At 69.2% G+C, this 57,671-nt stretch carries 50 protein-coding genes (1 of these 50 running past the window's edge); 26 read left to right on the plus strand and 24 right to left on the minus strand.

From position 1 onward, the window contains the following. Positions 1-145: 145 nt before the first annotated feature. The 4 genes from ACIBK6_RS36990 to ACIBK6_RS37005 form a co-directional block, all read right to left on the minus strand. Complete coding sequence (locus ACIBK6_RS36990) at positions 146-319, minus strand: hypothetical protein (protein WP_399056967.1); 174 nt, start codon at positions 317-319, stop codon at positions 146-148. Between the two features lie 75 nt (positions 320-394). After that, positions 395-655: a WhiB family transcriptional regulator gene (locus tag ACIBK6_RS36995; protein WP_399056969.1), complete on the minus strand. Its 261-nt coding sequence runs from the start codon at positions 653-655 to the stop codon at positions 395-397. A 251-nt stretch (positions 656-906) separates the two neighbouring features. Then, positions 907-1,713, minus strand: coding sequence for a hypothetical protein (locus ACIBK6_RS37000; RefSeq protein WP_399056971.1), 807 nt, complete (start codon positions 1,711-1,713; stop codon positions 907-909). Positions 1,714-1,827: 114 nt separating this feature from the next. Beyond that, on the minus strand, positions 1,828-2,646 hold the full coding sequence (locus tag ACIBK6_RS37005) for a hypothetical protein (protein WP_399056973.1): 819 nt from the start codon (positions 2,644-2,646) through the stop codon (positions 1,828-1,830). Positions 2,647-3,146: 500 nt separating this feature from the next. Here ACIBK6_RS37005 and ACIBK6_RS37010 point away from each other — a divergent pair, with 500 nt between their 5' ends. The 12 genes from ACIBK6_RS37010 to ACIBK6_RS37065 all read left to right on the plus strand — a co-directional run bounded on the left by ACIBK6_RS37010 (position 3,147) and on the right by ACIBK6_RS37065 (position 15,178). Further along, complete coding sequence (locus tag ACIBK6_RS37010) at positions 3,147-3,905, plus strand: GntR family transcriptional regulator (RefSeq protein ID WP_399056975.1); 759 nt, start codon at positions 3,147-3,149, stop codon at positions 3,903-3,905. Between the two features lie 50 nt (positions 3,906-3,955). After that, a complete protein-coding gene (locus ACIBK6_RS37015; RefSeq protein WP_399057064.1) occupies positions 3,956-4,435 on the plus strand; it encodes a GNAT family N-acetyltransferase in 480 nt (159 codons plus the stop codon). A gap of 106 nt (positions 4,436-4,541) precedes the next feature. Beyond that, complete coding sequence (locus ACIBK6_RS37020) at positions 4,542-4,817, plus strand: helix-turn-helix domain-containing protein (RefSeq protein ID WP_399056977.1); 276 nt, start codon at positions 4,542-4,544, stop codon at positions 4,815-4,817. Positions 4,818-5,447: 630 nt separating this feature from the next. Continuing rightward, entirely contained in the window at positions 5,448-5,612 is a 165-nt protein-coding gene (locus ACIBK6_RS37025) for a hypothetical protein (RefSeq protein WP_399056979.1), read from the plus strand. Next, positions 5,609-7,165, plus strand: coding sequence for a hypothetical protein (locus tag ACIBK6_RS37030; RefSeq protein WP_399056981.1), 1,557 nt, complete (start codon positions 5,609-5,611; stop codon positions 7,163-7,165). The genes ACIBK6_RS37025 and ACIBK6_RS37030 overlap by 4 nt, the downstream gene beginning before the upstream one ends. A 72-nt stretch (positions 7,166-7,237) precedes the next feature. Next, positions 7,238-8,611 carry a replicative DNA helicase gene (dnaB, locus tag ACIBK6_RS37035; protein ID WP_399056983.1) on the plus strand — a complete coding sequence of 458 codons (1,374 nt, stop codon included), beginning with the start codon at positions 7,238-7,240 and terminating at the stop codon, positions 8,609-8,611. Positions 8,612-8,916: 305 nt separating this feature from the next. Next, on the plus strand, positions 8,917-9,555 hold the full coding sequence (locus tag ACIBK6_RS37040; protein WP_399056985.1) for a DciA family protein: 639 nt from the start codon (positions 8,917-8,919) through the stop codon (positions 9,553-9,555). Further along, positions 9,536-10,876 (plus strand): replicative DNA helicase, encoded by a 1,341-nt coding sequence (gene dnaB, locus ACIBK6_RS37045; RefSeq protein WP_399056987.1) that lies wholly within the window; start codon positions 9,536-9,538, stop codon positions 10,874-10,876. The genes ACIBK6_RS37040 and dnaB (ACIBK6_RS37045) overlap by 20 nt, the downstream gene beginning before the upstream one ends. A 597-nt stretch (positions 10,877-11,473) precedes the next feature. After that, entirely contained in the window at positions 11,474-12,463 is a 990-nt protein-coding gene (locus tag ACIBK6_RS37050; RefSeq protein ID WP_399056989.1) for a hypothetical protein, read from the plus strand. A 176-nt stretch (positions 12,464-12,639) separates the two neighbouring features. Continuing rightward, a complete protein-coding gene (locus ACIBK6_RS37055) occupies positions 12,640-12,987 on the plus strand; it encodes a hypothetical protein (protein ID WP_399056991.1) in 348 nt (115 codons plus the stop codon). A gap of 202 nt (positions 12,988-13,189) precedes the next feature. Then, the gene (locus tag ACIBK6_RS37060; protein WP_399056993.1) at positions 13,190-13,810 is read left to right on the plus strand and encodes a hypothetical protein; all 621 of its coding nucleotides are present in this window, start codon (positions 13,190-13,192) and stop codon (positions 13,808-13,810) included. Positions 13,811-14,161: 351 nt separating this feature from the next. Continuing rightward, positions 14,162-15,178 carry a YaaC family protein gene (locus tag ACIBK6_RS37065; protein ID WP_399057065.1) on the plus strand — a complete coding sequence of 339 codons (1,017 nt, stop codon included), beginning with the start codon at positions 14,162-14,164 and terminating at the stop codon, positions 15,176-15,178. 124 nt (positions 15,179-15,302) lie between these two features. On the opposite strand, the gene ACIBK6_RS37070 is transcribed toward ACIBK6_RS37065, so the two are convergent. Further along, positions 15,303-16,943 (minus strand): integrase, encoded by a 1,641-nt coding sequence (locus ACIBK6_RS37070; protein WP_399056995.1) that lies wholly within the window; start codon positions 16,941-16,943, stop codon positions 15,303-15,305. A 231-nt stretch (positions 16,944-17,174) separates the two neighbouring features. On the opposite strand from ACIBK6_RS37070, the gene ACIBK6_RS37075 reads away from it, so the two are divergent. Continuing rightward, positions 17,175-17,441, plus strand: a complete 267-nt coding sequence (locus ACIBK6_RS37075; protein ID WP_399056997.1) for a hypothetical protein — start codon at positions 17,175-17,177, stop codon at positions 17,439-17,441. Continuing rightward, positions 17,441-17,839 carry a hypothetical protein gene (locus ACIBK6_RS37080; RefSeq protein WP_399056999.1) on the plus strand — a complete coding sequence of 133 codons (399 nt, stop codon included), beginning with the start codon at positions 17,441-17,443 and terminating at the stop codon, positions 17,837-17,839. Before ACIBK6_RS37075 ends, ACIBK6_RS37080 begins: the two co-directional genes overlap by 1 nt. Before the next feature lie 3 nt (positions 17,840-17,842). Here the strand turns inward: ACIBK6_RS37080 and ACIBK6_RS37085 are convergent, their stop codons facing one another. Next, the gene (locus ACIBK6_RS37085; protein ID WP_399057001.1) at positions 17,843-18,253 is read right to left on the minus strand and encodes a hypothetical protein; all 411 of its coding nucleotides are present in this window, start codon (positions 18,251-18,253) and stop codon (positions 17,843-17,845) included. Positions 18,254-18,258: 5 nt separating this feature from the next. After that, the gene (locus ACIBK6_RS37090) at positions 18,259-20,934 is read right to left on the minus strand and encodes an ATP/GTP-binding protein (RefSeq protein ID WP_399057003.1); all 2,676 of its coding nucleotides are present in this window, start codon (positions 20,932-20,934) and stop codon (positions 18,259-18,261) included. A gap of 234 nt (positions 20,935-21,168) precedes the next feature. Here ACIBK6_RS37090 and ACIBK6_RS37095 point away from each other — a divergent pair, with 234 nt between their 5' ends. Beyond that, a complete protein-coding gene (locus ACIBK6_RS37095) occupies positions 21,169-21,459 on the plus strand; it encodes a hypothetical protein (protein ID WP_399057005.1) in 291 nt (96 codons plus the stop codon). On the opposite strand, the gene ACIBK6_RS37100 is transcribed toward ACIBK6_RS37095, so the two are convergent. Then, positions 21,417-23,330, minus strand: coding sequence for a zeta toxin family protein (locus ACIBK6_RS37100; protein ID WP_399057007.1), 1,914 nt, complete (start codon positions 23,328-23,330; stop codon positions 21,417-21,419). The two genes, ACIBK6_RS37095 and ACIBK6_RS37100, sit on opposite strands and share 43 nt — an antisense overlap. Positions 23,331-23,415: 85 nt before the next feature. Next, positions 23,416-24,804, minus strand: coding sequence for a hypothetical protein (locus ACIBK6_RS37105; protein ID WP_399057009.1), 1,389 nt, complete (start codon positions 24,802-24,804; stop codon positions 23,416-23,418). 529 nt (positions 24,805-25,333) lie between these two features. On the opposite strand from ACIBK6_RS37105, the gene ACIBK6_RS37110 reads away from it, so the two are divergent. After that, positions 25,334-25,810, plus strand: a complete 477-nt coding sequence (locus ACIBK6_RS37110) for a hypothetical protein (RefSeq protein WP_399057011.1) — start codon at positions 25,334-25,336, stop codon at positions 25,808-25,810. 246 nt (positions 25,811-26,056) lie between these two features. After that, complete coding sequence (locus ACIBK6_RS37115) at positions 26,057-27,445, plus strand: RNA-guided endonuclease InsQ/TnpB family protein (RefSeq protein WP_399057013.1); 1,389 nt, start codon at positions 26,057-26,059, stop codon at positions 27,443-27,445. A 962-nt stretch (positions 27,446-28,407) separates the two neighbouring features. Here the strand turns inward: ACIBK6_RS37115 and ACIBK6_RS37120 are convergent. The 5 genes from ACIBK6_RS37120 to ACIBK6_RS37140 form a co-directional block, all read right to left on the minus strand. Further along, positions 28,408-28,725 (minus strand): replication initiation protein, RepL2, encoded by a 318-nt coding sequence (locus ACIBK6_RS37120; protein ID WP_399057015.1) that lies wholly within the window; start codon positions 28,723-28,725, stop codon positions 28,408-28,410. Further along, a complete protein-coding gene (locus tag ACIBK6_RS37125) occupies positions 28,722-29,213 on the minus strand; it encodes a MarR family transcriptional regulator (RefSeq protein ID WP_399057017.1) in 492 nt (163 codons plus the stop codon). Before ACIBK6_RS37125 ends, ACIBK6_RS37120 begins: the two co-directional genes overlap by 4 nt. 893 nt (positions 29,214-30,106) lie before the next feature. Further along, the gene (locus tag ACIBK6_RS37130) at positions 30,107-30,598 is read right to left on the minus strand and encodes a hypothetical protein (protein WP_399057019.1); all 492 of its coding nucleotides are present in this window, start codon (positions 30,596-30,598) and stop codon (positions 30,107-30,109) included. A gap of 10 nt (positions 30,599-30,608) precedes the next feature. After that, entirely contained in the window at positions 30,609-31,658 is a 1,050-nt protein-coding gene (locus ACIBK6_RS37135; protein ID WP_399057021.1) for a DNA polymerase thumb domain-containing protein, read from the minus strand. Positions 31,659-31,663: 5 nt separating this feature from the next. Continuing rightward, on the minus strand, positions 31,664-35,125 hold the full coding sequence (locus tag ACIBK6_RS37140; RefSeq protein WP_399057023.1) for a DNA polymerase III subunit alpha: 3,462 nt from the start codon (positions 35,123-35,125) through the stop codon (positions 31,664-31,666). A gap of 146 nt (positions 35,126-35,271) precedes the next feature. On the opposite strand from ACIBK6_RS37140, the gene ACIBK6_RS37145 reads away from it, so the two are divergent. From ACIBK6_RS37145 to ACIBK6_RS37160, 4 genes are all read left to right on the plus strand, one after another. Then, complete coding sequence (locus ACIBK6_RS37145; protein WP_399057025.1) at positions 35,272-35,496, plus strand: hypothetical protein; 225 nt, start codon at positions 35,272-35,274, stop codon at positions 35,494-35,496. After that, complete coding sequence (locus tag ACIBK6_RS37150; protein ID WP_399057027.1) at positions 35,496-35,882, plus strand: hypothetical protein; 387 nt, start codon at positions 35,496-35,498, stop codon at positions 35,880-35,882. The genes ACIBK6_RS37145 and ACIBK6_RS37150 overlap by 1 nt, the downstream gene beginning before the upstream one ends. 292 nt (positions 35,883-36,174) lie before the next feature. Further along, positions 36,175-36,822, plus strand: a complete 648-nt coding sequence (locus ACIBK6_RS37155) for a hypothetical protein (protein ID WP_399057029.1) — start codon at positions 36,175-36,177, stop codon at positions 36,820-36,822. 18 nt (positions 36,823-36,840) lie between these two features. Then, on the plus strand, positions 36,841-36,996 hold the full coding sequence (locus ACIBK6_RS37160) for a hypothetical protein (protein ID WP_399057031.1): 156 nt from the start codon (positions 36,841-36,843) through the stop codon (positions 36,994-36,996). A gap of 7 nt (positions 36,997-37,003) precedes the next feature. Here the strand turns inward: ACIBK6_RS37160 and ACIBK6_RS37165 are convergent, their stop codons facing one another. The 3 genes from ACIBK6_RS37165 to ACIBK6_RS37175 form a co-directional block, all read right to left on the minus strand. Beyond that, positions 37,004-37,384: a hypothetical protein gene (locus ACIBK6_RS37165; RefSeq protein ID WP_399057033.1), complete on the minus strand. Its 381-nt coding sequence runs from the start codon at positions 37,382-37,384 to the stop codon at positions 37,004-37,006. A 309-nt stretch (positions 37,385-37,693) separates the two neighbouring features. Next, positions 37,694-38,167: a hypothetical protein gene (locus tag ACIBK6_RS37170; RefSeq protein ID WP_399057035.1), complete on the minus strand. Its 474-nt coding sequence runs from the start codon at positions 38,165-38,167 to the stop codon at positions 37,694-37,696. Then, a complete protein-coding gene (locus ACIBK6_RS37175; RefSeq protein WP_399057037.1) occupies positions 38,167-38,487 on the minus strand; it encodes a hypothetical protein in 321 nt (106 codons plus the stop codon). Before ACIBK6_RS37175 ends, ACIBK6_RS37170 begins: the two co-directional genes overlap by 1 nt. 313 nt (positions 38,488-38,800) lie before the next feature. Here ACIBK6_RS37175 and ACIBK6_RS37180 point away from each other — a divergent pair, with 313 nt between their 5' ends. After that, complete coding sequence (locus ACIBK6_RS37180; protein ID WP_399057039.1) at positions 38,801-40,357, plus strand: hypothetical protein; 1,557 nt, start codon at positions 38,801-38,803, stop codon at positions 40,355-40,357. Between the two features lie 690 nt (positions 40,358-41,047). On the opposite strand, the gene ACIBK6_RS37185 is transcribed toward ACIBK6_RS37180, so the two are convergent. After that, positions 41,048-41,590 carry a helix-turn-helix domain-containing protein gene (locus ACIBK6_RS37185; RefSeq protein ID WP_399057041.1) on the minus strand — a complete coding sequence of 181 codons (543 nt, stop codon included), beginning with the start codon at positions 41,588-41,590 and terminating at the stop codon, positions 41,048-41,050. Positions 41,591-41,646: 56 nt separating this feature from the next. Between ACIBK6_RS37185 and ACIBK6_RS37190 the strand changes: the two genes are divergently transcribed. Together ACIBK6_RS37190 and ACIBK6_RS37195 are read left to right on the plus strand one after the other, a co-directional pair. After that, entirely contained in the window at positions 41,647-42,948 is a 1,302-nt protein-coding gene (locus tag ACIBK6_RS37190; protein ID WP_399057043.1) for a beta-ketoacyl-[acyl-carrier-protein] synthase family protein, read from the plus strand. 69 nt (positions 42,949-43,017) lie between these two features. Then, positions 43,018-43,533 carry a hypothetical protein gene (locus ACIBK6_RS37195; protein ID WP_399057045.1) on the plus strand — a complete coding sequence of 172 codons (516 nt, stop codon included), beginning with the start codon at positions 43,018-43,020 and terminating at the stop codon, positions 43,531-43,533. A gap of 213 nt (positions 43,534-43,746) precedes the next feature. Here the strand turns inward: ACIBK6_RS37195 and ACIBK6_RS37200 are convergent, their stop codons facing one another. The 5 genes from ACIBK6_RS37200 to ACIBK6_RS37220 all read right to left on the minus strand — a co-directional run bounded on the left by ACIBK6_RS37200 (position 43,747) and on the right by ACIBK6_RS37220 (position 52,984). Continuing rightward, a complete protein-coding gene (locus tag ACIBK6_RS37200; RefSeq protein ID WP_399057047.1) occupies positions 43,747-45,597 on the minus strand; it encodes an FG-GAP-like repeat-containing protein in 1,851 nt (616 codons plus the stop codon). A gap of 481 nt (positions 45,598-46,078) precedes the next feature. After that, entirely contained in the window at positions 46,079-47,629 is a 1,551-nt protein-coding gene (locus tag ACIBK6_RS37205; protein WP_399057049.1) for an FG-GAP-like repeat-containing protein, read from the minus strand. Positions 47,630-47,861: 232 nt separating this feature from the next. Then, positions 47,862-48,389 carry a hypothetical protein gene (locus tag ACIBK6_RS37210; protein WP_399057051.1) on the minus strand — a complete coding sequence of 176 codons (528 nt, stop codon included), beginning with the start codon at positions 48,387-48,389 and terminating at the stop codon, positions 47,862-47,864. Positions 48,390-48,729: 340 nt separating this feature from the next. Next, on the minus strand, positions 48,730-49,020 hold the full coding sequence (locus tag ACIBK6_RS37215; protein WP_399057052.1) for a hypothetical protein: 291 nt from the start codon (positions 49,018-49,020) through the stop codon (positions 48,730-48,732). A gap of 64 nt (positions 49,021-49,084) precedes the next feature. Continuing rightward, entirely contained in the window at positions 49,085-52,984 is a 3,900-nt protein-coding gene (locus tag ACIBK6_RS37220) for a polymorphic toxin-type HINT domain-containing protein (RefSeq protein WP_399057054.1), read from the minus strand. Between the two features lie 1,078 nt (positions 52,985-54,062). Here ACIBK6_RS37220 and ACIBK6_RS37225 point away from each other — a divergent pair. Next, positions 54,063-55,019 (plus strand): hypothetical protein, encoded by a 957-nt coding sequence (locus tag ACIBK6_RS37225; protein ID WP_399057056.1) that lies wholly within the window; start codon positions 54,063-54,065, stop codon positions 55,017-55,019. 259 nt (positions 55,020-55,278) lie between these two features. Further along, positions 55,279-55,641, plus strand: a complete 363-nt coding sequence (locus tag ACIBK6_RS37230) for a hypothetical protein (RefSeq protein ID WP_399057058.1) — start codon at positions 55,279-55,281, stop codon at positions 55,639-55,641. Positions 55,642-55,707: 66 nt separating this feature from the next. Here the strand turns inward: ACIBK6_RS37230 and ACIBK6_RS37235 are convergent, their stop codons facing one another. After that, positions 55,708-57,671, minus strand: partial view of a Helicase associated domain protein gene (locus ACIBK6_RS37235; protein WP_399057060.1) — the 3' portion only. It continues 727 nt past the right edge of the window; 1,964 of the gene's 2,691 nt are visible here — the last part of the coding sequence; its start codon lies off the right edge, out of view; the stop codon is at positions 55,708-55,710.

A 57,671-nucleotide genomic window follows, 5' to 3' on the forward strand; every position in this document is an offset into this window, starting at 1 on the left:
GCCCCCGGCCGGGCGGGCGCCCCCCCCCCCCCCCCCCCCCCCCCCCCCCCCCCCCCCCCCCCCCCCCCCCCCCCCCCCCCCCCCCCCCGACCTGGTGGAACAGCGTGACGCGGGCGGGGAGTTGAGGTTCCGTCCCGCCGGGCGGTCAGCCTCGCCGCTGCTGGGCGAGGTAGGCGTCCTGGAGCCGGGTGAACGACTCGTACAGACGCCGGCCTTCCGCGCACCGCGCCGTGGTTGGCGAGCAGCTGGTGCAGGTCTCGCTGTGCGCGCGGTAGGTGGCCGTGGCCTTCATGTACCGGGCGTGCAGGGCCTTATCCATGAGCGCGGCGGCCGAAGTCGTGGTCGGCGTTGGTCCGGCGGAGCGCGTCCTCCAAGCGCTTCTGGTCGGCGTCCGTCATGCCGCCACCCCTGCCTGGCTCCGGCGGCGGGCGGCGCGGCGCTTCATCGAGCGGCGCTCGTCCTCGGACAGCCCGCCCCAGACGCCCTCGTCCTGGCCGGACTCCAGCGCCCACTGCAGGCAGTGCTCCATGACCGGGCAGCGGCGGCAGACGGCCTTGGCTTCCTCGATCTGCAGGAGCGCCGGGCCGGTGTTGCCGATGGGGAAGAACAGCTCGGGGTCCTCTTCGCGGCAGACCGCGTTGTGGCGCCAGTCCATGCCGGTCACTTCCCCTGCCGGACGCGGCGCAGGGCCTCGTCCATGATTGGGTCGGAGTCGCCGTCGGTCCGTGCGATGCTGTAACGCATCAGGTCCTCCTACGTAGGTCCTGGACAGCCCCGGGGGTCTCAAGTCGCCGGGGCTGTCGTTTTGTAGAGCGGGTGTCCACCGCGCTCTCCACCGCCCACCGACCGGCCCGAGGACCGGCCGGCGAGCGACTGGGCAGCGCGGGGCTGCGCGGGGCTGCGGGATCAGAACTTCTTGACGGTGCCGTTGCCGGCCGAAGCCTGGACGTCCAGGTCGCTGCGGCCGCGGACGCCGTAGAGCTTGATGCTGCCGTTGCCCGACTTGGCGACGATGCGGCCGGTCGCGGACGGCGCGACGGTCATCGCAACCGAGCCGTTGCCCGCACGGATCCGGGCCTCGCTGCCCGCGTAGTTGTCGACCTTGACGCTGCCGTTGCTGGCCTCGGCGTCGATCCACTCGGTGACGGTGCCGACCTTGACGCTGCCGTTGTAGGCCTCGGCCTCGAGCCGGCCGACGGTCTCGGCCTTGACGGAACCGTTGGTGGCCTCCGCCTTCAGCGCAGCGAGAATGCCGTAGGTGTAGATGCTGCCGTTCTCACTGACGTACTTGATGCCCGACCCGGCGGGCAGCGTGACGAGCACCTCGACCCCCGTCGAACCGACGCCCGAAGCCCCCTGGCCGCTGTAGTTGTTGAAGACGACGCCGTTGATCTGGATGGTGGAGTAGCTGTTGCCGCCCACGAACACGCCGCCGCGATTGTTTAACTGCTGTGCCGGGACCGGCGGGACGACGATGGTCAGCCGCTCCGCGGTCTGGTGGATGCGGGTGTTCTTCGCGGCCTCGGCAGCCGGCCCCTTCTGGGCGCCGGAGCGGACCTGGACGCGGGCGACCGTCGCGGCCGGGTCGACGGTGACGTGCACCATGCCCTCCGGGCAGGTGATGTCCGCCAGGACCGGTCCGGTGTAGCCGTCGGTGCTCACGAACATCTTCTCGGGGTTGCGGTCCTGCTTGGTGAGCTCGGTGCCGGTCATGTGCGTTCCTTCCGGGGAGGCGGTCAGGGGCCGACTGCTGTACGAGCAGCCACGGCCCCGGCCACCCCGCGTTCGGGGTGGCCGGGGCCGTGGTCGATCGTCTCGGTGTGCGGATCAGGCGGCTGACGTGGTCGAGTTCCTCCGCACGTACCGCTTGCCCAGTTCGGCCTGTCGCCGTTCGTGCGCCTCCACGTCCTGCGGCGCCAGCGGAAGTTGGGGCCCCCGAAACTCGGAGAGCGATCCCGAAGTCCGCTCCGAACAAAGGTTGTTCGCCTTCTCGACTGCCTCGCCGCCGCGCTTAGCCCACTGCGCCTTGCGGACGGCCGGAGCCGTCTGCTTCCGGGCGGCGCGGTCGGCCTGGTCCTGCTGCTCACGAGCGATGGTGCAGGAGGCCTGCGTCTCACCGAACCGGATCTCCAGGTCCCGTCCCGCCGCGCACCGGCGGCCGGCCCGGCACGGGGAGCAGCTGGCACGGTGCTGCAGGACAGCGTCGCGGGCCTGCTCCAGGAGCGGGATCAGGCGGAGCAGAGTGGGCGTGGCCTGCGGGCCGCGGGCGGCGAGACGGTGAACGGGCACCAGGGGCTGCGGCGTCGGCTTGTGGTGCTGCCGGGGAGCACGGCGGTATGTCGCCGTCGCCTCGATAGCGTGCAGCTGCTCACGCCACTGATCGAGCGTGATGTCCAGGTTCAGGAGCTGGTTGCCGCCGGGGCACCGGTTCCCTCCCTGGTGTGCGGGACGGCGGTGCGGGGTGGCCTTCGGCTTCTGCAGTCCAGTGATCGGGCACCAGGTACGGCAGTCGGGGCAGACCAGGGACATCTCACCCGGGAGCAGGTTGAGTTCCTGCACGGGGATGGTGCTGAGAGCGAGGATCGAGCGGCCGTTCGTGCGGGCGGTCCGGGTACGGGAGGGGCGTGCCACGCGGGCAGAGGGCATCACGAACTCCTGAGGCTGAGCTGCGGGATTGGGGTGGCGACGGTGCTCTCTCTGGCCGGCAGGCGTACGGAGGATCCGACGTCCTGGCGGCGAGACAGGGCAACAGCGCCGGTAGAGCGGCAGTTCTCACCCGTCCCGGGGGATTTGGTGGAGCTATCAACCCCGGAACGCCGCATGTAAGCGAGCGGTGACAACTGGTCGAGCGGTGGTCCGCTTGCTGGTCATCCCATCCGCGGCAAAGCAGTGCGGGTGGAAGCCGCCACAACCTGCCATGGCAAGTTGTGGCGACGACCATGAAGCTAGCCCTCTCCACATCCGGAGTCAAGACTTGCCATGGCAGGTTGTGGCGACTGAGTGAATCCTCAGCGGCACAGGTGGTGCGGGTTCGAGTCCGCAAAGCTTGATAGCCACAACCCGGTATTGCGGACCTGCCATGCCTGGTTGCTATGGTCTCGGCCATGACGATTAAGCGCCCGAGCGGGGATGCAGACCCACCGACGGTGGAGAAGGCCGTCGCTGACCTGCGAAGGCGAGCCCTCAACGGCGAGTTCAGCGCCAACGAGGGACGGCTCCCCAGCACACGCGAGCTCACCGAGCACTACGGCCTGAGCCGCCAGGCGATCGGGCGCGCCGTAAGCCTGCTGAAGGTCGAAGGCATGCTGTTCAGCCGAAGGGGCGCCGCCGTCTACGCCCGCCAGTGGCAACCTCTGCACTTCTTCCCTCAGGCAGAGTTCAAGCGCAGGTTGCCCGAGGTCGACATCTACAAGACCGCCCTTCGGGATTCAGGCCGCGACGGCAGCGCACGTATGGACGCGATCACCGCGATGCCGGCCGAGGACCCGATCCGGTCCCAACTGGGCCTGCGGGAAGGCGAATACGTAGGGGTGCGGCTGCGTACCAACATCGTGGACGGGACTCCCGTCCACACCGACGACAGTTACGTGCCGCTCCGGCTGGTCGAAGGCACTGACTGGATGCTTCAGGACAATGTGGAGCGCGGTACGAACAAGGTTTTGGAAGAGCTCGGGCACGAACTGGTCCGGGCCGTGGACATCTCCGAGCCCCGCATGACGCGGCCCGACGAGGCCGAACGGCTCGGCCTGGGCAAGGGCAACTCTGTTCCCGCCATCGAGATGATCTCGACCGCCTACGATCAGGATGACAATCCAGTTCAGGTCACCCGGTTCGTTCTTCCCGCCTTCAGGAACGTTGTGGTCTACGAGCGGCACAAGTACCCCGCCGCCGCGGGTGACGAGTGATCATCGTTCGGGCAGAGCTTGCCGACCTCCCGAGACTGCTCAAATTCCGTGTGGACGCTGCAGCGTGGCTACAGCCTCGGGGCATCGACCAATGGTCCCTGCCGTTTCCTGCCGAGCACATGGCGCAGAGCATCGCCCGGGGCGAGGTCTACCTCATCAAGGAAACCCAGGCCGGGGACGCAGCCGCGACCGTCACACTCGATCGGGAGGCCGACGACCTGCTCTGGACAGCCGACGAACGGCGCGAGGAAGCGATGTACGTGCACAAGCTGACGGTTGACCGCGCGTATGCCGGCGTCGGTCTCGGCTCGCGAATCCTCGACTGGGCTGGAGATCGCGCCGCGCAGGAGGGAGCGAAGTGGCTGCGCCTGGACGCCTGGACGGATAACCCACGCCTGCAAGCGTTCTACCTGGAACTTGGGTTCCAACATGTCCGCACCGTCGACGCCCCAGCAACGGGTGGATCGGGGTGGGTCGCGCAGCGCCCCGCCTTGCGGAATCACGATCACGGCTTCCAGCAAGCAGTCTGACTGGGCGACACACCGTTGTCGGCTTGTCCCCCTTACCCCCTCAGGGGCTAGAGTTTCACCTATCGTTTTGATTATCGCCCGCCCCAAGAGACGAAGAGGAGCCAGCATGTCCCAACTGTTCACTGCTGTCGATGAACTCCTCGCAGGTGCTGCTGACTTGCCCAAGCCCGACGTGCGCGTGCGCCTTCGCCGAGCCAGCAACCTGACACAGGCTCAGGTTGCCGAAGCGCTGGGCGTCACACCACTTGCAGTGCTCCGCTGGGAGAAGGGCCAGTCAGAGCCTCGCGCTGAACGCCGCAAGGCATACCTGCGCCTGCTCAACGGCTGGGCCGAGAGGCACCCCGAAGCCGCTCTGCCCGAAGACGGCATCCTCATCAACTAGAGAGACACCATGCCCGTAGCTATTCCTCCGTAGAAACGCCGAAGCGGCCCCGTCGCCACAACGGGACCGCTTCCTAGCGATCGACTCGAAACCCTTCCAAGAACCCGAGTCGTGAGCAGCGAGGTGACCTCTCTGCCGGGTGAAGCCCGGGGGCCGCGTAAACGGCCCACGTGGTCACCGGTACCCAGAATAAGGCTCCCGTCATGCGGGATGCCACATCTCTCGATACCTGGAACGTCACACCGGCCCGTTTTGCGGGTTTTTGTCTGGCGTCTCGCGCGTAGCTCGCGGCTCCCCGACCCTCCGGGGAGACACACCATGCACCGCCAGTACCACCAGACAGGCAACCTGCCAGCCGCCTCCCGCCCTCGCCGGTGGGGAAGAATTTCGGCTCGCGTTGTCACATCAGCCGCATCTGCCGGCCCCTTGTCTGGGCATGCGCATTCTTACGATCACCACCGGCGCCCCGTTAAAGGCCCTGGTCGTGTCGCTGCCCTTCGTCCGCACGCTTTCGGAGACGCTCCGATGAGCGCGGAGCACAGCCCCGTGCACCGCCCAGTTCACAGTGCGCGATCACTTTTTTCCGCGTGGGTGTCACGGAATCGGGGGGTCCTGCTCCTTGCGGGGGGTATGAACCGCATCTCCGTCCTCACCCCGCTCACCGCGAACGGCAGTACGGCCGCGTTGGGCCGCCTCCTGGATCCGGGAGAAGCCGTCCCGGTGAGCGCCATGCCGGAGGCCGTCTCCGTGATCCTGCAGGCCTCTGCGGCGTTCAGCGCGGGCGGTGAGCGGTGAGCAGTAGCGACGAGTTCAGCGCGCGTCCGATCTCGGCGGCGTCCGGGCGTGGTGCCGAGCCGGAGCCCCCGGTGTCGGTGCATCCGCACATGGTGTTCGGGGCGGGGCTGACCGATGCGCTCGACTATCTGGTGCTGTTGCACTGCCTGTTTCTGGCGGGGGCCGGCAAGCCGTTCACCGTCGCGGACGTCATCGCTTCGCTGCAGGCGGAGGGCATCCGGGCGAGCAACGGCAGTGGCCTGGTGGGGCGGGATGCGGTGCGTGGGTCGTTCCGCCGGCTGGCTGGCGCGGGGTTCATCCGGCGTACGCAGTCCAATGCGAAGGGCCGTTTCGGGGCGACCGCGTACGAGCTGTACCGCCACCCCGTCTACAACCCCGACTGGGCTCCGGAAGATGCCCCTCTCCACCCCGAAGATGGCACAAAACCGCAGGTCGCACCGCAGACGGCAGTGCCGTTTGCGGTGCGACCTGCGGAAACATGCAAAACCGCAGGTGGGACCGTGGACGGCACTGCCGTCGCCGGTAGTCCCGGCGCCGGGAATGCCGTCGACGGCATCGAAGGTAAAACCGCAGGTGGGACCGCAGACGGCAGTGCCGTCCACGGTGGTGCTGCACCCCCCACTCCCCCCTATAGGGAGGAGGAGGATTCCTCCTCCCCTAAGCCCTCCTCCGTCACGGCCGTCACAGCGTCTGTTCCCGCAACAGTGGTAGCGGCTGGCGAGGAGTTCCTCGCGGAGCTGCCCGGCCGGTGGGCATGTGGTCGGAGATCGGCGGCCGAGCTTGCGCCGTTGCTGGCCGAGGCGGTCCACGCGCAGGGCTGGTCGCTGGGCGAGGCCCTGGTCCAGTACCTGACCCGGCGCTCTCCGGCGCGGCGCAGCACGGTCTCGGTGCTGCGGGACCGGATCGAGGATCTGCCCCGGTACCGGGCCAGCCGGGCCTCCGCCCCCGATGCCCGCAGCAGGCTGGCCGGGATCCCCGGGCAGCAACTGCCTCTCGATGCCGCCGAGCACACACGCACGGCCGATTCAGCAGCTGCGGCTGTGCAGCCAGAGCAGTTGGGCCGGGCCCGCGAGTTGCTGCTGACGCTCACGGGGCCATGGGCGCTGGGCCCGGAGAGCGCGGACCGCCTTGCTCCGCAGCTGGCGGCCAAGGCGGTCGAGCGTGGCTGGGCTTTCGATGACCGGCTGCGTAGTGAGCTGATGAAGAACCCGGGTGGCGTGCACAACTACGAATTGATCCTGGAGACGCACCGCATCGGCCGTCTCCCGGACCGTGCCAGCACGCTGCACGGCCAGGCTCGGCGCGCGCAAGCTTCTTCACGGCAGACGGCAATCGATGCGTGCGGGCTATGTGATGCCTACGGCCAGATCGAGCGGGGCGGCGCAGCGCTGCTGTGCCGGCACGACGCGTCCTCGGCCCCCGTCGGCGAAGCCCCTCAGCAGCCTTCCGTATCCCCCGAGAGGGCCCCGGACTCGGATGCGACGGGTGGTCAGAAGCCGGAGGGCAGGAACCTGTCCGATCTGTTCGCCGCGATGCGCAAAGCCGACTTTTGAGCCCCTACGCACAGCGGCGTCCGGAGAACCTTGGCAGGTCCGGACGCCGCATGACCTCGGGAGAGATCACCCATGACTGTAGTGCCGCACCAGCGCCCCGACCACGGCGACGGGCAGGACCAGGGCTTTGCGCGGCTGCCTCCGCAGGCCGTCGAGGCGGAGAAGTCCGTGCTGGCCAGCATGATGTCGTCCGAGCAGGCGGCCATCGACTGCCAGGACGTTCTCAAACCGGAGGACTACTACCTGCCGGCCAACCAGATCATCCACCGCGCCATCCTGGGCCAGCGGGCCAAGGGCGAGCCCTGCGACCCGATCCAGCTCGCCTCGGCCCTCACCAAGAGCGGCGAGCTGAACCGCATCGGCGGCGTGCCCTACCTGCATTCCCTGCTCCAGTCGATGGACACCGCAGCGAACGGCTACCACCACGCCCTGATCGTCCGTGAGAAGGCCATCCTGCGGCGGCTGGCCGAAGCGGGCGTGCGTATCACCCAGTCCGCGTACGACGGCGCCGGCGAGACCGACGACTTGGTCGCGGCCGCGGCCGCCGAGATCGCCGCCGTCGTCGAAGGCACCTGTCAGGCCGATGACTTCGTCCTGCCGCGCGACACCATGGAACACACCCTGGACCTGGTCGACGACGCGAAGAACGGCCAGGGTGTGACCGGCGTGGGCACCGGCTTCATCGACCTCGACTCCCTCACCAACGGCCTGCAGCCGGGCCAGATGATCGTCCTCGCGGCCCGGCCCGGCATGGGCAAGTCCACCTTCGCCATGGACATGGCCCGCGCCTGCGCGATCCAGCAGAACATCCCCTGCGCTTTCATCTCTCTGGAGATGAGCGTCGACGAGCTCAACATGCGGCTGCTGTCCGCCGAAGCCAAGGTCGCCCTGCACCACCTGCGCTCCGGAACCACCACCGACGAGGACTGGACCCGCATGGCGCGCGTCCTGCCCCGCATCACCGAAGCCCCGCTCTACATCAACGAATCGGCCACCACCCTGGGCGCCATCCAGGCCAAGCTGCGCCGTCTGAAATCCCGCACCCCCGACCTGGGGCTGGTCATCATCGACTACCTCCAGCTCATCACCCTCGGCGGCCGCCGCCCCGACTCCCGGGAACGCGAAGTCTCCGAGATCAGCCGCGACATCAAACTGCTCGCCAAGGAGCTCCAGCTGCCGATCGTCGCCCTGGCCCAACTCAACCGCGGCCCCGAAATGCGCGCCGACAAGCGCCCCACCAAAGCCGACCTGCGAGAGTCCGGCTCGCTGGAGCAGGACGCCGACATCGTCGCGCTGCTCTACCGCGACGACGCCTACGAGAAAGAGTCAGCCCGCTCCGGTGAAGTCGACCTGATCATCGACAAACACCGCAACGGACCGACCGCAACGATCACGCTCGCCAACCAGTTGCACTATTCGCGGTTCGTCGACATGGCGCAGACATGATGGTCAGCTGCGGAAACCGTAGGAGCGGGTGCTGAGGTGTCGGCTGACGTTGGCTGCTACGGCAGTTAGCGATGTTGACCAAAGTCGGCACAAGCGGGCTGGAGCGCGTGAGACTGTGCGGGAAACAGGGAGAAGTAGTGCCAGGTCAGCTGTCGACGCCGGGGTCGGGTGAGCGCCCCGATCCCGCCCGGACCGCCTTTCGCAACGCGAGAGCGAGCGCCCGGGGGCGTTCGACCGGTTCGGGCGGAACCCTGCAGGTCCGGCGACGCAGGGGCGGCAGCGCACGCCCCGTCCAGCTGCGATACGTGCTGAGCGAGGCAGCCGAACGGCTCGGTGGCGTGCTGGCCGAACGGGTTGCGGTATCCGAGCAGTGGAAAGCCGTCACCGGCGGATCCCTCGACCAGGGCATCTCCGTGATCGCCTTCGACCCGCAGGCCGGAGAGCTGGTCGTTCAGGCAACCGCACCGGCCTGGGCTACACACATACGTCAACTGACGCCGCTGCTCGTCACCCGGCTCAACCAAGACCTCGGCAGTGACATGGTGCGCACCATCCGGGTCCTGCCGCCCACTGAGGCGCCCCGGCAGTGGCGCCAGCCCTACACGGGACCCGAGCCGCAGGCTGCTTTTCACATCGCGCCGGCCCAGCCGCTGGCGGCCCCGCGCATCCTGGCGGCCATGGAACGGCAGGACCGGCAGCGCCTGCGCGAGCCAACATCCCCGGCGCCCGTACGCCAGGACGCTGACGCATCGGCCCGGGCAGATGCACTGCGGCGGTCCAGCAGCGCACGCGAGCGCGCGCTGGCCCGGGCTCGTGACCACAAGCCCCCGGCGGCCACCCAGCCACCGCCGGCATCACCCACACCCACCGACACGCCAGAGCGCGATTCCCACCCGGACCCGCCAACCGAAGAGGGGCCTCACCATGGCAGCCGACACGACTGAACAAGCCCCACCGCCCCACGACTTACACGCAGAGAAGGCCGTGCTGCGCGCCATGCTCCGCACGGACCGGGCGATCGCCGACATCGTCGAAGTCCTCCGCAGCGACGACTTCTACCGGCCCGCCCATGAACTGATCTACACCGCCATCCTCGACCTCTACGGCCGCGAGGACACCGTCGACATCCTCAACGTCACCGCGACGCTCGCCAAAGAGGACCTCCTCGACCAGGCGGGCGGTGACACCTACCTCCAAGCCCTGGCGCAGGGCCCTGACTCCGGCACGGCCTGGCTCAAGGACGCCGAAAAGGTCCAGGCACTGGCCGTGCTGCGCCGGACCAAGGAGGCGGCCGTCCACATCGAGAACCTGATCGCCGAGGGCACCGCGGACGACGTCGACCGCATCGTCGACACCGCCCAGGCGGAAATCTTCGCAGCCACTCTCCGCGACCGCACCGGGAGCGTCCCGTACTACGTACTGGGCGACGTCATGGAGGAGACCCTCGACACGCTGGAAGCAGCCGACTCGAAGCGCAAGCCCGGTATCCCGACGGGCTTCTATGAGCTCGACATGCTCACCAACGGACTCTTCCCCGGGCAGCTGATCGTCATCGCGGGGCGCCCGGCCATGGGCAAGTCCGTCCTCGCCACAGACCTGCTGCGTTCGGCCAGCATCAAACACAACCTGCCCGCCTGCCTGTTCACGCTCGAAGACCAGCGCGTCGAGGTAGGCCACCGGATCCTGGCGGCCGAAGCCCGTGTCGCCCTCCACCACATGCGCAGCGGATCCATGACCGACGAAGACTGGACCCGTCTCGCCCGACGGATGCCGGACGTCAGCGCCGCCCCGCTCTACATCCAGGACGGCGGCTGCCCCACCTTCACAGAACTCCGCGCCCAGTGCCGGCGCCTGCACGCACAGCACGGCATCCGGCTCATCGTCGTCGATGCCCTGCACCTGCTCACCTACGGCACCCGCCCCTTCGTCTCCCGCTACGAGGAGATCTCCGAGATCGCCCGCTGCCTCAAGCTCCTCGCCAAGGAACTGCACGTGCCCGTCATCGCCGTCTCGGAACTCAACCGCGGCCCCGAGCAACGAACCGACAGGAGACCGATGGTCAGCGACCTGCGGGACTCCGGTGCGCTGGAGGACAACGCCGACGTGGTCATCCTTCTCCACCGCGACGACGCGTACGAGCGCGAGAGTCCTCGGGCGGGCGAAGCCGATCTGATCGTCGCCAAACACCGGCACGGTCCCGTCGCCACCTGCACAGTGGCCTTCCAAGGCCACTACGGACGCTTCGTGGACATGGCCCAGACCTGACTCCAATCGTGGTGGGCGGGGGTCTTCCGGCGGCCCTGCGACCACGTCAAGATCACTTGAGGAGGTCTGCGGAGGGCGGTGCGGCGAAGCCTCGGATGCCCAAGGCGGCTGAGACTTCGAAGGGGTTGGGGCAAGATCGGGGGAGGGGCTATTGGCCGCAGGGGATGAGCATCGGGGTGGGCGGGGGAGCCATTGGCAGCGAAGAAGCATGAGATGCGGATCCCGTATGTCACCGACGCTCGTGGGGACCCATACGGACCGGACGCGATCGATGCGAAGCCCCCGCCGTACCTGTTGCCGATCGTGTGCGGCGGCTGTGATGTGCAGGTGGCCGCCCGGCGGGGCAACGCCGACAATCCCTCCTCCCGGACGTCTCACTACTACAAACCCCATGGCAGAGAGCACCGGCCGGACTGCCGGTTCGATCTCGAACAGCACGCCCTCCATCTGACGAAGATCTCGCAGGGAACAGTGATCCGTACAGGCGGGCAGTGGCGGCTGCTGTGCCCCGAGGTTGCACGGCCTGGCCGCAATGGCCAAACCTCGTCGGCCCGGCCGCGGCCACCGATACCCGGCGGCGCAGGCAAGGGCGCCCGCATGACGAGCAGGAAAGCCGGCGCGGCGATCGCATCGGCCCGCCGGATCGTGCAGCTCCTGAACGGGTTCCGCCAGGACCCGCGCACCGTCGCCGAGTTCGCTGCGGTAGCACCGAACGGGCAGCGCAACATCGCCTGGGACGACTTCTGCTACTCCCGCAGCACTGCTCATCTCCTGGCGCAGGCCATCATCGACGGCACCGCCGAGGACATCCCCCACGCTGTCTGGGGCCGCACCGCCATCGCCAAGAAGGCCGGAGGCACTCGCGACACCTACGTGGTGCAGTACACCGCGGAGCACCCGGTCCTCGTGAACGGGCGGCGTGTGCGACTCGACGTCGCCGTGCGCTCCTCCGATGCGGACTGGATCGCTGCCCACACCGACACCGGCAGCTTCCTCGGCTACGGCTACTGGCGCCTGCTGCCCCAGGACGCCGCAGCAGCGGAGCGCCGCATCGAACTCCAGTTGTGGATCAATGAGCCCTGGCAGGTGGAACGCTGGGACCTGGACTACCAACTGCCGCTGGTCTGGGCGCCCAAGCCCGAACCGACCCGCCCGGCGCGACCGGCAACGCGCCCACCCCGCCGGCCCGCCCGGCGCGTGCCGCCTTCGCGGCCTCTTGTCCGGCCCCTGCCAGCCACCCGGCACGTCCCGAAGAAGCCGGACACTGTGCTCCCAGCCCAACCGGACACGCCCCCCGAGCAGGGTGCCCCACCGCACTGTCCGGTCCCCGCAGCGCCCAAGGCGCAGGAGCCGCCGCCCGCCCGGCAGGCCGACCGGCCCGAAGCGACAGAAGATCACACGCCGTCGTCGCAGCCGCCGGTCCCGGTCCCGCCCCGGCCCGTCACTCCGCCGACCGCAGAACCAAGAGACTCGGGAGAATCTCATAGCGCGTGGCCTGAGCTGCCGCCATATCCGCCCTCGGTACCCACAACGAAGGGGCGCGGCTCCATGCTGCGGCGCTGGCTGGACCGCAGGCGTCGGTCATGAGACGGCTGCACGCCTGGTGGCGGCGATGGCGGCCGGGTTCGGGGATCCCTATCACCGTGCCGCCGGCGAAGCCGAGTCTCGAAGAGGCAATGTGGCGACTGGCCACCTCGGCGAGTACCTGGCGCGATCCGCAATGCCGCCACCGCCGGCCCCTTGCCGTCTACAGGCCGCTGCCCATGCCGCCCGTGCTCCGGGCGCCACTGCAGGGGCTGCAGTTCGCCCACTGCATCGCCTGCCAGGGATGGCTGCTGCGCCGGGTCTGGCTGACGTGGCCGGGCGACGTTGCCGGTGACTATCCCGAGATCCGCCCCGACGTGGTCCATCATCTCCGCCGCCGGGCCGTCAGCCGCAAGGCCGAGCAACTGCTCCGTGAGACCGAGGCGATGCAGTGGGAGCGTGCTCTGGTGCGGATGGCTGCCGACGTTCCGCGGGTCTCGCGCAGTTGGCAGCCCGCCCCGGACGGGTGGGCCCTTCTGGCCAACAGGGCGCGCGCCGACTGGGACCGTGCCGCTTACGAGGGGTGAACAGGCAGGAGCCCGTGCTGGCGCATGGTGCGGGAGGCAAGGAAGCGTTCTGGCGGGATACAGGACGGTCACGTATGTGATGGGGGCGATCCCCGGGGCCAACGGCAGTGCGACCCTGACCAGGTGATGCGCAGCCTCGGCTCCGGGGGCCCCGGGCATGCTGTCGGGCGGCGAAGGCAGGCGACAGGCAGGGAGGGGAGTGGTGACGGTGCCGTTGAGCATGGTGCTGATCGCGATGTTGATGGCGCTGATAGGCGCGTGGGCAGGGGAGATCACGCGGCTGGTGATGGGCGGGAGCCGCTGGCTTCCCGCCTCGTGGGGCGCCAGCGGTGCGGTGAGCGGCGGTTTGGCGGGCTATGTCGTGTCCCCGCTGTACCCCGACGACAGGCGCCTGAGTCTGGTGCAGACGGCTGCGGCGGTGGGGTGCTGCTGTCTAGTGATGGCTGCGCTCGCTCTGTACGTGCACGGCCACCGGCGCAGGAAGATGCGCCGTGCTCGCGGCTACGCCGAGCGCAGCCGGGCTCTGTGGGAGCCGCTCGCGGACAGGGTGGCGGCCCAGGAGAACGAAGCCCACGGCGGTCGCGTCATCACGGTGAGGGAACTGTTCGACCTGGCCGATCAGGCGATGGCCGACCACGAGCCCGAGATTGTTCTCGAACATCTTCGCAAAGCCATGATCCGCATGGTCATCGCGCTGCGTTCGCTGGTCCGCATGCATCCGGACAACGCCTCACTCGCCACCGCGTTGACCGCCGTCCTCGCGGTCCGCGACCAGCTCATCGCCCAGACTGCGGCACACCGGGCCGAGCCGGTGCGGGCATGACTGAGCTCCGGCCGCTTTTCTCGGCCGGAGCTCAGGTGTATCCGGGCAATCAGCCCCAGATCGAGTCCGCACGCACGTTCTGGGCGAAGTCCCACCTGGTGTCGCTATCCATCCGTATCCCCTCCCTCGCCATTTCGGACATCTGGATCATGGCCGAGGGCCGGTCAGCTCGGCAACACAATTGAGGCGCACGGAGCTGGGCCCGAGTCCGGCGGGCCTCGCCCGCGAAATGATCTATGACCTGGTCGAATTCCTGCGCGGGTTGGCCGGGGATGCCTTCTCGGGCACCCCATTAATCGGCTATCGCAAGGAACCCCTTGCCCAGTAGCCTTTTCGGCCATGCATATCAGCATGTTGACGGACGGGGCGTGGGAGTGGCTGCGGGCCAGCCGGTCCGAGCCACCGGGCAGAGCGAACAGCGGCTCTCGCCGCAAGACGTACGCAACAGCGCTCGAACAGGCGTGGCAGATGTTCCAGGCCGCTGCCGCAGTGGGTCCCGCGACGCGCCCGCTGCACGTCTTCTACGGGCTGAGCCAGGCAGGACGGGCCATCGCAGCCGCGGCCTGGGAACTCAAGGGCGAGGACTGGCGCTTGGATGCCCACGGCATCAAGACCACTGGGTTCGACCGGGACTTTCCCGACATTGAAATCCGCACCGACCGGGCTGGCACCCAGGGCAGTTTCCCCCGGCTGAGCCAGCTGCTGGGCTCACCTGTGTGGGGGCCCGACCCCGTACGCCTGGAAGATGTGTGGGACCTGCTGCCCGTGAACATCGCCTACCCCCTCACGGAGAGGGCCCGGCTCACTCCGCTGACAGTCTTCGAGCACCACGTTGGCCATCACGACCATCCGCTGCTCAGCGTCCCCGTATCCGATATCCCCGACCGTGTGATCGACGCCGGCACCCGCGAAGCCCTGGCGGAGTTCCTCATCTCATACCCGTCCGTCGCCCGGCATCACAGCTACGTGACAACACGCACCTCCCGCGGGGAGCTGGACGCGCCGCCGGCGTACGAGCGCTTCGAGGAGGGCAGTGGCGCTCTGCGCTTCAACTGGACCATGCCCGAGGGAGCTGCCACCCGCGCTGAACGGCGGGAGCACCTGCGGGCCATGACACACGAGCACGGGGGACTGCGCTATTTCCTTCCTGTCATCTCGCCGATGGCCAAGGAGCTGCATCCCCTCATGGCCTGGTGGGCGGTTCTGTACACGCTGTCCATGCTTGCCCGCTACGAGCCTGCCCAGTGGTCCGCCTGCACCAATGTCGACCTCAATGCCCATGCGGTGCCCATCGAACGGGTTCTGCAGCTCGCGATCGACCATGTGCCGGTACTGATCAGGGACGCCGTGGCACAAGTTGCCTCCTGATCCGGAATCCGTGGGCGAGAGCGGCCGATCGCGGTTGACGGGGCCGAGACGCCTTCGAGAGCGGAACGGGCAAAGCTCCTTCCGGAGCTCCTGCTCCTTGCCGGTGTCGCCTTCCACATCCAGGTCAGCGGTGCGGTTCGAGGAGGTCGACGGTGGTGAGGCCGGTCTCGCCGTTGACCAGCTGGAGTGCGACCTCGGCGCGGGCGGCGAGGTCGAGGGGGTCGAGGCCTTCGGTGTAGGCGGCATGCACGATGCGGTCAAGTCCCGCGCCCAGCAGGGGAGCCGCTGTACGCAGCGAGGCCTCCAGAGCGACTCCCTGGGTGGCGCCGCCGTGCAGGATGATGTTGCGGGTGCGGTAGAGGCGGCGCATGGCGATCCGGAACGCCTTGGTGACCTCGGCGAGTTGCCTGCGCGGATCTTGTACGAGGGCGGCCATGCGCTGGGCTGCGGGCTCGTCCGTGTAGCGGGTGGAGGCCTTGGTGAGGGCGAGGGCTTCCGCGCCGCCGGTCTTCAGGGCGGTGGCGACCAGGCGGGCACGCTCGCGGTTGGTGGTGCAGGCCTCGATGGCGGTCGCCAGGTCGTCCGGCTGGCGCGGACGGTGGCGGTGGGCGAGGGTGGTCAGCTCGGCGCGGGGCCAGGAGCAGGCGAGGATGGCGGCCATCCGGTCGGCGGCGATGGCTTTGCCGGACCGCTCGCCGTCGCCCTGCGGGTCACCGGCGTCGACGAGCAGCGATTCGACGGCGGCCCAGCCGCCGGCGACGGCGGGGGCGAGCGCGCCCCGGTTGACGACGGCCGCGAGTTCGAGCGCGTCGTCGATGCGGCCGCGCCGACTGTCGACCTTGTAGAGGTGCCCCTCGTGGACGAGGGAGAGGACGTCGGCGCCGCGGGCCGGGGGATCGAGCGGTACGGGGGTGGGGTGGCCGGCGACCCAGATGTGGGGGAGCGGCACGATGCTTCCGCGCCTGGCGCGCAGGAACTGGGAGCGGGCGGTCATGCGGCCCAGCAGCTGACGTGCCTGCTCGGCGGCCCCATACGGGTCGAGGGCCTGCAGCTGGTAGACGAATCCGCCGCCGGCGCGGAACCCGGCGGTGTCGTGGCCGTGCTCCCTGAGCCAGGTCACCACTTTGCCCTTGGAATGCCAGTGCTCCAGAGGCTCGGCAAGCTCGCGGTGGGGCACTCTGTCCAGGGCGACGAGGACGCTGTGGGACTGGGCGGAGGCGCGGGCCAGTTCGGCGGCGCTCTCGGCGATGTCCACCGTGGTGGCCTTGTCCCGGTCCAAGCCGCGGGCCCAGTTCTTCAGGTGGCTGGCGCTGTAGCCGAGGTCCAGGAGGTGAGCGGCCACGGTCCGCGAGAAGCGTTCGGGCTTGACCTGCTGGTCCTCGGGCAGCTTGGCCGCAGCGGCCCACCGTTCCAGGTAGCCGGACCGCACGTGCCCGATGATCTCCTTGAGGCGGCGCCGCTCGGGGCTGGGGTCCTTCAACGGCTGCTTGAGCAGCGCGGTGATCTCCTTGCGGAGGTCCTTGTCGCCGAGACCTCGGTCGGGGCCGATCAGGGCGCTCAGCTCGTTGCGCTGCCAGTCGCAGGCAGTGGGGGACAACACCTGGTGGGCCTGCCAGTAGCCGGCCTCCCACAGCTCCTCCAGGGCGAGGACGGAGCCGATGTCCCAGAGCCGCCGGGGCCAGGGGGTGCCTTCGTCGGTGAAGTAGTCGGCCATGCGCGCAAGGACATGACGGGCGTAGGGGTCCGGGACCGGGACGGAGACCATCGAAGTACCCTATCGGAGGCTGACCAGGCAAAAGAGGCGGGATCTCCTGCTGTGCTAAAGTCGGATCAGACTTGAAGGGGCACTCGCCACACTGTGGCCACTGCCCCTCATTTTTTGCCCGCACACCGATGGCGTGCGGGCTTTTCTTTTTTCCGCCGTACAGTCCCGGACCACAGCCTCAGTGCCGCTGATCCACCCGCGCCGGTCCTCTACTCGCAGTAGAGTCGGGGTATGGCAGACGAAACGAGCATCAAGGTCAGCACGGTCGCCCGCGATCGCCTGGCTGCCCTGGCAGCCGAGCAGGGCACCACGATCCGCCGGTTCGTCGAGGAGCTCGCCGCGGACCGCCCGACCCGGGCCGAGTACGCACAGCGCGCCGAGCAGGCGCGCGCCGAGCTCGCCTCCCTGCTGGGCACGGCGCCCAGCGAGCAGGCCGAGGCGAAGGCCCGGGGCCTGCTGGAGCGCCTCGGCGCACACCGGGACCCGGCGGCTGCGTAGTGGCGCCGATCGCAGTTGTCCTGGACCACACGACCGCCGCCGCCCTCTACGACCCCAAGAACCCTCATAACGAGGCCGTCGCCGCGTTCTACGTCCAGGCCTCCGGCGGTCTGGGCACCCTCTACGCACCCGTGCTCTCCCTGGCCGAGGTCAGCCTGGAGCGCCCCGGCCTGCTCTCCTACATCCACGGGCTGCGGTTCATCCAGATCGAGCCCTTCGACACCGGGGCCGCGCTCACCGCCACCGAACTCCGGCATGCCGGGCACTCCTGGGCGGCCGCCCACGCCATCCACGCAGCCCGTCCCTCCGCCGTCTTTCCTGCTGGCCGCTACCTGCTCACTCTCACCCCGGAGCTGTACGACCGGACGGGCGTCCAGGCTGTCCACCCCGACCAGTAGTGCTCAGGCCTGGCGCCCGAGGATGGCCCGGCTTTCCTCCAGCATCGCCGCGTACTCCTTGCGGGTCATGGTCTGCCAGGCCGGCGTACCGTCGACGGTGTCGCTGAAGACGACGAGCGCGGGCTCGGGACGCTGCCGGGCTGTACCGACGGCCTCGATGAACTCAAGGTCGAAGAGATCGGGCAGGCGGGGGCTGGAATCGCGGCCACCGCTCAGAACTACTGGCGCATCCTGGCCCACAATCCGCGCGGCGAGCGTGCGCAGTTTGTTGTCGATCGACAGGCTGCGGACGTCCTCGGCGCGGACCAACTCCCTCCAGGCATCGCCGGTTTGTTCGATGGAGATCCATACCTCAGACACGAGAAGACCTTCCTTGTACGGCCTGCCGGTGCGGCCGGTTGTGCTCTGCGGCATGACGGTCACGAGGGTGTGTTCAGGTACGCGCGCCGTGCCGTGACGAGGGCCTGCCAGTGTTCGTGTACGGCGGGTTCCCCCTCCAGCCACTGGGTCGGGGAGGCGGGCGCGGACTGGGCGGCCATGAAGCGGGCGATGTCGGCGTAGTAGGCGTAGCCGCCGGTCGCGGTCGCCTCGCGCAGCCGGTCAGTGATGGTGGCCAGGTCCTGGCGGGCGCCGAAGACGGCGTGGTGGAAGGCCAGGGCGACGTCGAGGGTCGTGTTGAGCCAGGTGAGCCCGGCGACGGCGAGTTCGGTGCGCAGGACTTGGGCGCGGTCGGCGACGGCGGGGGCGCCGGCGTCGCGGACGAGGGCGGCGATGTGGACGATCAGGGTGGTGGCGCGCTGGGTGAGCCCGTCCAGCAGGCGGGTGGCCAGGGCGATTTCGTCGTCGGCACGGGCCGGGTCGGCGAACGCAATGGCAAGGGCGAGGCGCGCCTGCGCGATGGCCTGTTCCCCGGCGTTGCCGTGCTGCTCGGCCTCGGTACGGGCGATTTCATAGGCGTTGACGGCACGGTCGATGTCGCCGTGAGCCCACCAGATGTCGCCCAGAACACGCTGCTCGCCGCCGTCGAAGCCGAGATCGGTCGCGGCGGCCAGGGCGGCGGGGAAGTCGCCGTCGATACGGGCGGCGTGGGCCAGGCCGCGGCGGGCACGCAGGGCGAAGCGCCGGCCGCCGTCGGCGACCTGCTGCATGCCTCGGCGGGATGCGTCGTTGCGTCCGATGTCGCGATCGGCTTTGGCCCGGTAGTACACGGCCATGTCGGCGAGGTCGCCGGGGAGCAGGCCACTGTCCAGGATGGTGCTGAGCCGCTCGACGGTGTGTTCGCGGTGTTCATGCTGGCGGCGGGCGAGGGTGGTCAGGAGGTCGGCGAGAGCGTCGGCCGGGGTGTCCAGCGGTACTTGGGTGCCGTCCGATGTGCTGTTCTGGTCGCGGGCGGGCGGGGCCAGAGGCTCCCAGATCGCGTCGCTGTCGTAGGCGAACGCGGCCGCGATGAGCCAGTCCAGGTCGTCCAGGCGGTGATCGCGGGCCAGTCGCAGGCCCTGGCGGAGGCAGGCCATGAGCAAGGTGCGGCCGGCCGCCCGGGTGGAGCTCGCCCGCCACTGCTCGCCGAGCGCGGCCAGGGCGCGCTCGGCGGCCCGCTGCCAGTCGGCACGGGTCCAGCCGTCGCCAGTGGCCTCGTCCGCGGTGCGTACGGCGGCGCGGATCGCGCCGTGCAGGTGGTAGGGCCAGATCGCGTACGGGTCCTGGGTGACCAGGGGACGTTCGATCAGGCGGCGGGCCGGTGCCTGGTGGGACAGGCCCGCCGCCTTCGTGGCGAGTTCCAGGTCGAAGGCGTCCAGCAGGCTGGCGGAGCGCAGGACGTGCCGTTCGTCCTCGGTGAGGTCCGACAGCGTTCGGGCGATCAGCGCGGGGAAGGTGTGGTCGAAGTCGCCCGGCACCGGGGTGCGGCCGGTGCGCCGGATCTCCAGGAACCGGGCGACGGCCAGATCGAGGTGGAGCGGCAGCCCGTGGGACCGCTGGGCGATCACCGCGCGGATGTCCGGGCCGATCAGCGGCTGGCCGTCGTGGGTGAGCCGGCGGGCGAGGTAGGCGTCGCAGTCGTCGGACGAGAAGTCACCGAGCAGGTGCTGGCGTCCGCTGTTCCCGAGCTCCCGGGCCGACTGGCCCGTGGCCGCGGCCAGCTGGGGCCAGGCCAGAGGGCCGGTGTAGTCGAGCTGTCCCTGCAGCGTCTCGTCCGCCCAGGCCAGACGGCTGCGCCCGCTGATGACGAAAAACGCGTTGGGCAGGAGCCAGACCACGCGCTGCAGCAGCCGCTCGAAATCACGGTGTCGGTCACCGGCGTCTTCGAAGGTATCGAACAAGATCACCGGGAGCACCGCCTGCTTTGCCGGGAGGCGGCTGATCTCCCAGGCGAGCAGGTGCGGATAGAAGGAGAGCGCCTCCAGGTCCGGTTCGGCCTCCAGCAGCGCCGCGGTGCGGGCGCAGCCGGCCAGCGCCTGGGCCCGCTCGCGGCGCTCGCGCAGGGCCCGCACCAGCGCGGCGGTGACCTGCCCGGCCGCCGACCCCACCAGACCGGGCAACTGCAGCGCACCCACGGCCTCGCCCACGGCGGCCTGCAGCTGCTGCGGCAGCGCCTTGCCGAACCGGGCCACCAGCCCGGTGCGCCGGACGTACTCCTCCAGCGGCTCACCGGGATGCTGGACATCCCAGTAGCGGCGCAGCGCCAGGTCGAAGGAGGGCAGGGAGCGGCCGAGACGGGCGGCGAGCGCGAGGCGGATCGTCAGCAGGGTCCGTTCGAAGTCGAGGCCGGCCGACCGGGACAGGTCGATCCGGACGGGCAGGATCTGCTCCCCGGCCCAGGCGGGTGCGCCCCACTGCACGGGCCGCTGGTCGGCGGAGGCGAGCACCGCTTCCAGCTTGCGCAGCAGGGTCGACTTGCCCACCCCGCCCACCCCGTTGAACACGATGAGGTTGTCGCGGGGGGCCTCCAGGTCCTCGACGTTGAAGGCGGGGTCATGGATGTGCCGCAGGTGCTCCCCGATCGCCGCGGCCACGAGATTCCACTGACCCTGCCGGTTGGTGAAGGCCTCGTCGGTGCCGATGGGGTCGTTGGAGCTGAACAGCCCGCGAAGATCCATGCGTTGTCCCCCTGTGTGATCACGTGGGCGCCAACCTACGTCCCCCCGGCCGCCGGGCGGCAGGCCCGGGCCGCGCGCAGACTGATACCGGCCGGTGGCCGACCGGTTCTCGCCACCTCCGGCGGGCCCACTCGCCGCATTCGGGTCGTCGGGTGCTCGACTTGGCGGGATGCCCAGCCCGCACCGACAATGATCCTTTTGCCCGCTCCCCTTTTCCCGACCAAGGCGGTTGACGTGAACGACCCGGCATTGCCTCCTTCCTCAGAGCCGTTCCACCCCACGGGCGCCATGTACGAGACGGCGGTCGAGGCGGTCGAGGCGGTGGTCACCTGGTACAGCAGGCTGATCCTGGCGGAACGCCGCTCCACGGCGCCGGACACCGAGCGCCTGGAGCAGCTGACGGAGCATCAACGCGCCTGCCGCGAGGACAGGAAGAAGCTGGAAAACGCCGGCGAGCAGGAGCTGGCCCGGATCACCACCACCTACGAGGCCCTGCTGGAGAAGCTGGAAGCGGCCGAGCAGTAAGGCCCAGGAGCCCGGCCCTGTTGCACCGGCAGCAGGGCCGGGTTCTCCACCGGGGAGGCGAGGCGCGGCGGCTGAAGACGCAACGACATCAGGGGCCGGGCCAGGCGGCTGATGGCCACGAGTTCGTCGCGCACGTGCGGCAGCGCGGCGCGCAGCCGACGTTGCTCCGCCATGAAACGCGCTGCCTCGTCGGGCGTATAGGGACGTAGCTGTTCCGCGGCCAGGACGCCGACAGCACCGGACGGCTGCCCGCGCCCGGGGGCGCGCTCGGTGCGGAGCAGCGCCTGGGTGTCCCGGCGCATCACCACCACCGAATCGACCAGGCCGCTGTGCTCGGCGGCCGCCATTGCCCGGCCGAGGACGTCGAGGCAGAGGTCGTGCTGATAGGCGGGGACGATGCGGGCGGGCCGGCTGCCGTTACGGCTCGTTCGGGCGTACCGGACGACGCTGGCCTGGCGGGAGTCCGCCGCGCGCACCGCCAGCACCGCCAGCTCCACCCGGTAGCCCGCCTCCCGGTACACCGCGGCGCCGGCCAGGAACTCGGCCGCACTGACGGGGGTGATCTCGATGACCGCATCACTGCGCCGGCCGCGCACGTACGCCTCGGCACGGGCCTGCCAGGCCCGGTAGTCCGCACGAAGGCGCTCCTCGACCTGGTACGGCTCCTCCCGTACCAGCTGCCGGTAGTCCGGATGCTCCGCCAGGAAGCTGTCCGGTCGGATCACGACCGGTCGGCCGCGCAGGGCCCGGCGCACCAGATGAGCGGCACCGGTCGTACCGGCGCCCGGCTGGCCCATCACGAACACGGCCACCGGCCGCTCCTGCGGCACGAGTTGCTCCAGCAGGTCCGGCGCGATCAGCTCGTCGAAGATCCATGCGTGCTCTTCGGCGGAGAGGCGGTGGTAGTCGACACCAGGTGCCTCCTTGCGCGGCTGGGCGATACGCCTGACCGGCTCGGCGAGGGCGGCGGCCCGCTCGGCGTCCCGCTGCACGGCCAGCCCCCAATCGGCGGGCAACTGTCCGTCGGGGGCGGTGCGGTGGGCGCGCCGGTCGGCGTCGGCGAGCTGACGGCGGAATACTCCGGTCTCCTGCGGGGTCCACGGGCGGGCCCGCTCGGTGACCACGGCCTGGACCGCCCCTGCCGGGCGCTGCCAATGCCCGGCAGGGGCCAGCTCGTTGTCGTACAGGAACTCCCCCGCCGTCTCGGCATCCCGCCGCACCACCACGACCCGGTCCGCCAGGCACTCCGCCTCAATGACCTCCAGCGAGGCCAGCAGGCCCGCGGCCGCGCCGTCGTGGTTCTGCCAGCCGACATAGCGGGCCCGGCCTGCCTCGGCCAGCCGCAGGTAGCGGTCCAGCACGCCGAGCTGACTCACCGCCTCCGGCACGGCCAGCACGACAACCTCCACCCGGTAGCCCGCCTGCCGGTAGGCGGCCACCGACCGGCGCGCCGCGGCCGGATCGGTCAGCGGCGTCTCCACCACCGCGTCATACCGATGCGCCCGCACATGCGCCTCGACCTCGGCCTGCCACCGATAGGTCTCCGGCCGCACCCGCACCCCGGCGCTGCGGACGTCCTCCGCGAGGAAGCCGCGGTAGTGGGGGTGGTGGGCCTTGTACTGGTCGTGGTCCACCCGCACCGCGCCCCCGCGCCGGCCGAGCGCCGCGTGCACCAGGTCGGCCACCAGGCTCTTGCCGCTGCCCGGCTGACCCGCGACCAGCACCACCACCGGGTGCTCCTGATGGGGCACCGCGCCGGATACGACGCCGGGCAGCACTGTCGCGGCCAGGACCGCATCGGGCCAGCCGCTCACCGGATCTGCGCCCGCGGGCGGCTCCGGTAACGACAGGGGCTGGGATGGCGAACTCACGCACTTCTCCTTGAGACGAACGGATCGCGGCGCGGGGCCAGGCTGTCGCCGTGCGGGCAGCCGGGCCCCGTGCGCCGGGGGATAGTCAGTTGGTGTTCTTGTGCGGTTCGAGCAGCGCGAAGTAGACCTCGCGCTGCTGGTCAGTCAGTTCACCGTCGAGCGAGAGCGCCGACCGCAGCGACCGCAGGGTGTCCACGGCGGGCGTTCCCCACGTCGTGTGGGCCTTTCGCTGGATGTCCCCGATGCGGGCGTAGGCGTCACTGGGGAAGTGACGGATGTACCAGTCGAGCATCTTGGCCACCGGCACCGTCAGGTTGAGATGCCACCATGCGTGCGGGTCCTCGCTGTTCTTGTCTCGTTTGGCGAACATGTCGATGGACTCCTGCCAGTCATTGATCACCGCCCCCTGCACGACCCGCCCCAACTCCTGGGTGGGGATGATCCGGTCGAGACTGGTGGCGACGGACCAGGCGAGTTCGTCCGCGATCTCGGTGACGGACTCCGGGTTGCGATGACGCAGCACCCACCGCTTGCGCACATCGGGCCGGTCGAACAGGGTCCGGTGGAAGTCGGCGGCGAATCGGTCGCGTACCGCGGCCGCGCCGGGCGAGAGGCTGTCGCGGTCGCCCGCGGACATGGCAGCCCCGACACCTTCGTAGGAGCGCTGGCGGGATTCGACCCAGTCCTCGGCCACCGCTCGGGCCCACTGGTCGCGGCCGCCGACGTTGGCCTGCGGCAGGGGGACCTCACTGTTGCCGCGCGAGATGTAGGCGCGCAGCGTCGAGGCGGTGATACTGCCGAGCTCCGCCATCTCCGGAGCGCCGAGCAGCTGGCCACCGGTGAGTTCGGAGCTGGCGACGTCGACCACGCACCGTTCCAGCGGCAGCGCGTTCTCCTGGTCGGCACGGCTGGCGGCCCACAGCGCCAGGTGGTCGAGCCAGTTGTCCGGCTTGGGAGCGTCGGGGTCGAAGGTGATGACCTTGCCGATGTATGCCCGGTCCGGGTTGGCACGGCCGTCGAGCATGTCTGCGGCACTGACCGTGGCGGCCGCGCGGGCCGGGCGGCGCTCGTAGTCCTGGGCGATCGGGTCCCAGACCTGTCCGGGCCGGTACCAGGTGGTGCCATTCCACCAGTAGCCGCCGGCGCGGAAGAGCAGCTCGTCCTTGGCCCACTGGTGGTGCCAGGAGGAGGTCTCACCGTCGCGCATGAGCAGCACGGTCCGGCCGTGGTCGGGGTGGTAGCGCACCGACCAGCCCAGGGAGTGGTTGAGGGGGTCGGTGGTGAAGGCGTGCCAGCCACCGCCGATGCGGTTCTCGTCATAGCGGCCCCACATGCCGCTGGCTTCGTGACGGCCGACGGCCTCGATGGCCTCCGCGCCCTCATCGAGCGGGATGTGGGAGTCGTCGACGAAGGGCAGGCCCGGCACCGGGTGGTCGGTGCGCAGGCCGTTCGCGAGCGGAAGAACGTGAGTCAACGCTGATTCCTCAATTCGCCCTTAGCGCTGCCGCCTTGTGCAGCGCTTCTAACTCTCTTATACATGCATGAGGGCCTCCTTGTGCAGCGGTTTTCGGCCAACTGCCAGACAGGCGTGCGGATTCGGGTCACTCAGGCGGTTCCGGAGCCCTGAAAGCACCGCAGACGCGACGGTGCACGACCGGCCGAAGAAGGGGCGCGCGAGGACAGCCGCCACGAAGGTGAGTCGATCCGGCGGTCCTTCGTTCGGGCGGACCGCGCACCCCTTCCCATGCGGAGCGGGGCCTTCGCGGTAACTTCGCGGGGTCGCCGTCTTGTTGGGGGTTGTTGTGGGGATCCACCGCCGTCTCGCTGTCACGTCCGTCGCAGTCCTCCTCGCCGCGGCATCTGCTGCCTGTTCGGGCGGGAAGTCCCCGGACGCCAAACCGGCCGCACCACACTCAGGCCCCGCCACCACTCCTTCCCAAGGCCCGGCTGGTGGTGCCCCGGCCGGGCTGCAGTACGGGCCCGGCCCGCAGACGAAGTACACCGTGCAGGCCCAGCCTGCCCCGGGTATCTGCCACTACCGCTACACGCCGGACAAGCAGCCGCTGCCCGATACCAAGTGCACGCCAGGGGCCCGCAATCCGGCCGTAACGCAGGCGAACCTGAAGTCGACGATCTGCGTGCCCGGATACACGTCGAAGATCCGCCCGCCCGCCTCGATCACCGGGGCAGAGAAAGCAGCGAACGCCAAGTCCTACAACTACACAGGGCCGATGAACGACGCCGAATACGACCACTATCTGCCTCTGAGCTGGGGCGGAGACCCTGATGACGCCCGAAACCTGTGGGTCGAGCCGCCAAGCCCCGACCACAAGTCCGGCGCCGGCCCAAACAACCCGAAGGACGTCGTCGAGGCGAAGGGCCACACCGCGATCTGCTCGGGGAAGATCACGCTCGCCGCCGCGCAGGAAGCCATCACCACCGACTGGACCACTGCACTGAAGACACTCGGGCTCACGTGAGATGCAGGGGCGGGCTTAGCCGACGGCCAACTCCGCCTGGGCCCGGTATCTGTTCACACCGCGAACTCGCGCTACCCCCAACCGTCCAACCTCGTCGGCGTGCCGCTCATGGCACCACCAGCACCGACTTCCTTGTGCTCGCTACGGCGACACCGACGCCCTGCAAAGCATCCAGAAATACGCTGCCCGGACAGCCCTTGGCATCTCCGGAACTGCATTGTCAGTGGCGGCAGCGATGATCCACCGGTGACTGAAACGATCATCAAGGCCTTTCGCTACGCCATGGACCCCACCGAGGCGCAGGTGGAGATCCTGCACCGGTATGCCACGGCATCCCGCTGCGGCTTCAACTTCGCGCTCGGAATGAAGGTCGCGGTCTACGGCCGATGGCGCCGAGGCCGCGACCAGCTGATCGCCCAGGGCATGGAGAAGGCGGAGGCGACCCGCAAGGCGCCGAAGGTCCGGGTGCCGAACCGGAACCGGACCCAGGCCTACTGGCGGGAGACACGCGGACAGGGCTTCATCGGGCCCCTCCGCGAGGGCCAGGAGCCGAAGACCCCGTTCGCCTGGTGGGACGGGGTCAACAACCGGGCCTACTACACCGCGTTCGAGGACGCCGACACGGCGTGGAAGAACTGGCTCGACTCGCTGGCCGGCCGCCGCCCACCGATGGGCTTCCCCCGGTTCAAGCGCCGCGGCGCCACACGGGAGTCCTTCCGCATCGTCCACAGCCTCAAATCCCCCGACATACGCTTCGACGGCCCCCGGCGACTGCGCATACCGGGAGGCGGAGGACAGCCCGCCTTCACCGTCCGCCTCCACCAGCCACCCCGCGCCCTGACCACACTCATCGCCTCCGGCCAAGCCGTCATCACCAGCCTCACCATCTCCCGCGACGGACACCGCTGGCACGCCTCCGTCCTCGCCCGGATCGAACAGGACCTCCCCACCCGCCCCACACGCCGCCAGCAAGCCGCCGGCCGCATCGGCATCGACCTCGGAGTGAAATCCGCCCTCACACTCACCGACCCACTTACCCTCCACGCTGGCCAGACACCAATCCTCACCATCGACAACCCCCGACTCCTGGCCAACACCGCACGCAAACTCGCCCGCGCCCAGCGCGTCATGGCCCGCCGCCACGTCCAAGGCGCCGCCCAACAGTCCAACGGCTACCTGGAGGCGAAGGCCAAGGCCGCCAAACTCCATGCCGTGCTGGCCGCCCGGCGGGCCAGCGCCCAGCATGTGGTGACCAAGCGGCTGGTCGAGCAGTACGCCGAGATCGCGCTGGAGAGCCTCAACACCCAGGGCATGACCCGCTCCGCGAAGGGCACCGCGGACAAGCCCGGACGCAACGTCCGCCAGAAAGCCGGCCTCAACAAGGCAGTGCTCGACATCGGGTTCGGGGAGATCAACCGCCAGATCGAGTACAAGGCCCGCTGGCACGCGGTCACCATCGCGCGCGTCCCAGCCTTCTTCCCCTCGTCGAAGACCTGCCACCGATGCGGCTGGATCGACACCGGTCAGACACTGGCCGACCGTGAGTTTCACTGCCAGGCCTGCGGTATGATCATGGGCCGGGACGCCAACGCGGCCCATAACATCAAGAACCATGCAACACCCGTCCGGCCCTAGGCCGGGCCAGTCCCCTGGAGCAGGGGCTGTAACGCCCGTGGACTGCATGTAAGTCCCCAACACCCGCAAGGGCGCTGAGGCAGGCAGGACGAAGCGGGAAGACCCCTGATGGGGTCACCCTGGGAAGGAAACTTCCCAGTCGTCCCTAAATGTGCAAAGTGCGTATGAGTGCGAGGAATGCCGGGATCCTCGAGAGTCGTCGAAACCGGCTCTGTCCACTGACAGACCCGCAGGTCGGCCACGGTGCGATCCCCGCACGTAGGGGCGATCCCAGATCCAGCACATCGCCGCCGGCGAGCACGAAGTGCGATCCCCGCACGTAGGGGCGATCCCTCCAGCTCGATGACGACCGCCGCGACGACGGGGTGCGATCCCCGCACGTAGGGGCGATCCCGGTTCCCAAGGTCCGGCCAGGTCTGGCGCGGCGTGCGATCCCGCACGTAGGGGGCGAACCCGAGAACCCCTCGAAACCCACACCGGAGGAACCGTGCGATCCCGGCACGTAGGGGCGGTCCCCCTGGTATAAGCAGCTGCGCGCCGCGCGCAACGTGCGATCCCCTCACGTGAGGACAGTCCTGGAGTCGGTGTGGCACGCTCCTGAGTACGTGCGGTCCCCGCACATACGGACGGTTCCACCTTCGTGTGGCTACACAAGGAACAAGCGGAGTGCGATCTCCGAACATAGGGTCGGTCCCCCGAGGCCCAGAAGGAACCTGAGGGCCTGGCGGTGCTTGTCCCTCTGCACATAGGGACGGTTCCATCCCTCAGGTTGCCGCGGTGAACGCGCAGTACCCGCCTCGCATCTGGGCGAGCCTGGTGCGAGCCCTCGGCAATCCGGGGCCAAGGGTTTGATGGGCCAGCCGACTCGGTACCCCTGCGCCCTGCGAGGCCGAGATCAGCAATGCTGAAGGGGCGGAAGCCCTTTGGTCTTCCGCCCCCGGAGTCCAATCCGCTGCACGGTGCTACTCGCCGACGACTCGCAGGTGCCCGCCGACGCGCTGACGAGAGATTGCTGACGGCAGCCGGTACACCTTCAGCCTGCCGATCGTCCCTGCCTCCTCCAGCCAGCCCTTTTCCACCATTTCCTTGCGGGTCCGGGAGAAGGCGGGTCCCGTCATTCCGACTGCTGCTGCCAGCTCTGATGCCCGGACCAGTACCGCGCCGTCCGCGCGCTGTTCCGATGCCGCGTACAGCAGGGCCACCAGGCGCTGCGACTGGGTCAGGTCCTTCGCCGACCTCTCCAGCAGGAACAGCACGTCATCACTGTCGTGGATCTTCACGACGGGTCACCCTCCTCGTCCGTCTTCTTCCGACGCCGCGACCGAGGCTCCGCCACGGTCAGCTCCGGCGGGTTCCACTCCTTGACCGCCTCGCGATGCTCGAACCCAGTTCCGATGAACGCAAGGTATGGCGTCGTCCGGTAGAAGGTGGTGCGCCCGATCCCCCCAGCCTCAACCAGCAGTCTGTGCTTTTTGAGGAATTTCACTGTACGACCGAGGCTGTCCGGGCTCATCCCGAGCTCTTTCGCGATGTCCGTGCCGGTCATCGTCACGGGCCCCTGGCTCTGCTCGGTAGCGAACCAGTACCACGACAGCACTCTGTACTGCCGATCCGTGAGACCAGAAGCTCCTGACGCCAGCTGCCGCCCCTTGCGGATGCCCACATTGATGTGGGGTCCGTCGAAGGCATAGGAGGCCCGCTGTACCTCGCTGTACTGGCCCGTCTCCTCGTCGACGAGGGCGAGTACCTTCCGCGCGGCCTTTGCCATGGGGGGAGTGCCTCCGAGTCACTGTGCAGGACGGTACGCAAGCCGACTCCAGAACCGGGTCACTTACCAATCTGGACATTACCGGATTGGTAAGTGACCCGGGCACCGAGTCGGATCGCATACCGCCCAGAGCCCTGTCCATGGCGGTAAGTGACCCGATCCTGGAGTCGGGTCAATCCGATCCCAGGATCGGGTTTCCGGGTTCCCCAGTCGGGTTTCCCGATCATGCAGTCGGGTCGATCTGCGCGTTTCCGCAGGTCAGAGGCTTACTGGTGTTACGTCTTCTTCATGCATGGAAACCACCCTCCCCGCAGGAAACAATCCGCTCCCAATCCCCGCACTCATCTCGGCGTGTCGGGGCGCCTCGCCTGGACCACCATGACCAGGGCTGAGGCTTCGCGGGGGCTCCGCCCCCACACCCCCGCCAGCGCCTACGCCGCGCTGGACCGGCGACCGGCTCCACTCCTCGCTGCGCTGCGGGGCTCCGCGTGGTGGCGCGCACCGAAGGTCGACTGCGGAACCATGGACGTGGGGCGCAAGCGGCAAGGGGAATACGTGGCAGGGGCCGGTGGGGGCGGGCCGAACCTCCCTCCCTCGATTTACGTGTTCAGGTGCGCTATGGCTGGCTTTCTGTGGCCGGGATTCATGATCGTTATCTTCCGTCAGGTGTACACATCTGGGTACCAGTTGGCGCGTGGTACATGTGGGAGTACTCGGCTGGAACTCCGCTGATGAGTAGGCGTCACGACAGGCGTGCAACGGGGATCGGTTTTACGGTGAGCTGGAGTGCTCCCGAGGGCGCTTGAGCGGCCGGTCGTCTCCCGCACGTTGGCGGCCGGCCGCAAATTTCGCGTCTCGCCGACGCCGGGGGTGTCGCTTGGTGCGGCTGGTGGTCAGAAGGTGGCTTGCAGGCGGAAGGGGTTGCGGCCGCGGTCTTGTCCGGGCTGCGCGGTGTGGACGAAGGGCACGTACAGGCGTGCTCCGTTGTGGAGGATGGCGCCGATGCCGGGGTTCTTGGCCGGCTGGTCGGTGCGGTGGCTGTAGCCGTAGACCTGGGCGATCTCGGTGCTGTCGGAGTTGGTGAGGACGGCCGTGAGGTAGGCCTCGGCCCGCTGGGGGCTCACCTTGTTCGCCTCGTCGAACAGCGCGGGCAGCGGGATGTGTTCGGGCGCGGGCCCGCTGACGGGAGTGTCGCTGTCGTCGGCCGAGGCGCCGGGGGCTGGGCTCCCGGTTACCTGGAGCCAGAGGCGGCTTTTGGTGGCGAAGGTGACGGTGAAGCCTGCCACCGGGGCGTCGTCACCCTGCCACGGGTCGACGGAGGTGATGTCCGGGCCGCCTTGGGGCAGGGTCTGGATGCAGAACTGGGTGAAACGGGCCAGGCGCACAAAAGTCTCCTCATACGGCAGGACGGCGGGCAGAGCGGCGGTCGGCTGTGGGCGCATCGGCCAGGACGGCGGGGCGCAGCACGTGGGGCCCGAACTTGCGCCGGGCGGCATCCGTGACCACCTCGATGCGGCGGCGCTTGCCGTCGCCGGGGTCCAGGAGCAGCTGGTGGAAGGCGGTCTCGGCGGCGGTGAGGCCGTCGGCGCGCAGCGCGATGCTCTTCACCCGGGCCCGTTGCAGCCCGAGGGCGTGGTAGAGGTCGAGGGCGGTGTGGGTGAGGGCTGTGGTGTGTGCGGTTGGTTCTGGCAGGCGTTTGCTGCGGGTGGTGGAGGAGTTGTCGGCGTACCGCACCACGATGGCCAGGCCTTTGCACACTTCCTGGGCGGCGCGCAGGCGCAGGCCCAGCTCGTCTGCCAGGGCGAGCAGCGCCCGGTGGTGGGCGGCGGGATCGAGCTCGTCGCTGGGGAAGCGCCGACTGCAGGAGGTGGTACGGATGAGGGCTTCGCGCTGGACGGGACGGTCGTCGACGCCGTGCGCCAGAGCGTGCAGTTCCCGGGCCGGAGTGGCACCCAGGATGCGGGCCAGGGTGGCGGGCGGGGTGTCGGCGAGTTCCCCGACCGTGCGGATGCCAAAGCGTTTGAGCGTCCGGGCCGTTGCGGGGCCCACACCGGGGAGGAGCGCGACCGGCTGGGGGCGCAGGAACGCGTCGACGGCGGCCGGGTCGGGGTCGATGACGGTGATGCGGCCGGGCGCGGTGACCGCGGCCGCCATCGCCGCGACCATCACCGAATTCCCCACAGCGATCGTCGTCACCACTCCATGCAGGGCGAGCGCGCGGAGCGCCAGGACCTGACCGGCCTCGTACGGGGTGCGCTTCAGGTAGCCCAGCGCCCCGGATAGGTCGAGGTCGGCCGACAGGTCCTGGGGCCGTGCCTGGTAGCGGGGCGTGAAGTCCTCGACCAGCGCCAGGAGCTGCCCGAACACCTCGTCCTGGTCCAGATGTTGGTCCTGCCCGACGTGGAAGAAGATCCGCATGATGCAGCGCGCACGGCTTCCGTTCATGGCGTTCACCCGGCGCTGCCCTGGCTGGTGTGGCCCAGCGCCGTCAGGTCGGCGGAACGAGTCCCCGCAGGCTGAAGATCCGCATACGGATGCAGACGCGCCCCGGCAGTGCCGTTGACCAGAGTCCGCTGCTCCTGCTCCTCGTCTTGGGCGGGTGTGGGCTGGAGTGCCAGGGCGCCGATGAGCGCCAGGGCGGCTTCCAAGCCGTTGTCGCGGCGCTCGCCGGCGAGCTCGTCGAGGTCCCAGACACGGTGACCGACCACCGTGCGCCGGGGACCGCGGCGCTCCACGGTGCCCTGGATGAGGAGCAGCCCGGAGTGGAAGATCGTGTGTGCGCAGGCCGGGTGGCTGTCCTCGAAGAACGCGATGTCGACCAGGCCGGTGCCGTCTTCCAGGGTGACGAAGATGACGCGCTTGCCCGAGGCGATGGGCGGGGTCTGGGTGGAGGCGCGCACGCCCGCGACCAGGACGCGCTGCCCGGCATGGAGTTGGGCGAGGTTGCGGGCGGGGGTCGCGCCGAGCTCGGACAGCAGCCGGTGGTGATAGTCCATCAAATGCCGGGAGACGTCCATGGAGAGGATCTCCAGCTCGGCACCGAGCTGCTCGCGACCGGTCATCTCGGGCAGCCCGCTGCCGGTGCTGGTGAGGGGGGTGGTGTCGAGGGGGAGCTGGCCGGTGCCGGGGCGGGCGCGCGTCTGGCGGTGCAGTTCGGTGATCTGCAGCAGCAGATCCCGGCGGGTCGCGGTGCCTGCGACCGGGGTGAGGGCGCCGATCTGCGCGAGGCGTTCGGCGGTGGGCAGGGAGGGGCGGGCGCGCTGCCACAGGTCCTGCACCGACGCATACGGCTGCCCCGCCGCGATCCGCATCGCTTCGTCGTCGCGGATGCCCTTGACCGCGGACAGCGCCAGGCGCACCCCGAGCCGGCCATCGTCATCGGCTTCGACGCGGTGGTCGGTGTGGGAGTGGTTGATGTCGACGGGCAGGATCGGTACGTCGTGGCGGCGGGCGTCGGCCAGGATCACCCTCGCCGGCCACATCCCCGGATCGTGCTCCAGCAGCCCCGCATACAGTGCCGCCGGATGATGCGCCTTCAGCCAGGCAGACTGCAGCGCGGGCACGGCGAACGCGACCGCGTGTGCCCGGCAGAAGCCGTACGCTCCGAACGACTCGATCACCGCCCAGACTTCGGCCAGCACGGTGGGGGAGTAGCCGCGGGCTCCCGCCTCCCGCTCGAACCATTCCTTCAGCCTCGGCAGCCGGGCCGCATCGGCCAGCGCGCGCCGGAACACCTCGGCCAGGGCGCGGTCGCAGCCGGTCAGTATGGCGACCATGTCGATGATCTGCTCGTGCCAGATGGTCACGCCGTAGGTGTCGCGCAGCACCGGCTCCAGATCCGGGTGCGGATACACCGGGGCCGCCCCGTGCCGCGCCGCGATGTAGATCGAGGGCATCCCGCCCGATACCGGGCCGGGCCTGAATAGCGAAATGTCGGCGATGACGTCCTGCGGGTCGCGGGGCTGGAGGCGGCCGAGGAGGTCCTGCTGGCCGGGGGATTCGAGCTGGAACATGCCGACGGTGTCGGAGTTCTGGATCATCTTGAACGCCCAGAAGTCGTCCAGCGGCACCTGTTTCGGGTCGTCGAGGTTGATGGTCTCGCCGCTGGTGCGGCGGATCTCGGCGACGGCGTGTGCCATCGAAGACAACATTCGGACGCCCAGCACATCGAGCTTGAGCAGGCCGAGGTCTTCGACGTCTTCCTTGTCGCCCTGGACCATCGGGTAGTTGCCGCCCGGCGTGGGCTGCACCGGGAGCCGGTTCAGGAGGGAGCGGTCGCTGAGGATCACGCCGCACGGATGCATCGCATAACCGCGGGGCAGCGCGTCGAGCTGCTCGGCCAGCTCGAACAGCGGCCCGTACCGCGCCGCTTCGGCGGCCAGACCACGCAGTTCGGGCAGCTCGGCGAGCGCACCCGTGATGTCGCAGGCCCGCAGATGAGGAAACGATTTCGCGATGCGGTCCACCTGGTCGGGCGGGATCGCCAGCGCCAGTCCGGTGTCGCGCAGCGCGAAGCGGGCCCGGTAGGTCTCGGGCATGCCGGTGACCGCGACGCGCTGCGGTCCGAACCGCTCGAAGATCCGGTCATACGCCTCCAGGCGGCGCGCGGACTCCACGTCGATGTCGATGTCCGGCAGACTCTTGCGCCGCACACTGATGAACCGCTCGAACATCAGCCGGTGACTGATCGGGTTCGCCGTCGCCACGAACAGGGCGTGATTGACCATCGAGCCCGCCCCGGAGCCCCGCGCGGCGACCCGGATCCCCATCGCCCGCACATCGGCCACGACCTGAGCGACTGCCAGGAAGTACGCCTCATAGCCCAGGCGTTCAATGACGCCGAGCTCATGCTCCAACAGGCGCACAGCCTGCTCGTCACGGTCCAGGCCGCGTGCCACCATCCCGGCCTCGCAGCGCCGGCGCAGCAACTCCATCCCCTCCCCGGCCGCCCTGCCCGCACCCACCACATGCGGTTCGGGAAAATGCGGACGGCCAAGCCCCCAGTCCGCGACCGGATCCAGACGGCACTCCTCCCCGGCACGCACGGTCGCCTCCACCAGACGCACCGCACGCCCCGGCCCGGCGCCCGCGGCCTGGGCGATCCGCTCGGCGGCGGCCGCCATCGCGCCGGGGTCCTTGAGCCAGCGCTCACCCGGATCCAGCTGGTCGGTGTGGCGGAAGGGGATGGGGCGCAGCAGCCGGGCCGCGTCCAGGACGTCGGCGACCCGGGACTGGGCGGGATCGGCGTAGCGGACCGCGTTGGTCAGGACCGCCTCGATGCCGAGCTGGTCGGCGAGCTGCACGCTGCGCCCGGCCAGCCGAAGCGAGCCGGGCCCGGTGCCGCTCAGCCCGTACCAGACAGTCTCCAGGCGCAGCGCAGGACCGAACAGCTCCCGCCACGGATCCAGCAGCTGGGCCGCAAGGTCGGGCCGTCCGGCGGAGAGGGCGCGAACCGGCTCGGAGGCCGGGCCGAGCAGCGCGGTCAGACCCGGCCCGGCGTGGGCGTGGAGCATCGGCCAGGACACCACCGGCAGCCCGCCCCCGGCCTCGGCGTGCGCGGCGGACACCAGCCGGCACAACCCGGCCCAGCCCTCGATGCTCTGGGCGAGCAGGGTGATGCGCAGCGGCGGCTCGAAGACGTGGGCGCCGCCGCGCACCGGGGTACGGCGGCGCGCGCCAGGTCCGGCCGCTTGGTGGGGGGTGACGGCGACATCGACGCCGAGGATGGGCCGGATGCCGTGGGCGGCGCAGGCCTTCACGAAGCGCCCCATTCCGGCCACGGTGTCCCGGTCGGTCAGCGCCAGCTCCGCCATGCCGCGCTCGGCGGCCCGCTGCACGAGGGCTTCGGGGTGGGAGGCGCCGTACCGGGCGGAATAGCCGGACGCGACATGCAGATGCACAAACCCGCCCATCCGCTCCTCCAGCGCTCTATGCCCCCTTGCCCCTTCTGTCCCAGTGGCCAGATATCCACCATAGCCCACAGAACCGAATGGGTGTTCGAACAAGAAGTAAGGTCTTGTCCGCCCCCTCGTCTGCTAGCAATTGCTAGCCTGGGGGGATGGCAGCCGATGAGAAGCAGCTCAACGTCCGCGTCCGCGCCCGCACCCACGAACTCCTCGCCGAACGCGTCCAGCGCAGGGGCGTCACCATGCAGGCCTACGTCTCCGGCCTCATCGAGAGCGACGTCGACCCCGCCCGCGACGCCTTCGTCGCCGGCCTCGTCGACGACATGACCGGCCTGCTCGCCGAGTTCGACGACGCCTTCGATGCCGGAAGCCGCTGATGTTCCTGCGCATCGACGCCCGCTGGATCGAGGACGCCCTGCAGGACTTCGAACAGCGCTCGGGCCGCGAGACCGGCATCGACGACTGGGGCGCGCTGGCCGCCGCGGTCCACCGCCATGCCTACGAACTCCACGCCGGCGAGCCCTTCTACCTCGAAGCACCGGTGCGGGCTGCCGTCCTGCTGCAGATGTTCGTCGCCCTCAGGCCGCTGACGGACTACAACGGCCTCGTCGGATCCGCCCTAGCCCTGCGCTACCTCCACCACTCCAACGAACCCGCCAAACCCCCCGCCGGCGCGATGGCCGACCTCGTCCGCGACATCCGCACCGGCACGCTCACCCTGCGCGCCACCGCCGCCCGCCTGCGCTCCTGGGCCACCACCTGAAATCCGGTTGTCACAGGCGCTGCGTAGATTCGAGCCGTGGACCACGCAGAACGTACGTTTACGGCACCACCCCTGCCACGGCGACGGTCCGCCTGTTAGGAGCAGCATCCGGACGGCCGGAAACACACCCTCGACGCATGGCCCCGGGGCACGGCCTGACCGCCGCCCGCAGAACGTGCCCGGCGCTCGCCGCGGGCTCTGCGCCCCCTCTTCGGGGCGGCTCCGCGAAACCGGCACCCTCCGTGGTCGGGCGGGGCCAGAATCGGCGCAAGGCACCGCACGGGGGGCGCGCATGGCACTGGCAGTCATCGGATTCCGCAGGGCCAATCAGACAACCGGCCGTCAGATCACCGCGGTGGTCACCCAGTCCGGGTTCCTCCACAAGAGCTCCGGCGCGCTCGGTATGGCCGGCCGTCTGCACTGTGCCCGCGACGTCAAACGGTTCCCGTCCAAGCCGGGGGGCCATCCGGCGCAGGAGTCGGTGATGCTGCTGCGACGGCTGCACGACACCCAGCAGCACACCTACACCCGCATCATGATCGCCCCGGCCGCGGTCCGCCTGGACGACGGCGTCGACGAAGCCTCCACCGCCCAGGTGATCGAGGCGTTCACCGGCGCCGCACCCTCCGGCCTACGCCCCCTGGAAGACGCGATCACCGCGTTCTACCAGGCGATCGGCCAGCCGGTCCGCCCCGCACCGGCCACCGCCCGCGCCTGGCGGAGCGCTGCTCCCAGCAGCCCGCGCAGCGACCAGTACCTGCGTGTCCTGGCCCAGGGCAGCCCGCTCTCCGCCCGCCACCACCACGGCACCGGCTACACCATCACCCCCGACGCCGTATGCCTCCATTACAACGAACCGATGCCCCTTGCCCGCGCCCAGGTCTTCGACCTGCACGCCGCCCTCACCGCATGGCTGCGCCTCAACCCCGACGAGCAATGACACCTCGGAAAGAGACGGGTGAAGAAGAACTGCCCCATCTGCCAGGCGCTGCGCCGGGAAGCGGCCCAGCCCGGCGCGCCGATCGCCGACCTCCTGGTGCGTACGGCGCTGCACGAGCGGTCACCGCAGTGCCAGGAACCCACACCGGGACGACGCAAGAAGTCGAAACCGTAGGGCTGCTCTACCGCAGGGTGATGCAGGGCCGGGCGGTGGCGCCGTAGTTGAACTCCACGCAGATCCGGCTGCCCGCGGGGAGCTCGGGCCCGAGGTGGTCGTGGCCGCCGGATCCCCAGGTGGTCTCGGTCCAGGACTTGACGATCCGGCCCCCGCGCCAGCTCCCGCCGACCCGGGCGGCTCCACCGGGGGCCTGGTACCACCAGCGGGCCAGATTGCGGGGGTTGACCGGGCTGCGGGTGGCGTAGACCCAGCTCACGGTGCGCGGTCCGGAGCCGGGGCGGTGCCAGGAGGTGACGACCAGCCCGTACGCGCAGGGGTTGCCGGCCTCGGCCCGGCACACGTTGGCCCGCTCATCGACGTAGGCGTCGGGCGACGCCGGAGCCACAGCAACAGCGAGACCGGCAACGGCCAGCGCAGCGGCCCACAATGCGCGGACCCTCACACACCTCGGCACAGGGAGACCTCCTGAACGGCGGACGATGCTGAGTCCAACCGTCTTCGGCACCGGAACGTCACTGCCGATGCGACGTCGCCCGATATGTCGGCCCTGACGCCCGGCGGGAGGCGAGGGCGTCAGGGCCGGAAACACGAACCGCCTCGGGGGAGGGGCGGGAGTCCCACGTGTCGCTCTTCCCAACGCCGCGGCCGCCGTGAGGTCACGCACCCGCCACGGGGCACCCTCCGCGAGGCCGGATCAGCGGTCGAGCTGTTGCCGGCAGGCGCGTACGACGGACGGATCGAGACCGGCGCCCTGCGCCCAGGAGCAGAGGGCCACGGCGTTGTAGCCGGGCTCGGGGCGATGCCGGTAGGGGCGGGGTAGGGGGGATGAGTGCTGGACGGCAGCCGGGGTGTGGCCGGCGGCACGCGGGGCATGTTCGTGCCGCTGAGCAGGGGCCTCGTGTGGTGGCTGGTCCGGTCCGGGCAGGTCCACGAGCTCGGCGCTAGGGGCCGTGGCCGCCGTGGGGGCGGGGCCGTAGGCCGGGGCCAGGGTCTCGCGGGCGGGCGGCTGGATGGGATCGGGCCAGAGCGGACCGGGTGCCACGGTGGCGATGCGGCCCCCGGTGGGGGTGAACTCCCGTGCGGGCGGCGTGGTTCTGGAGGCGACGGCGACGCAGCCCGTGCTGACCAGCACGGCCAGCACCGCGAGCAGCAGCCGCGCGGGGCGCATCAGGGGCCGGTGGGGGCGAGCTCTTCCTTGGCCGTGGAGATCAGGTGGCGGTCCACCCAGCCGTCCACGCCGGAGTCCTTCATCGTGATGTGCGCCCAGACCACATCGCGGGTGTAGCCGTGAAAGCGGCACTTCTGGTCGCGGTAGCCGAGCCCTGCCTTCGCCGCCGTCTTCGACGGCTGCTGGCGGATGACGGCCGCGTCGGCGTCGATCCGGCACGGCTCCTCACCCGAGGCCGCCGCCACCGACCCCATCGGCCCGGCTACGAGGGCGCCCAGCACACCGGCGATCCCCACCGTCAACCTGGCAGCTGCACGCACCAGCACCCCTCCAAAGATCACAAACCTGAAGAGACCTTCGTAGCGCGGCCGTGGGGGCGAAGTCGAGCCGGGAGGCGGGCCGTTCATCCCTGGGCGTGAAAACTGTCATCATCACACCAGGATGCGGAGCTTGACGTACGAGACCCCTTGGCAGCCGTCACTCCACGGCACCGCTGTCGCAGACCGGTGGCGTGATCACGATGGGGGATCGTCCACTTGGGTGGGTGAGTTCGTCGGTTCACCCGCTGCGGGGGGCCTGGATGTGGCTTGCTGAGGGCGAGAGGGCCAGGGAACGGGCGGGCAGGGGGACGGTGTGGAGAGCGAGCGGTCACGGGTTGCGGCAGCGGCGGCCGCTCTGGGCACGGTGGCGGGTGAATTGCCGGAGCGGGTGTGCCTGTTCGCCGGGATGTACCCAGCCGGGACGCCGGACGCCCTGGCATTCGTGCGCGATGTTCTGGAGACGGTCGACCAGGCTCGGGGCGCCGGCATGGCCGGGTGGATGCTCGGTCATGCCGCGCACAGCTGGCCGGATCGCCCCAGTGCGGCCACCCCGCTCGCCGGCGGCGTACGCGAACTCGGTGACCGCCTCGCCGCCCGGGTCGTCTCCCGCACTCCCGTCCAGCTGCGTGAGATCGCTGCCGGCCTCGGTATGACGCGCCATCAGGTCACCCACGACCTGTACACGGCCCTCCACGCCGCGGCGGCCGCGGAGCGGTGGCTGGAAAACGAGACCGGAGCGCCACGGCGCCCGGTGGGGGTGTGGGACGGTGAGGCAGCCGCACTGGAGTGGAACCTCGAGGACGACCACGTCGAAGACCTCACCGACGCACTCACCGCCCTCGAACCGGGCCAGTGGGAACCGGTCCAGGTCCAGGGGATGGAGCGTGCCGTCCTGGCGATGGCGTGCACGCTGGCCGGGCACGTCATCGACCTCGCCGCGAGCCTTCCCTCGCCCCCTCTGGACTGGATCAGGCAGCCCGGCGAGACTCTCCGTGCCCGCCTTGACGTGCCCGGCGCCGCGCACCCGCTCACCCTGAGTGTCTTCCCCGTCCACGCTCAGGCGCGGGTCAAGCCGCTCACCGGCCAGCAGCGCGATGCAGCGGACCGGGAGACACTGTGGCCGGGCACCAGCCCGCGCGAGGCGCGTGCGTGGGGCTGGGAGCTGACATGGCCTGGCCCGGACGGGACTCGCATCAACTATGAGGCACAGCAGGCCCCTTCGCGTGAGGCGGCGTGCTGGGCGGCCGGGCAGCACGCCGGCCACGTGCTGGCGGATCCATCCGAGGTGCGCCAGCCGTTGACCCACCGCCTCCTGGTGCCCCGCATGCGCATGCTCCCGGGGCGAACGCGGGTGGTGGACCTGCGGACACTGCTCGAAGCCGTGGCCGCCACCAGCACCGAGGACCTGGACCCCCGACGGCCGCCACAGGGAGCAGCGCGGTGGCCGGCGCTTCCCCACTGTGACTCCGAAGGCCTCCTCTCCCTTCCCGGGATCCTGATGGATCACCTGAACATGCCCTGGCCTCATGCTCACGAGCCCTTGGCGCAGCTCCCCGTCGACGATCCCGCCTTCGCCGCCCACCTCACGGCCCACGGCTTCGCCCTGACGCCCGCCGCCTGGGCCTACTTCAGCCACCTCGCCTCTCCCGGGCCCGAGCCGTTGCCGCTGCGTGAGCGCCACGCAGCGGCGATGACCGCGGTCCTGGCGATGCCCGAGGCCAACCCCGTCCACCTCACTGCCGAACTCGGCCCGCTGCCCACCGGGATGGAGTGGTCCCACCTGCTCATCCCGTTCCGCCTCAACGACTTCCTCCGCCCCGCCGATGACGAAAGCGACGGAAGCGATGACGAACGGCCGCCTTGGCAGTAACGGAAACCCTGCCGGGCTCTCGAACCTGGCTGCCCGACAAGTCGAACTCGGCGGGCAATTCCTGTGTCGTTCCGATGCCGCCCCCGCCGGCACTCGTGGTGACGTCCAGAGACGATGCCCCCGCCGGCTGACGTGCGCGTCCCGCGCGCCCTGGCGGAACCAGGCGCAGCGACGGGATGCTGGAGACGGCGACATGGCTCCGTCGCATAGGGGGGTGCCGGATGCGGACCAAGGACGTGCAGGTGGGCGGCACCTACATCGTCAGCGTGCCCCAGCGAATCCCGCCCGCGGTACGTGACCGTATCCCGCGCACCGCCGAGGCGTTCGCCGCCCACCTGCACCTATCGCTGCACCGGGGCCGGCGCTTCGACCTCACCATCACTGACATCCACCCGCCCGAGCGCACAGTCGACGGGATCGAATCGGTGACCACCAGCAAGGTCGGCCTCCCGCTCACCGAGGGCCAGGCGCAGGCCCTCGGCCTGCCCGAAGGCATCTACCGCATCGAAGGACTCGTCTACGGCGAGGACGACAAGCTCGTCGAACTCCCCACCACCCTCTCCTACACCGGCCTGCCGATTCGGTGGCTGTCCCCGCTGGGCACCGTCACCGTCCTGGGCGACGACTCGGCCGCGTTCTACCGCTGGCTGACCCGCACGGAGGCCACCGGCCGGGGGGCCCTCACTGCGTCTAACGGGTTTCCGGGTCTCGCAACGGGTCCGGTGCCGCTCGCCATGGTGTTGGTGTCGGCTTTCGGGTGCCGTCGGGCTGGCGGTGGAATCCGCCGACGGAGCGCAGGGTGGTTCCTGCGTCGAGGAGTCGGTTGCGGACCGCGCCGAAGGAGGTTCCTGTGCGGGCGGACAGCTCGCGGATGCTGGCCCCTTGTTCGTACAGCGCCCGTAGCTCCCGGGCGCCGCGGTGCCGGGAGTCAGGTGCCTGGTGTGGGTGCTGCGGTGCTGCGGTCCTGTCGGGTCCTGCGTCGGGGCGCGCCGGCCGCCGGCCTCGGGGGCGCAGGCGCGTGCCGGCCTCCACGAGCAGGTCCCGGACGCTCTTTGCGGAGTGCCCGGTCGCCTGGGCGAGCTCGCGGAGGGTGGCCCCGTTCTCGTACATCCGGCGAAGCTCGGTGGCCAGGAGGCGGCGGGTGCGCGCATCCCGAATCTCGATCCTGCTGTGGCGCGCTGGAGGACGATCGGCCCGCATTTTCGTACCTATCAGGCATATTGCAATGATCATGATGGATGTGCAGCTATTGTTACTTTACCTTCTCTTTGATATCGAAAGATGACGCTGTGGCACCCTCTGTTCTCCCTTCCGGCCGGACCGGCGGCCCTACTCCCGCGCCGCGGCGCCGGGTGGTGGTCACCGGGCTGGGCGCCATCTCCCCGCTGGGGGCGACCGCGTCCGAAACCTGGGATGGCCTGCTGGAGGGCAGGTGCGGGGTACGGGTGCTCGAAGGGGAACCGTTCAGCGCTCTGCCGGTGCATGTGGCGGCGCCCAGCGCTGCGGATCCCGCTGAGCAGCTGTCCCGCGTGCAGGCCCGCACCATGAACCGCGGCACTCAGTTCGCTGTCGCCGCCGCCCGCGAAGCGTGGGCCGACGCGGGCTTCGACCACGGTGCCGTCCGCGACGGTGCGATCGATGCCCGGCGCGTCGGCGTGTCGATGGGCACGATCATCGGCGGGGCGCCGGTCCTGGTCACCGCCGACCACACGCTGTCCACCCGCGGAGCCCGGTATGTCTCGCCGCACACGGCGCCGATGGTCGTACCCAACGGCGCCGCGGCCCAGGTGGCCCTCGACATCGGCGCCCGGGCAGAGGCCCGGACGGTGGTCGCCGCCTGCGCCTCCGGAACCGAGGCGATCGGGCAGGCCATCGACCGCATCCGCGCCGGTGCCGCCGACGTGGTTCTCGCCGGCGGCACCGAAGCCGTCATCACCCCCAGCGTCATGGCTTCCTTCACTGCCATGCGGGCCCTGTCCAGCGCGACTGATGTCCACACGGCGTCGCGGCCCTTCGACAGGGACCGCGATGGGTTCGTCCTCGGTGAAGGCGCGGGGATCCTGGTCCTGGAGTCAGAAGAGCACGCGCTCGCGCGCGGAGCGCGGATCTACTGCGAGGCCGCCGGGTGGGGCGTCTCCGCCGACGCCCACCACATGGTCGCCCCGCGCCCCGACGGGGAAGGCATCGTGGACGCGATCCACAAGGCCCTCACCGATGCCGGCACCGACATCGACAGCGTCGCCCACATCAACGCACACGCCACAGCGACACCCAACGGGGACGCCGCGGAAGTCCTCGCCCTGACCAAGGTCTTCGGCCAGGGCGTCGCCAACGTGCCGGTCACCGCCCCCAAGGGAGCCCTCGGCCACATGCAGGGCGCCGCCGGCGGTGTCGAAGCCGTCGCCACCGCACTGACCCTGCACCACCAGCTCATACCGCCGACCACCGGCTTCCAGACTGCCGATGACGACAACCCGCTCGACATCGTCACCGGAGCCGCCCGTGCACTGCCCAAGGGCGACGTGGCCCTGAGCAACTCCTACGGCTTCGGCGGCCACAACGCCGTCCTCGCCTTCCGCCGCGCCGCATGAGCGGCCCCGCCGCCCGTACGCGCAACCGGCATGCCCGATCTTCAACAACCTGACGGTATGGACCATTTCGTGACTCACTCCAGCGAATCCACCTGCCCCGACGCGGACACCTTCGTGCAGATCCTGCGCCTCCTGCACGCGGCCGAGCCTGCCACCCCCTCCAGCTACGACATCCCACAGCGAAAGGCTCTGCGGACGGCCTGCCTGGCCGCCGCCGCTTACGGCACCCTGGCCAGCGAGGCCATGCGCGCAGAACTCGAACTGCTCGCCATCGAGCCGGACCTCGATGAAATCACCACCTCCCGCGCGAGCGTGCTCCCCGCGATGGCCGGCGACACCCCCGATGACCTGCCCGCCATCTGGTACTGGCAGGCGTCCTTGATGGCCGGACAACTCCTCCAGGCGCGCAAGTCCACGCCCCACAGCGACCCCGGGCTGGACGCCATCAGCGACACCGCCCGCGCATTGATGCTGCTCCTGCAAGCCCACCTCTCACCGCCGGTACAGGCAGCCGCCACCCTGGCCGAAGCCAACGAGATGCTGGCCTGCGCCCGCACCCGCATCAGCGACCCCCGCCGGACCTGACCCGCCCTACGCGTGAGCGGCTCGGAGCGCAGATGCGCGGCTCGAAGGGGTCTTGCGTTCGATACGCGTCAGGAGGGGAAGGGGCAGAAGGCAAGGTGCTGGTGTTGGCCGCGGGCCCGCTCCGGGCGTGCGGAGGGGCCCCGCCGGGGGCGAAGGGGATAGAGGGATGGCGTAGAGCCGCTGAGCGGCCGGATGCCGCCGCTGCCGTGGTGGTCAGCCGATAGAGCTGTCCCACTGGACGGTGGGGGCGTTCATGCCGGTTGCGGTGCTGGTGAAGGTGAACAGGCGGGAGCGGTCGCGGCCGTCGTGGCCGGGGCCGTAGGTGTACCAGGCGGCGATGTCCTGCTTGCCGTCGCCGTTGAAGTCGCCGGAGACGACCTCGCTCCAATTCCAGTTCCAGCTGTCGGATCCGCTGTCCCAGACCTTGTTCGGCGCGCTGACGCCGGCGGTGGTGCCGCCCATGGTCCACAGGCCGGTCTGGCTGCGTCCGTCATTGGTCTGGCCGTAGTTGTACAGAACGCCGATGTCGGCCTTGCCGTCGCCGTTGTAGTCGCCGGCGGTCACCTTGCTGGCATTCCAGTTCCAGGAGTCGCCCTGGCTGTCCCAGACCTTCGTGGGGGAGGTGAGGCCGGAGGCGCCTCCGGAGAACCACAGGCCGGTGCGGTTGCGGCCGTTTTCGCTGCCGTAGTTGTACAGGACGGCTACGTCCTGCTTGCCGTCGCCGTCGAAGTCGCCCGAGGTGACCTTGCTGGCGTCCCAGTTCCAGCTGTCGGACCCGCTGTCCCATACCTTCCTGGGGGCACTGATGCCGGTGTCAGTGCCGGTGAAGGTCCACAGGCCGGTCTGGCTGCGGCCGTCATTGGTCTGGCCGTAGTTGTAGAGGACGCCGATGTCGGCCTTGCCGTCGCCGTTGTAGTCGCCGGCGGTCAGCTTGCTGGCATTCCAGTTCCAGCTGTCATTGCCGCTGTCCCAGGCCTTGACCGGAGTTTTGAAGCTGCTGCCGGTGCTGGTGAAGGTGAACAGTGCGGTGTGGTTGCGGCCGTTCTCGACACCGTAGTTGTACAGGGCGCCGATGTCGGCCTTGCCGTCACCGTCGAAGTCGCCGGAGGTGAGCTGGACGGAGTTCCAGTTCCAGGAATCGTTCTGGCTGTCCCACCAGGTGCGCGGCGCCGTCAGGGCCTTGCCGTCGCTGGTGAACACCCACAGCGCGGTGCGGTTACGGCCGCCAATGTTGCCGTAGTCGTACAGGACGGCCACGTCGTCCTTGCCGTCGCCGTTGAAGTCCCCGGAGGTGAACTCGGACTGCTTGGGCAGTGCCCGGACTTGCTGGATCCATGGATTGAGATCGTCCACCCGAGCCGACACGGCCCCGGTACGGGTCTCTGAGGCATCAGTGCCGAGGCAGCCTCCTTGCCAGGAACGGGAGTTGACAGCGACCAGCTCCGTCTGGTCGCCCGACCCGCGCACTACCGGGCCGCCGGCGTCACCCTGGCAGATCACGGCCTTGTCCGAGCCGTTCAAGCTCACCGCACGGCCATCGACGGCGCCCACCGTGAACACGCCCGAGTGGGCCTTATCGGGTACCCATTCGGTCCTGGTCCGTCCGAAGCCGGTCGAGGTCAGCTGCTCACCCGGCGCGGGTGCGGCAGAGGCGATCTTGGCTGGTGTCACGCCCGGAACGGGCTGGGCCAGCTTGACCATCACCACGTCCCGGTCGGTACGGGGTACCAGTTCGACGGCTTCCTGCACACTCCCGGTGGACTGGGTCAGGTCCATACGGCCGACGGTCACCGTCGTCTTCACAACTGGTCTGCCCGCCTTGACGGCCTGGCCGTCCATGGTGAAGCAGCTGGCCGCGGACAGTACCCACTGTGGGTCCACCAGCGCACCAGAACAGGCTTGCTTGTCCGTGACGTTGATCTTCGCGGTGAACGCGTACGTGCCGTTGGTGACGTCGGTGCCCGACAGGGCCGTGGCGGGCGTGGCGGCGGCCAGTCCGGCCGCCGCCGTTGCCGCTGCAAGAAGACCGGCAGCCCAGGTGGTGCGTGAAGTCTTTCCAGACATGGTGATCCTTGGATGTGTTGAAAGGTGAAGAGTCCCGCTGGAGCCCGGGCGGGGCTATACGTCAACCCGCAGGAAGCTTCGAGAATGCGATGAGTCGGCTGGACAGCGCCATGTCGGGCCCCGCGGACCGTCGGCATCACCGAGCCGGTCGAAGGTGATACGGCCGGGCGCGGCTGACGCGCATGGCCCTGGCCTCAGCGCACCACGGGGCGTTGATGGCGGGTTTACGGACTCCGCCGTTGTCTCGGGAGAGGGCAGGAGAGAGACGCTGGTGATGAGGATGAAACCTTCATCGGGACGGGGCCCGGCGCATCGCTGTGCCCATAGGTACAGGACAGTCCGCTGGACAAGCGCCTGCTGATGGTGTGTCGATACGTGGTGGTGCCGGTTGGTGTGTTGAGTCTGCGGAGGTGCTCCCCGGGGTCCGCCTGCGCCGCGGACGGCGTCTTCCGTCGGCAGCGCAGGCGGGAGGGGGGATTGGTCAGCGGGTCCAGGCGTCTGTGCCGCTGGCGAGGGTGCCGTCGCCCTTGCCCTTGTAGACGGTGAACTTCTGCTGGTTGTTCCAGAGGCTGCCGAGGTCGGTCTTGCCGTCGCCGTCGAAGTCGCCGCCCAGGATGGCCTGGACGCTCTTCCAGCTCTTGTCCGGCCACATAGACACGCCGTCGCTGAGGCCGCCCTTGCCGTTGCCGTAGCGCACCAGTGCCCCGGCGCCGTCGGTGATGACGACGTCGTCGCGACCGTCGCCGTTGAAGTCACCGGTGGTGAGCTTGGAGGCGACCTTCCAGGAGGGGTCCTTCCACATGCTCTGCGAGCTGCCCAGCACACCGTCGCCGTCGGTGGGGTAGGCGTAGAGGTCGCCGGTGGACCAGACGGTGAGCAGGCCGTCGCGGCCGGAGGTGTCCGGCTTGAACCGGGCGATCTGGAGCATGCCGTTCCAGTCGGTTTTGGTGTCCGTCCACAGCAGCTTGCCTTCGGCCAGCTTGCCGTCCGGCTTCCCCGCATACAGACGCAGGCGCCCGTCGGCCCATACGGAGGCGATGTCCATCTGGCCGTCGCCGTTGAAGTCGCCGGCCACGATCTTGGTGGCGTTCTTCCAGCTGCCGTCGTTCCACAGCTTGCGCCCGTATTCGAAGGTGCCGTCGGCCCGGGCGGCGAAGGTGTGGAGGGTGCCGTCCTTGAGGACCACCGCCAGGTCGCTGCGGCCGTCGTTGTTGAAGTCACCCGCCGTCATCACCGTGGTGACATCCGGGAGCAGCTTGGCCAGCTGCGGCCGGAAGTCGGCGGTGTTGCCAATGGGCTGGTTGAAGGTGCCCAGGCCGTCGACGCGGGTGTCGAGGGCGCTGGTGCGGGTCTCGGCGGGGTCGGTGCCCAGGCAGCCGCCCTGCCAGGAGCGGCTGTTGACCGCCACCAGCTCAAGGGTGCCGTTGACGTTCCGCACGGCGGGCGCGCCGGCGTCGCCCTGGCACAGCACCGCTGCATCAGACCCGTTCAGACCGATCGAACCGCCGTCGACGGAGGCGACCGTGAAGGTGCCCGAGTGCGGCTTGTTCGGCACCCACTCCGTCTTCGTCCGCCCGAAGCCCACCGACTGCAGCTGCTCACCGGCGACCGGAGCCGACTTGCTCAGCTTCATGGGCTTGGCGTCTACAACCGGCCAGGCCAGGGGCAGCAGCGCCACGTCACGGTCCGGATGCACGTTCACGTATGTGGCATCCACCGTGCTGCCGTCCGTAGGGCCGAGGTCGGGACGGCCGACCGTGACCGTCGTCTTCACCGCGGGCTTGCCGGTCTTCGCCGGCTGACCACCATCAGCGAAACAACTCGCCGCCGTCATCACCCACTGCTTCTCAACCAGTACGCCTGAACAGGCCTGCTTGTCACCGAAGTTCACCTTGACCGCATAGCCAAGATCACTGTCCTTCGCATCGGCACCCGACAGGGCACCGGCAGGGGCAGCAGTGACGAGACCGGCCGCCGTGGTGAGAGCGAACAGGCCAGTGAGCCACGCGGTGCGTGGTCGCTTTCCAGACATGGTGGTCCTTATGGATAAAAATGGATTCGGGGGTCCGAAGCAGGACCCAAGGCCGCGATCGGCCGTTATCGATGGAGCGCCGAGCCGGCGGGCCACCGTTGTCTATGGTTTGCGCGACTCGCCGCAGGTGCGCCGCGCTGCTGCTTGATGAACAGGTTCTGGTGGCTGTGCTCGGCCCGCCCGCGCCGGGGTGGCCGAGGGCAGGATGCGGGGCGGAGGTTCCTGCTGTGTCCTACTTGGTCGCCCGGAGTTCCACCAGCGCGTACTGGTGGCCCGGGTCGGCAGTCTCGCCGACGGGGGTCCACTGGTCCTTGGTGATGTCGAAGGTCTTCTCTTCGGTGCCGAGGGTCATGTCGGCCTTGGTGTTGTAGTCGTTGCCCTTGATGAGGTGGACCGAGGGGAGTTCCATCGTCAGCCACCCGGAGTTGCCGGTGACCTTGAAGCAGGACTTGGGCTTCTCGCGGGCCCTGATCTCGATGAAGCCGGTGCCGCTGGCGCAGTCGACGAGGGTGATGTGGCCGTCGCCTCGCTTGAGGATGATGTTCTTTTCGGCGAGGATCTTTTCGGCGTTCGGGTAGTCGAAGTGCTCGACAGTGGAGCCGGGCTGCTCGGTGGCGGCCGGCGCGGTTCCCTGGGATGCCACTCCGGTGCCGGTCGCGGCGAGCCAGGCCAGGGTGCCAGCGGCGGCTGCGGCAGCGATGGTACGCGTCAGCAGTTTGTTCCGCTTCGGCTGCGCTGTATGCGTGGGGCGTGCCTTCATGACGATCCTCGAGTCGTTGATTCCGCTCGGCCATCCAGAAACGTGGTCTGGAAGAACGCGGGAGCGAAAGAAATCGGAAAGAGTGCTCGCCTCTCATGTGTGGGCGTGCCCCGTAATGAAATCCCGCAGAATGGCCTTCTGTCCAATTCATCGGCCACGAGATCGGACGGATGGCGGGAACCTTGGAGTGACTCTTGCCACGTCCTGAAAGAGTTGCACTTAAGATTGTGAAGAATCTATAAAGATCTGTGCTCGATCCGGAATCAGAGTTTGACATAAAATGAGGCCCCGTCGGAGACATGCGATCCGACGGGGCCCATCCAGATGACCAATCCTCCGGTCAACCCATGGTCGACTCTCCTGATTCGTCAGCGAGCAGCGCCAACGCGTGAATCAGGGCCTCAAGTGCCACGATGTAGCACCTGAACTCCTCCAGCGGAGCGATGTATTCCCTGGTCTGAGGGCGGATGTCCTCAAGGCTGCGACGCAGGCTTTCGACTTCCAGGACCAGAGGATCGATGTCCGAGATCTCGCGAGGATCCAGAGACCCACTCTCGACCCGGATGGCATATCCAGCGATATACCCGTCGACAGCGAGCAGCGAGGAACCCCAGTCACTGAGCTCCTGCACTGCGGGACGACTGGGAAAAGGAAGGGCCATGAACGCTGCGAAAGCGTCCCGGAAACCCTGCCACTCAGTCCCACCAGGTGACGATCTTTCCTTCATTGGTATATATCCCCTTCCCACCGAACAGCCCCCCGTCGATCGTCCATCCCCACGAACCATCCTTGAGTTTCGTCCGTACCCGATCTCCCGGCTTCGACTTCTTCCAAAGATTTAGGGCTTCGGTCGTGTACTCGGCAAAGGTCCGCCCCTTGCCGTGCTTGTCGAGATGATATACGGCGCTTTCTTCGACAGTCATGTTCGTCCCGGCCCAGTGCTGCATCGCATCGGCATCGGCTCCACAGAACTTGGCGCCGCCCGCGTTGTGCACCAGCACCGGCACGGTGCCGGCGGCGACGAAGTAGGTGTGAAGCTCACGAACCGTCAGGTTGTAGACGCGCTGTTCGGGAACGGTCCAGGCCCGGGTCGAAGTGACCTGCACCTCTTCACCGGTGGCGCTCCGCAGCGGCATGCCGGCCTTGATATCGGCGGCCGTCTTCCAGGTGTTGCTGGTGCCCCCTACCCAGAACGGGTGTCCGTCGGTGGCGACCACCGTGCCCTTGGGGGCTTCACCGGCTCCGCCGATGCCGATGCTGACCAGGTTCTTGGACCCGTTGCCGACGATGGTCGCCTCAACCGGCTCGGCCTCCGTGCGGCCGGAGCGCGGGTCGGTGGCGAGGACCCGGTCGCCGACACGGATGTCTTCGATCGCCTTCGTTCGACGGTCGCCCATCAGGACGCGCGTTCCGGGAACGAAGCTGTTCTTCGCGCACGGCGCCTTCTTGAGCAGCTTGGCCCGGAGCGCGACCAGCGCCAGGTCGCCAAGACACTTGGGCGACTTGCCCTGAAGGCACTTTTCGACCTCATCCGCGCCGACGTACCAGGCGATCAGACGGTCGAGATATGTGCTGGTGATGCAGCCCATACCGCCGGCCCCGTCGCCGCCGCAGACGAGCAGCGTCTCACCCGGCTTGAGCTCTCCGTTCGACAGGAGATCCGAGCGGTAGGTGACCAACCGCTTCTCGAGGGCGCTTCGGAGCTCCTTGTCGGACAGGGGCTTACTGGCTCCCTGCGCTTCCTGCTTGATCTGGGCCGTCAGCTCCGCAAGGAGCATGTCGGCGGCGGTCTTCATGGCTGATGAGGAGGCCTTTGACGCCGCTTCGGCGTCCTTTCCCGCAGCCAGCGCCGAGAGACTCGCCTGGTAGGCGGACGTCCTCGCCTGCGCGGCGTAGCCGGAGGCGACCGTTGCTGAATGCTGGGCCTGTCCTGCGGACCGTGCCGCCGACCGGGCAGCCTGCTGGGCCGAGGCGGCGGCGTTCCTGGCTGTCTTCGCCGACTCCTCGGCGCGGCGGGAGGATTCCGCCGCTGCGTCCGCGGAAGCGTTCGCCTGCTTTGCGTAGCCGTCAGCCTGCTTGGCGGAATCGTTGGCCTTGTTCGCCCACTCGCCTGCCTCGGCGGCGTCCCTCCGGGCGTCAGCCGCGGCCTTCTGGGCGTCAGAGGCGTCCTTGAGGGCCAGGAACGCCGACTTGTAGGAAGCCTGCAGCAGGCCGTTCATCTGGGAAATATGGGTGGCGGCATTCAAGTCCCGCTGCCTGGCCTTGTACAGGCCGACGTCCAGGAAGGTGCGCAGCCCGTCCGGCGGACCCGTCAGCGCGGCCTGCGCCGCCGCCTTGACCTCCGGGCCCCCGGACGCCAGGGCCTGCCCGACCGCTACACGGTCGTCGTCCTCGCGAGCCTTGTACTGCCCGACTTCCAGGAACTGCACCATGTCAGCCGCGGTGCCGTCCAGCGCCTTGCTGGCTGCTGCCTTCACTCCCGGCCCGCCCGTCGCGGAGAGCTTGCCGATGGCGACCTGGTCGTCATCCTCCTTGCCCGGATAGGCCCGGGTGCGCAGGAACTCCCGCACTTGGTCGACCGGCTTGTCCAGCACATTCAGCGCGGCCTGCCGCTGCGCGGGAATCGCGGAGTTCGCAGCAATGTGGGAGACGCTGGCGCGATCGTCCTGCTCCAGAGCCGTCGCGAGCCCCGCGCGGACGAACTGGGCCACGTCCGCGTCGCTGCCCGACAGGGCGAACTCGGCGGCATCCCGCACCCAGGTCCCGCCGGTGTTCAGCATGTTGACGGCAGCCTGCCGTCCCTTGGCGGCTGTGATGTTCGGGTCGGACGCCTGCGAGGCGTCATCGAGCAACTGCTTCGTCGCGGTGTTGAGCTGTTGGAGGCGGCCGACCTCGTAAGCACCGGCAGCCACACGGGCGTCGTGGGCCCGACTGGCCTCCCCGGCCGTCAGTACCTCTTGGCCCTGCTGCTGTGCCAGACGCTCGGCGTCGGCCTTGCGGGCCGCCTCGATCACGGAGGAGGCCTGCTGGGCAGCCGTCAGCGCCCGGTTGGCGGCTTCGGTGGCCGAGTTGGCCGCGGTGGTGGCTGCGGCTGCGGCGTCCTTCGCCTTGCCCGCCTCCTCCGCGGCTTTTCTTGCCGCCTTCGCCGCATTCTCGGCGTGCTGCGCGGCTGCCTTGGCGGCGTCCCGCGACTGCCGGGCAGCGGTGGCTGCCTCCTTGGCGTTGGTGTACGCGGCGTTGGCCGCGCGTGTGGCCTGATCGGCGAGCCTCTGGGCGCGTGCCGCCGCCGCCTGTGCCTCCTCGGCCTTGCCACCCGCCTCGCCGGCCCACTTGCCGGCATTCGCGGCCGATGTGGCCGCAGCGGCTGCGTTCCTACCGGCGCTGGCCGCCGACAGCGCGGCTGTCGCGGCATTGTCGGCGGCGACGCCGGCTTGGTCCGCTGCGTCTGCGGCCTTGTGCGCGCCGCTGGCGGCGGCATCAGCCTGTTCCGCCGCCTGCCGCGCCTTCTTCGCCTGAGCGGCGTCACCAGCAGCGGCCGAGGCAGCGGAGTGCGCGGAGGCGGCCGCCTTGCCCGCCTGGCTGGAGGCGTAGGCCGCCTGTGCTGCCGCAGTAGCGGCGGCCCGTGCCGTCGCGTTCGCGGCCGCAGCTGCAGATACGGCCGTCTGAGCCGCTTGGGCCGCACGGTCGGCAGCGGCCGCTGCGCGGGAAGCGGCTGCTGCCGCCTGGGTGGCCGAATCCTTGGTCTTTTTGGCTTCGTCGGCCGCTTCCAGTGCCGCCTTCTTGGCCGCAGCAGTGGCCTTCTCCGCCTTGGCGGCCTCCTCCTTGGCCGTCTCGGTCAGCTCACTCGCCTGCTTCTGCGCCTTGTCGGCGAGTTCGGAAAGCTGACCGACGGTGAGCGCCTCCTGGTCACGCGCGGCCGCGACTTCCCAGCCGTGGTCCAGGAACTCCTGTATGTCCTCGGGAGTACCGTCCAGGGCCTGGCCCGCGAGCCGCTTGACGTTCGGGCCACCGGTGGCCATCAACTGGCCGACACGGACCTCATTGTCATCCGTCCGAGCCTGGAACTGACCCTTCTGGAGAAATGCAAGCTGATCATCGGGTGTGCCGTCCAGCGCCTTATTTGCCGCACGCTTCACCCCTGGACCGCCGAAGGCCATGACGCGGCCTATGCTGACGCGCACATCGTCTTCATAAGCAGGCAGAAATCCGTTGTCCAGGAAGTCCTGCAGCTGCTCGGAGGTGCCGTCCAGCGCAGTACTCGCTGCTGCGCGTACACCAGGCCCACCCTTGGCCATGATTTCGGCGACCCGCACCCGCAAGTCGTCGTCTTCGAGCTTCGGCAGCTCGTGTGCCATGAACTCCTGAATCTGCGCATCCGACCCGACGAGCGCAGCCTCCGCACCCCCTCGTACCCCCGGGCCCCCGGATTTCCAGGCACCTACAACATCAGATCTGCTGTAGGTTACGGACTCTTCGGCGGCCATAGCCGGACGCAGCTCGATACCCAGTGTCATTACCAGGGCTATCAATGTCGCCACGACGCCGCGCCATCTTGGCGCGGCTCGCAATCCGGAATTCAAGTGAAGCTCCCTCATTTTAGTGACATTCAGCTGAACCTTACTAAAATGCGAAGCCTGTTCTGCGCGTCCCGCCACCTATCCCGAACGGCAAAAAATAGCATAGGACATTTCGCTGTCGCGAACCGAGGTGTCATTTATGAAAGGCCAATGGAGCCGTCCGGCAAGGTTGCCTCAGCGAAGTAACTTTACCACGTCATGGAGTTTCCTTTGCTGAAAGACGTATACGGGCAAAGGCGACATAACGTCTGAAAAGTGAATCGGTTCTGTGATGCCCAGCACTTCCAGGGGAGTTCCATCCATCACTGTGTAGGGATGGTGGAGGGCTTGGTCGGTCTCCGCAGTTCCGAATTGTCTGTCACCGTGCTCAGTAACAGGCCCGTGAGGTGGTGGACTGCGGGATCATTTCGCCTGGGGATTCCCTGCTCATGAGGGTCTAGGTCTTCGAGGAAACGCCGTCCTCGGCCATGGCGTCCAGATCGGCTTTGCCCCCAACGACCGCTCTTGACCGCGCAGCGCGCCACATCACGTGCTCACGCGATTACCAGCTCAGGACTGTCGGCGGTCGGGGGACGGGCGGCTGCGACAGTGGGGGCATCACAGGGTGGTCGTGCCTTGGATGAGGGTCCTGGGTCTGCGAGTGTGGCGGGGCGGGCGCCGTGGGGAGTTGGGGTCGCGCGGCCATGGGGTGTCCGCGTGGCGCCGGCCCCCTTTGCGGCCCTTCGCGGGGTCCGGATACGACTCAGGGCCCAGCTACGGCTGCGGGGCCCTGAGTCTGTGCACCTCACTGGGGGGTTGAGGCGAGTGGTTCAACGAGTTCCTGGCCGACCAGTTCCGGGCTACTGCTGCTGCGGTACGCCCTCGTGGGGCTGTGCGGGGTGCCCGGGGGTGGGGTGTCCGGGACGGACGTCCGTCACTGGCAGGGTTGCCAGCCGTCCACCCCGGACGGGTGCCAGCGTAGTGAGGGCTGCGTGAGAGGGGCGGGCGGGGGCCCGTTGACTCAACCGAGGCGATGGCTCGTCTTCGCGCGCGATTCGTTTGCGCGATGTCTGATATTGACGGCGGAGCGGGTCGGGGGCGGTCTACCGTTTCCCGGGTGAACCACATAGACGGGCCGCAGGTTGGTGGGGACGCCGGTTCCACCGTGGGGCCGCTCACCTCCGAGGATGTCTCCGGACTTGTCCCGCTCCTGCTTGCCGAGGTGGGGCAGGCTTTCGACAGCTCCCGTTGGGCGTTGGTCAATTCCGGCACCGAACGGGTCAGGTGGCGGCGGTACGCCGGAGCGGCACTGAGCCACTGCTGTCGGTTGCTGGCTGAGATGGAGACGGCGGCACGCGCTGAGCAGGAGATGGCCGCGCGCCTTCTGTTTCGGGCACATCTGGAGGCCTGTGTGGTGTGCCTGTACATCCATATCGGCGAGTCCCCGGCTCTGGAACGCCTCGCGCGGGCGGAAGTGCGGTATCAGGAAGGTCTCCAGCAGGAGGCCGACACCATCGACGCGACGCTCGCCGCCGCCCGCAAGGAAGCCCGCACACGGCGGAAGAGGGTGGAGAAGGAGAACGGTCACAAAGCCCGGTGGAACGCAGCCAACCCCGCCGAAGATGCGAAGTCTTTGACTGAGTTGCCGCACGCGCCGCAACTCAAGCCGCTGAGCCTCGACCGCAGCGAGGCGATCGCGGAGTTCGGCACCTTGGGGGCACAGGAGCTGACGGTCTCCCAGATGGTGGACACCCTCACCAAGTGGGGGCCGACGCGCGGCTTCGCCACGGAGAACTTGCGAATCCTCTATTTCTACTACCGTCACATGTCCGGGCTCGGGACACACACCACCATGACCGTTCTAGGCGAGTACGTGCCCGCCGGACCAAGCGACTCGTTCGTCAAAGTGAAAGCGTCCCCGACCCTGCGGACAGCTGACCAACTGCCAGGCATGGCCTTGTATGCGACCGCCTATGCGGCGCAGTATGTACTCGGTGCGCAGGGGTGCGATACACCTGTCGCCGACCGGATCGAAGCCACGCTCCACCCCGACCCTGCTGGCCGCTCAGCCTGATCCTCCGGGACCTAAGCCGGTAGGAAACGGCTGCCACGGCCGTCGGCACTACGGTGGTGGTGACAGGTCCGTACCGGATCCGGGCGTGAAGCAAGAATCGGCCGCACCCACGAGATTCGACAAGCGGGACTGCGTCTTCCACGGCACAGTCACCGTCGCCGCGATCCGGCTCTGGCTCCACCCGTGATCAGCCCCGGGCGTCGGGATCTACTGGGAATCCGGTTTGACGTTCAACCTGGTCGGATGGTCAGGTCAGGACATGGAAGTCAGCACGACCGGTGATCGAGTACCCGTAGAAGCGGTCGAGCTCCTTGAGGCACTCCTCAAGGGCGACGACCCTGTTCATCGCGCTCTGCGGGCGCAGATCCCGCATCTGCGGGTGGCCGGGCACTGCACGTGCTCCTGCGCCAGCATCGATCTCGGCCTGGACGAGACCCTCACGCCTGCCGCCCTCATCGCCGATGATCCCGTCGTCGCCGAGGCCGAAGTCGTCGATGCCGACGGGCAGCCCATCGGCGGGGTTCTGGTCTTCGCCCATGCCGGCTACCTGTCCTATCTGGAGACCTACACCTGGCTCGACGAGCAGATCACGCAATTCCCCTCCCCAGACCGGCTCCGCTGACGCCTCTGACGGCACGGCCTTCCAGAACCGGAGAGTCCCATGCGTTCGGCATGATCCGCCGGAGCCCTAGGCCCATTCGATGCCGAGCTCTCGTAGCGCATCCAGCTGCTCTTGGGTGAGTTTGTCGCGCCTCGTTTTGGTGTTGGAGATCCATACGCCCAGCTTCACGGCCATCGGTTCCGTCTCGCCGTCGTCTGTGATCTGTTCGCTGTGGCCGCGTGGCACCGGCCGGTTGGCGCCTTCTCGCTCCACCCACTGTGCGAGGGCCGCCAGGCCCCGCTGGAACGCCTGCTGCGCCTTGCTCGGGCTCTTCGCCGCGCGACCGGTCGCCGGGGCGGTGGACGGTGCCTGGGTGGGCTGTACGCCCAGTGCGGTCAGTCGCTCCTGTTGCTTGGTCGACAACTGTGCCCAGGTGGCTGGCTGTTTCTGCTGCTGGAGCCATTTGCCGATGTCGTCGCCGTCCATCAGTACGCCGGGTGCGATGTCGGGGAGGCTGCCGTCGGCGTCGACGAGGTCGGCGAGGATGCGGTGGTGGCGTTGCCAGTGCAGTGGCCATGGGCAGTCCCAGTCCGCGTCGATCGCGGTGAGCTGCGCCGCGCGTACGGCGGCTCGTTCCGGGTCCTTGCCCAGGCCGTTCTTCGCCCCCTTCCGCCGGAGGTTGGCCAGGTGTTGCCCGACCGGCACCATCGCCTCGGCCTCGCCCCAGACCGCGTCCTGTCGCGGCGCGAGGTGCCCGGTCGCCCGCCGGTACGACCGGAGCGCGGCGAGCTTGTTCTCCCAGGCTTCCTCGCCCGGCTCCCACACCATTCCGGCTTCGGGTGCGTCGAGCAGGGTCTTGCGCCGTTCTTCCAGTTCTCCGGCCCGGAGCGCCTTGCGTTGCTGGTGCACCCATCGCCCCAGGGGGAAGTCCTTGGTGATGCCGACCTCGGTCTCCACGTCGTAGGGGACGGCGTGCAGTCCGGTGATCTTGTTCTCGGCGCGCCAGCGGATGAGGGCTTGGTAGCCCTCCAGCCACACGAGCGATTCGGGCCGGTAGACGCGGGTGCGCAGGAAGGCGGCGATGGTTGCTGCGTCGCGTGGGCTGGAGAAGTGCAGCAGCGTTGATTCGGCGGCGGCGTCGGTGCCGTCCTGCTCCTGCTCCTGCTCCTGGTCCTCGCCGTCGCCCTCTCCGTCGGCGCCGACGATCCGGCCGTCCTCGTCCCGCTTCACGTGGATCTTGCGCTCGTGCTTGCTGCGGGTGAGGGCGCGGGAGGCGAGTTGCTCGACGAGGCGTTCGTCGTGGGAGCGCAGGCCTTGGAGGACGGCTACGAGCGGCTTGTAGCTCGCGGAGGCGACCATGTCGGTCGGGTCCTCCCCGGCCTCAAGGAAGACGGGCACGATGATTCGCGCGATTTTCGTGCTGCCGTCGCGGTTGGGCCGGAGCGCCCGGCCGATGTTCTGCACGATCTCGACCTGGGAGCCGCGGGTGTCGGCGAAGCAGATCGCCTCGACCCCGCGGTCGCCGGTGATGTCGACGCCTTCTCCGAGCACGCGGCAGCTCGCGAGGAAGGCACGGTGTACGCGGCGGTTGTTGGCGTCGATGCCGCCTGCGAACTGTCGGAGTGCCTCGCGTCGTTCGGCCACGAGGTGGTCGCCGCACAGCCATGCGGACCAGACGCGGTCGGGGGGTACGTGGCGGCCGGCCTCGAGCTCGTACAGCTCCGCCTCGATCGACGACTTCGGCAGGCTTTCCGCTTTCGCGAGGGCTTCGTCGGACGCTTCGGTGACATACAGCTCCGCGGCTGTCTTGGGCAGCTTGTCCGCGAACGCCTGTGCTTCCTCGACTCGTTGGTGGAATGTCATGACGGTCTTGAGGTTGTGGCGGGCGGCGTGTTCCAGGAGGGCGGTCTGCAGGAGTGCGAGGCGCCGGCCCCGCAGCGCCTCTTCCGAGACTCCGAGGGCGGGGGAGGGGTCGCGGATCTCCAGGACGTCGATCTCGAATCCGGCGAGGATCTCGCGCTCGATCGCTTCCGAGAGCCCGAGCTCGGCGA

The organism is Streptomyces sp. NPDC050485 (assembly GCF_044458185.1).
Classification (GTDB): domain Bacteria; phylum Actinomycetota; class Actinomycetes; order Streptomycetales; family Streptomycetaceae; genus Streptomyces.

Bases quoted from the DNA above. Each gene is read 5' to 3' on its own strand.
- ACIBK6_RS36995 (WP_399056969.1), bottom strand. From the start codon at position 655: ATGGACTGGCGCCACAACGCGGTCTGCCGCGAAGAGGACCCCGAGCTG.
- ACIBK6_RS36990 (WP_399056967.1), bottom strand. From the start codon at position 319: ATGGATAAGGCCCTGCACGCCCGGTACATGAAGGCCACGGCCACCTAC.
- ACIBK6_RS37125 (WP_399057017.1), bottom strand. From the start codon at position 29,213: ATGGCAAAGGCCGCGCGGAAGGTACTCGCCCTCGTCGACGAGGAGACG.
- ACIBK6_RS37025 (WP_399056979.1), top strand. From the start codon at position 5,448: ATGAACCGCATCTCCGTCCTCACCCCGCTCACCGCGAACGGCAGTACG.
- ACIBK6_RS37230 (WP_399057058.1), top strand. From the start codon at position 55,279: ATGGAAGTCAGCACGACCGGTGATCGAGTACCCGTAGAAGCGGTCGAG.
- ACIBK6_RS37170 (WP_399057035.1), bottom strand. From the start codon at position 38,167: ATGCGCCCCGCGCGGCTGCTGCTCGCGGTGCTGGCCGTGCTGGTCAGC.
- dnaB (WP_399056987.1), top strand. From the start codon at position 9,536: ATGGCAGCCGACACGACTGAACAAGCCCCACCGCCCCACGACTTACAC.
- ACIBK6_RS37085 (WP_399057001.1), bottom strand. From the start codon at position 18,253: ATGCCGCAGAGCACAACCGGCCGCACCGGCAGGCCGTACAAGGAAGGT.
- ACIBK6_RS37070 (WP_399056995.1), bottom strand. From the start codon at position 16,943: ATGGTCTCCGTCCCGGTCCCGGACCCCTACGCCCGTCATGTCCTTGCG.
- ACIBK6_RS37065 (WP_399057065.1), top strand. From the start codon at position 14,162: ATGTTGACGGACGGGGCGTGGGAGTGGCTGCGGGCCAGCCGGTCCGAG.
- ACIBK6_RS37155 (WP_399057029.1), top strand. From the start codon at position 36,175: ATGGCACTGGCAGTCATCGGATTCCGCAGGGCCAATCAGACAACCGGC.
- ACIBK6_RS37050 (WP_399056989.1), top strand. From the start codon at position 11,474: ATGACGAGCAGGAAAGCCGGCGCGGCGATCGCATCGGCCCGCCGGATC.
- ACIBK6_RS37075 (WP_399056997.1), top strand. From the start codon at position 17,175: ATGGCAGACGAAACGAGCATCAAGGTCAGCACGGTCGCCCGCGATCGC.
- ACIBK6_RS37185 (WP_399057041.1), bottom strand. From the start codon at position 41,590: ATGATCATTGCAATATGCCTGATAGGTACGAAAATGCGGGCCGATCGT.
- ACIBK6_RS37090 (WP_399057003.1), bottom strand. From the start codon at position 20,934: ATGGATCTTCGCGGGCTGTTCAGCTCCAACGACCCCATCGGCACCGAC.
- ACIBK6_RS37200 (WP_399057047.1), bottom strand. From the start codon at position 45,597: ATGTCTGGAAAGACTTCACGCACCACCTGGGCTGCCGGTCTTCTTGCA.
- ACIBK6_RS37220 (WP_399057054.1), bottom strand. From the start codon at position 52,984: ATGAGGGAGCTTCACTTGAATTCCGGATTGCGAGCCGCGCCAAGATGG.
- ACIBK6_RS37205 (WP_399057049.1), bottom strand. From the start codon at position 47,629: ATGTCTGGAAAGCGACCACGCACCGCGTGGCTCACTGGCCTGTTCGCT.
- dnaB (WP_399056983.1), top strand. From the start codon at position 7,238: ATGACTGTAGTGCCGCACCAGCGCCCCGACCACGGCGACGGGCAGGAC.
- ACIBK6_RS37055 (WP_399056991.1), top strand. From the start codon at position 12,640: ATGCCGCCCGTGCTCCGGGCGCCACTGCAGGGGCTGCAGTTCGCCCAC.
- ACIBK6_RS37020 (WP_399056977.1), top strand. From the start codon at position 4,542: ATGTCCCAACTGTTCACTGCTGTCGATGAACTCCTCGCAGGTGCTGCT.
- ACIBK6_RS37135 (WP_399057021.1), bottom strand. From the start codon at position 31,658: ATGAACGGAAGCCGTGCGCGCTGCATCATGCGGATCTTCTTCCACGTC.
- ACIBK6_RS37145 (WP_399057025.1), top strand. From the start codon at position 35,272: ATGGCAGCCGATGAGAAGCAGCTCAACGTCCGCGTCCGCGCCCGCACC.
- ACIBK6_RS37000 (WP_399056971.1), bottom strand. From the start codon at position 1,713: ATGACCGGCACCGAGCTCACCAAGCAGGACCGCAACCCCGAGAAGATG.
- ACIBK6_RS37150 (WP_399057027.1), top strand. From the start codon at position 35,496: ATGTTCCTGCGCATCGACGCCCGCTGGATCGAGGACGCCCTGCAGGAC.
- ACIBK6_RS37140 (WP_399057023.1), bottom strand. From the start codon at position 35,125: ATGGGCGGGTTTGTGCATCTGCATGTCGCGTCCGGCTATTCCGCCCGG.
- ACIBK6_RS37210 (WP_399057051.1), bottom strand. From the start codon at position 48,389: ATGAAGGCACGCCCCACGCATACAGCGCAGCCGAAGCGGAACAAACTG.
- ACIBK6_RS37005 (WP_399056973.1), bottom strand. From the start codon at position 2,646: ATGCCCTCTGCCCGCGTGGCACGCCCCTCCCGTACCCGGACCGCCCGC.